Source organism: Streptomyces sp. NPDC002403 (genome assembly GCF_053593015.1).
In genome coordinates, this window is the sequence record NZ_JBSFBQ010000001.1 from 335,486 (window position 1) to 392,003 (window position 56,518).

The 56,518-nt window shown below is 71.7% G+C and carries 50 protein-coding genes (2 of these 50 cut by a window edge); 30 read left to right on the forward strand and 20 right to left on the reverse strand.

Features of this window, described 5'->3' with window-relative positions; translation table 11 throughout:
- The 4 genes in view from tsaB to ACWCPY_RS01655 are tightly spaced (each overlapping or abutting the next) and all read left to right on the forward strand, a layout consistent with a single transcriptional unit that may run on beyond the window.
- On the forward strand, window positions 1–177 hold the 3' end of the coding sequence (tsaB, locus tag ACWCPY_RS01640; RefSeq protein ID WP_451262274.1) for a tRNA (adenosine(37)-N6)-threonylcarbamoyltransferase complex dimerization subunit type 1 TsaB. It extends 486 nt beyond the left edge of the window; only the last 177 of its 663 coding nucleotides appear in the window; the start codon falls outside the window, past its left edge; the stop codon is at window positions 175–177.
- Window positions 174–689: a ribosomal protein S18-alanine N-acetyltransferase gene (gene rimI / locus ACWCPY_RS01645; RefSeq protein WP_451262275.1), complete on the forward strand. Its 516-nt coding sequence runs from the start codon at window positions 174–176 to the stop codon at window positions 687–689. Before tsaB ends, rimI begins: the two co-directional genes overlap by 4 nt.
- Window positions 689–1,789: a tRNA (adenosine(37)-N6)-threonylcarbamoyltransferase complex transferase subunit TsaD gene (gene tsaD, locus ACWCPY_RS01650; protein ID WP_451262276.1), complete on the forward strand. Its 1,101-nt coding sequence runs from the start codon at window positions 689–691 to the stop codon at window positions 1,787–1,789. The genes rimI and tsaD overlap by 1 nt, the downstream gene beginning before the upstream one ends.
- Window positions 1,786–2,052: a hypothetical protein gene (locus ACWCPY_RS01655; RefSeq protein WP_451262277.1), complete on the forward strand. Its 267-nt coding sequence runs from the start codon at window positions 1,786–1,788 to the stop codon at window positions 2,050–2,052. Before tsaD ends, ACWCPY_RS01655 begins: the two co-directional genes overlap by 4 nt.
- Window positions 2,053–2,082: 30 nt before the next feature.
- On the opposite strand, the gene ACWCPY_RS01660 is transcribed toward ACWCPY_RS01655, so the two are convergent.
- Window positions 2,083–2,775 (reverse strand): TetR/AcrR family transcriptional regulator, encoded by a 693-nt coding sequence (locus ACWCPY_RS01660; protein ID WP_451262406.1) that lies wholly within the window; start codon window positions 2,773–2,775, stop codon window positions 2,083–2,085.
- Between the two features lie 219 nt (window positions 2,776–2,994).
- Between ACWCPY_RS01660 and ACWCPY_RS01665 the strand changes: the two genes are divergently transcribed.
- From ACWCPY_RS01665 to ACWCPY_RS01685, 5 genes are all read left to right on the forward strand, one after another.
- The gene (locus tag ACWCPY_RS01665) at window positions 2,995–4,491 is read left to right on the forward strand and encodes an MFS transporter (protein ID WP_451262407.1); all 1,497 of its coding nucleotides are present in this window, start codon (window positions 2,995–2,997) and stop codon (window positions 4,489–4,491) included.
- A 41-nt stretch (window positions 4,492–4,532) separates the two neighbouring features.
- The gene (locus ACWCPY_RS01670; RefSeq protein WP_451262278.1) at window positions 4,533–4,898 is read left to right on the forward strand and encodes a YciI family protein; all 366 of its coding nucleotides are present in this window, start codon (window positions 4,533–4,535) and stop codon (window positions 4,896–4,898) included.
- A gap of 93 nt (window positions 4,899–4,991) precedes the next feature.
- Complete coding sequence (locus ACWCPY_RS01675; RefSeq protein ID WP_451262279.1) at window positions 4,992–6,257, forward strand: RNA polymerase sigma factor; 1,266 nt, start codon at window positions 4,992–4,994, stop codon at window positions 6,255–6,257.
- 100 nt (window positions 6,258–6,357) lie between these two features.
- Complete coding sequence (locus ACWCPY_RS01680; protein ID WP_451262280.1) at window positions 6,358–7,023, forward strand: hypothetical protein; 666 nt, start codon at window positions 6,358–6,360, stop codon at window positions 7,021–7,023.
- Window positions 7,024–7,073: 50 nt separating this feature from the next.
- Entirely contained in the window at window positions 7,074–7,439 is a 366-nt protein-coding gene (locus tag ACWCPY_RS01685) for a hypothetical protein (protein ID WP_451262281.1), read from the forward strand.
- Between the two features lie 20 nt (window positions 7,440–7,459).
- Here the strand turns inward: ACWCPY_RS01685 and ACWCPY_RS01690 are convergent, their stop codons facing one another.
- Entirely contained in the window at window positions 7,460–8,713 is a 1,254-nt protein-coding gene (locus ACWCPY_RS01690) for a THUMP-like domain-containing protein (RefSeq protein ID WP_451262408.1), read from the reverse strand.
- Between the two features lie 82 nt (window positions 8,714–8,795).
- On the opposite strand from ACWCPY_RS01690, the gene ACWCPY_RS01695 reads away from it, so the two are divergent.
- On the forward strand, window positions 8,796–9,836 hold the full coding sequence (locus ACWCPY_RS01695; protein WP_451262282.1) for a polysaccharide deacetylase family protein: 1,041 nt from the start codon (window positions 8,796–8,798) through the stop codon (window positions 9,834–9,836).
- A gap of 205 nt (window positions 9,837–10,041) precedes the next feature.
- Here ACWCPY_RS01695 and ACWCPY_RS01700 read toward each other — a convergent pair whose 3' ends face one another.
- A complete protein-coding gene (locus tag ACWCPY_RS01700) occupies window positions 10,042–10,518 on the reverse strand; it encodes a DUF6234 family protein (protein ID WP_451262283.1) in 477 nt (158 codons plus the stop codon).
- Between the two features lie 316 nt (window positions 10,519–10,834).
- On the opposite strand from ACWCPY_RS01700, the gene groES reads away from it, so the two are divergent.
- On the forward strand, window positions 10,835–11,143 hold the full coding sequence (gene groES, locus ACWCPY_RS01705) for a co-chaperone GroES (protein WP_018101172.1): 309 nt from the start codon (window positions 10,835–10,837) through the stop codon (window positions 11,141–11,143).
- A 97-nt stretch (window positions 11,144–11,240) separates the two neighbouring features.
- Window positions 11,241–12,866, forward strand: coding sequence for a chaperonin GroEL (groL, locus tag ACWCPY_RS01710; protein WP_093540721.1), 1,626 nt, complete (start codon window positions 11,241–11,243; stop codon window positions 12,864–12,866).
- Window positions 12,867–12,946: 80 nt separating this feature from the next.
- On the opposite strand, the gene ACWCPY_RS01715 is transcribed toward groL, so the two are convergent.
- The 6 genes from ACWCPY_RS01715 to ACWCPY_RS01740 all read right to left on the reverse strand — a co-directional run bounded on the left by ACWCPY_RS01715 (window position 12,947) and on the right by ACWCPY_RS01740 (window position 19,248).
- Window positions 12,947–13,660 (reverse strand): ester cyclase, encoded by a 714-nt coding sequence (locus tag ACWCPY_RS01715; RefSeq protein WP_451262284.1) that lies wholly within the window; start codon window positions 13,658–13,660, stop codon window positions 12,947–12,949.
- A gap of 115 nt (window positions 13,661–13,775) precedes the next feature.
- Complete coding sequence (locus ACWCPY_RS01720) at window positions 13,776–14,804, reverse strand: hydroxyacid dehydrogenase (RefSeq protein ID WP_451262285.1); 1,029 nt, start codon at window positions 14,802–14,804, stop codon at window positions 13,776–13,778.
- Between the two features lie 36 nt (window positions 14,805–14,840).
- On the reverse strand, window positions 14,841–15,695 hold the full coding sequence (locus ACWCPY_RS01725; protein WP_072486674.1) for a carbohydrate ABC transporter permease: 855 nt from the start codon (window positions 15,693–15,695) through the stop codon (window positions 14,841–14,843).
- On the reverse strand, window positions 15,692–16,585 hold the full coding sequence (locus ACWCPY_RS01730) for a carbohydrate ABC transporter permease (protein WP_451262286.1): 894 nt from the start codon (window positions 16,583–16,585) through the stop codon (window positions 15,692–15,694). The genes ACWCPY_RS01725 and ACWCPY_RS01730 overlap by 4 nt, the downstream gene beginning before the upstream one ends.
- Window positions 16,585–17,913, reverse strand: a complete 1,329-nt coding sequence (locus tag ACWCPY_RS01735; protein WP_451262287.1) for an ABC transporter substrate-binding protein — start codon at window positions 17,911–17,913, stop codon at window positions 16,585–16,587. Before ACWCPY_RS01735 ends, ACWCPY_RS01730 begins: the two co-directional genes overlap by 1 nt.
- A 249-nt stretch (window positions 17,914–18,162) precedes the next feature.
- Window positions 18,163–19,248: a substrate-binding domain-containing protein gene (locus tag ACWCPY_RS01740; protein WP_451262288.1), complete on the reverse strand. Its 1,086-nt coding sequence runs from the start codon at window positions 19,246–19,248 to the stop codon at window positions 18,163–18,165.
- A 303-nt stretch (window positions 19,249–19,551) separates the two neighbouring features.
- Between ACWCPY_RS01740 and ACWCPY_RS01745 the strand changes: the two genes are divergently transcribed.
- A complete protein-coding gene (locus ACWCPY_RS01745) occupies window positions 19,552–21,081 on the forward strand; it encodes a right-handed parallel beta-helix repeat-containing protein (protein ID WP_451262289.1) in 1,530 nt (509 codons plus the stop codon).
- 8 nt (window positions 21,082–21,089) lie between these two features.
- On the opposite strand, the gene ACWCPY_RS01750 is transcribed toward ACWCPY_RS01745, so the two are convergent.
- Window positions 21,090–21,863: an SDR family NAD(P)-dependent oxidoreductase gene (locus tag ACWCPY_RS01750; RefSeq protein WP_362440812.1), complete on the reverse strand. Its 774-nt coding sequence runs from the start codon at window positions 21,861–21,863 to the stop codon at window positions 21,090–21,092.
- A gap of 35 nt (window positions 21,864–21,898) precedes the next feature.
- Complete coding sequence (locus ACWCPY_RS01755; protein ID WP_451262409.1) at window positions 21,899–22,573, reverse strand: MOSC domain-containing protein; 675 nt, start codon at window positions 22,571–22,573, stop codon at window positions 21,899–21,901.
- 106 nt (window positions 22,574–22,679) lie between these two features.
- Between ACWCPY_RS01755 and ACWCPY_RS01760 the strand changes: the two genes are divergently transcribed.
- Window positions 22,680–23,570, forward strand: a complete 891-nt coding sequence (locus ACWCPY_RS01760) for a LysR family transcriptional regulator (RefSeq protein ID WP_451262290.1) — start codon at window positions 22,680–22,682, stop codon at window positions 23,568–23,570.
- Between the two features lie 95 nt (window positions 23,571–23,665).
- Here ACWCPY_RS01760 and ACWCPY_RS01765 read toward each other — a convergent pair whose 3' ends face one another.
- Window positions 23,666–24,001, reverse strand: a complete 336-nt coding sequence (locus tag ACWCPY_RS01765; RefSeq protein ID WP_124716892.1) for a WhiB family transcriptional regulator — start codon at window positions 23,999–24,001, stop codon at window positions 23,666–23,668.
- A 413-nt stretch (window positions 24,002–24,414) separates the two neighbouring features.
- Between ACWCPY_RS01765 and ACWCPY_RS01770 the strand changes: the two genes are divergently transcribed.
- The 4 genes from ACWCPY_RS01770 to ACWCPY_RS01785 all read left to right on the forward strand — a co-directional run bounded on the left by ACWCPY_RS01770 (window position 24,415) and on the right by ACWCPY_RS01785 (window position 28,782).
- Window positions 24,415–25,026, forward strand: coding sequence for a response regulator transcription factor (locus ACWCPY_RS01770; protein WP_003948568.1), 612 nt, complete (start codon window positions 24,415–24,417; stop codon window positions 25,024–25,026).
- 307 nt (window positions 25,027–25,333) lie between these two features.
- Window positions 25,334–25,909 (forward strand): sigma-70 family RNA polymerase sigma factor, encoded by a 576-nt coding sequence (locus ACWCPY_RS01775; protein ID WP_072486721.1) that lies wholly within the window; start codon window positions 25,334–25,336, stop codon window positions 25,907–25,909.
- A gap of 139 nt (window positions 25,910–26,048) precedes the next feature.
- Entirely contained in the window at window positions 26,049–27,551 is a 1,503-nt protein-coding gene (guaB, locus tag ACWCPY_RS01780; protein WP_451262291.1) for an IMP dehydrogenase, read from the forward strand.
- A 106-nt stretch (window positions 27,552–27,657) separates the two neighbouring features.
- On the forward strand, window positions 27,658–28,782 hold the full coding sequence (locus ACWCPY_RS01785) for a GuaB3 family IMP dehydrogenase-related protein (protein ID WP_007453079.1): 1,125 nt from the start codon (window positions 27,658–27,660) through the stop codon (window positions 28,780–28,782).
- A 69-nt stretch (window positions 28,783–28,851) separates the two neighbouring features.
- On the opposite strand, the gene ACWCPY_RS01790 is transcribed toward ACWCPY_RS01785, so the two are convergent.
- Both ACWCPY_RS01790 and ACWCPY_RS01795 read right to left on the reverse strand, forming a co-directional pair.
- Complete coding sequence (locus ACWCPY_RS01790) at window positions 28,852–29,424, reverse strand: hypothetical protein (protein ID WP_451262292.1); 573 nt, start codon at window positions 29,422–29,424, stop codon at window positions 28,852–28,854.
- Window positions 29,425–29,529: 105 nt separating this feature from the next.
- A complete protein-coding gene (locus tag ACWCPY_RS01795; protein WP_451262293.1) occupies window positions 29,530–30,792 on the reverse strand; it encodes a nucleotide sugar dehydrogenase in 1,263 nt (420 codons plus the stop codon).
- 261 nt (window positions 30,793–31,053) lie between these two features.
- Here ACWCPY_RS01795 and ACWCPY_RS01800 point away from each other — a divergent pair, with 261 nt between their 5' ends.
- Window positions 31,054–32,760 (forward strand): glycerol-3-phosphate dehydrogenase/oxidase, encoded by a 1,707-nt coding sequence (locus ACWCPY_RS01800; RefSeq protein WP_451262294.1) that lies wholly within the window; start codon window positions 31,054–31,056, stop codon window positions 32,758–32,760.
- Here the strand turns inward: ACWCPY_RS01800 and ACWCPY_RS01805 are convergent.
- On the reverse strand, window positions 32,757–33,845 hold the full coding sequence (locus ACWCPY_RS01805) for a serine hydrolase domain-containing protein (protein ID WP_451262295.1): 1,089 nt from the start codon (window positions 33,843–33,845) through the stop codon (window positions 32,757–32,759). The two genes, ACWCPY_RS01800 and ACWCPY_RS01805, sit on opposite strands and share 4 nt — an antisense overlap.
- 120 nt (window positions 33,846–33,965) lie before the next feature.
- Here ACWCPY_RS01805 and ACWCPY_RS01810 point away from each other — a divergent pair, with 120 nt between their 5' ends.
- The 5 genes from ACWCPY_RS01810 to ACWCPY_RS01830 all read left to right on the forward strand — a co-directional run bounded on the left by ACWCPY_RS01810 (window position 33,966) and on the right by ACWCPY_RS01830 (window position 44,481).
- Entirely contained in the window at window positions 33,966–35,945 is a 1,980-nt protein-coding gene (locus tag ACWCPY_RS01810; protein ID WP_451262296.1) for a protein kinase domain-containing protein, read from the forward strand.
- A 183-nt stretch (window positions 35,946–36,128) separates the two neighbouring features.
- Window positions 36,129–39,032: a protein kinase domain-containing protein gene (locus ACWCPY_RS01815; protein WP_451262297.1), complete on the forward strand. Its 2,904-nt coding sequence runs from the start codon at window positions 36,129–36,131 to the stop codon at window positions 39,030–39,032.
- 130 nt (window positions 39,033–39,162) lie between these two features.
- Window positions 39,163–40,839, forward strand: a complete 1,677-nt coding sequence (locus ACWCPY_RS01820; RefSeq protein WP_451262298.1) for a protein kinase domain-containing protein — start codon at window positions 39,163–39,165, stop codon at window positions 40,837–40,839.
- A 140-nt stretch (window positions 40,840–40,979) separates the two neighbouring features.
- Window positions 40,980–42,608 (forward strand): succinic semialdehyde dehydrogenase, encoded by a 1,629-nt coding sequence (locus ACWCPY_RS01825; RefSeq protein ID WP_451262299.1) that lies wholly within the window; start codon window positions 40,980–40,982, stop codon window positions 42,606–42,608.
- Between the two features lie 49 nt (window positions 42,609–42,657).
- Window positions 42,658–44,481, forward strand: coding sequence for a GMC oxidoreductase (locus tag ACWCPY_RS01830; RefSeq protein ID WP_451262300.1), 1,824 nt, complete (start codon window positions 42,658–42,660; stop codon window positions 44,479–44,481).
- Between the two features lie 80 nt (window positions 44,482–44,561).
- On the opposite strand, the gene ACWCPY_RS01835 is transcribed toward ACWCPY_RS01830, so the two are convergent.
- Together ACWCPY_RS01835 and ACWCPY_RS01840 are read right to left on the reverse strand one after the other, a co-directional pair.
- Window positions 44,562–45,584: an LAETG motif-containing sortase-dependent surface protein gene (locus ACWCPY_RS01835; RefSeq protein WP_451262301.1), complete on the reverse strand. Its 1,023-nt coding sequence runs from the start codon at window positions 45,582–45,584 to the stop codon at window positions 44,562–44,564.
- Window positions 45,585–46,092: 508 nt separating this feature from the next.
- Window positions 46,093–46,410, reverse strand: coding sequence for a chorismate mutase (locus ACWCPY_RS01840; protein WP_451262303.1), 318 nt, complete (start codon window positions 46,408–46,410; stop codon window positions 46,093–46,095).
- Between the two features lie 363 nt (window positions 46,411–46,773).
- Here ACWCPY_RS01840 and guaA point away from each other — a divergent pair, with 363 nt between their 5' ends.
- From guaA to ACWCPY_RS01860, 4 genes are all read left to right on the forward strand, one after another.
- Window positions 46,774–48,369, forward strand: a complete 1,596-nt coding sequence (gene guaA / locus ACWCPY_RS01845; RefSeq protein ID WP_451262304.1) for a glutamine-hydrolyzing GMP synthase — start codon at window positions 46,774–46,776, stop codon at window positions 48,367–48,369.
- A 147-nt stretch (window positions 48,370–48,516) separates the two neighbouring features.
- Window positions 48,517–49,299, forward strand: a complete 783-nt coding sequence (locus ACWCPY_RS01850; RefSeq protein ID WP_451262305.1) for a class II aldolase/adducin family protein — start codon at window positions 48,517–48,519, stop codon at window positions 49,297–49,299.
- A gap of 111 nt (window positions 49,300–49,410) precedes the next feature.
- A complete protein-coding gene (locus tag ACWCPY_RS01855) occupies window positions 49,411–50,679 on the forward strand; it encodes a hypothetical protein (protein WP_451262306.1) in 1,269 nt (422 codons plus the stop codon).
- A gap of 107 nt (window positions 50,680–50,786) precedes the next feature.
- The gene (locus ACWCPY_RS01860) at window positions 50,787–51,296 is read left to right on the forward strand and encodes a DoxX family protein (protein ID WP_451262307.1); all 510 of its coding nucleotides are present in this window, start codon (window positions 50,787–50,789) and stop codon (window positions 51,294–51,296) included.
- A 156-nt stretch (window positions 51,297–51,452) separates the two neighbouring features.
- Here ACWCPY_RS01860 and ACWCPY_RS01865 read toward each other — a convergent pair whose 3' ends face one another.
- The gene (locus ACWCPY_RS01865) at window positions 51,453–52,799 is read right to left on the reverse strand and encodes a PspC domain-containing protein (RefSeq protein WP_451262308.1); all 1,347 of its coding nucleotides are present in this window, start codon (window positions 52,797–52,799) and stop codon (window positions 51,453–51,455) included.
- Between the two features lie 186 nt (window positions 52,800–52,985).
- Between ACWCPY_RS01865 and ACWCPY_RS01870 the strand changes: the two genes are divergently transcribed.
- Complete coding sequence (locus ACWCPY_RS01870; RefSeq protein ID WP_451262309.1) at window positions 52,986–54,284, forward strand: PspC domain-containing protein; 1,299 nt, start codon at window positions 52,986–52,988, stop codon at window positions 54,282–54,284.
- Window positions 54,268–54,963, forward strand: coding sequence for a LuxR C-terminal-related transcriptional regulator (locus ACWCPY_RS01875; RefSeq protein WP_451262310.1), 696 nt, complete (start codon window positions 54,268–54,270; stop codon window positions 54,961–54,963). The genes ACWCPY_RS01870 and ACWCPY_RS01875 overlap by 17 nt, the downstream gene beginning before the upstream one ends.
- Window positions 54,964–55,025: 62 nt before the next feature.
- Here ACWCPY_RS01875 and ACWCPY_RS01880 read toward each other — a convergent pair whose 3' ends face one another.
- Both ACWCPY_RS01880 and ACWCPY_RS01885 read right to left on the reverse strand, forming a co-directional pair.
- The gene (locus ACWCPY_RS01880) at window positions 55,026–55,787 is read right to left on the reverse strand and encodes a GNAT family N-acetyltransferase (protein WP_451262311.1); all 762 of its coding nucleotides are present in this window, start codon (window positions 55,785–55,787) and stop codon (window positions 55,026–55,028) included.
- A 76-nt stretch (window positions 55,788–55,863) separates the two neighbouring features.
- Window positions 55,864–56,518 carry the 3' portion of an NlpC/P60 family protein gene (locus ACWCPY_RS01885; protein WP_451262312.1) on the reverse strand. 407 nt of this gene lie beyond the right edge of the window, so only the last 655 of its 1,062 coding nucleotides appear in the window; the start codon falls outside the window, past its right edge; its stop codon occupies window positions 55,864–55,866.

Here is a 56,518-nt window from a genome sequence, read left to right on the forward strand (position 1 = left end):
TACCCCGAGGCGTTCCCGGACGCCCGGGAGCCCGAGCACGTCAGCGCCGGCGCGCTGGCCGCCCTCGCCGCCGAGCGGCTCGCCGCGGGCGCGGAGCTGCTGCCGCCGCAGCCGCTCTACCTCCGCAGGCCCGACGCCCAGGTGCCGAAGAACTACAAGGTGGTCACCCCGAAGTGACGAGCACGACTGCCGTTCTGCGCGAGATGCGCTGGTGGGACATCGATCCGGTGCTGGAGCTCGAACACGAGCTGTTCCCGGACGACGCCTGGTCGGCCGGCATGTTCTGGTCCGAGCTGGCGCACTCGCGCGGCCCCCGGGCCACTCGCCGCTACGTCGTCGCCGAGGACCCCGTCACCGACCGGATCGTCGGCTACGCGGGCCTCGCCGCGGCCGGCGACCTCGCCGACGTGCAGACGATCGGGGTGACCCGCGACCACTGGGGCGGCGGCCTCGGCTCCGTGCTCCTCACCGACCTGCTGAAGCACGCCACGGCCTTCGAGTGCGCCGAGGTGCTGCTCGAGGTCCGCGTCGACAACACCCGGGCCCAGAAGCTGTACGAACGCTTCGGCTTCGAGCCGATCGGCTTCCGCCGCGGCTACTACCAGCCGGGGAACATCGACGCACTCGTCATGCGCCTCCACGTACAAGAACACGTGCAAGAACACGTACAGGAAACAGAGACTGACTGATGGCTGACGAACCGCTCGTACTCGGCATCGAGACCTCCTGCGACGAGACCGGCGTCGGCATCGTCCGGGGTACGACGCTGCTCGCCGACGCCGTCGCGTCCAGCGTCGACACGCACGCCCGCTTCGGCGGCGTCGTCCCGGAGATCGCCTCCCGCGCCCATCTGGAGGCGATGGTCCCCACCATCGAGCGTGCCCTGAAGGAGGCCGGGATCAGTGCCCGCGACCTCGACGGCATCTCCGTCACCGCGGGCCCCGGGCTCGCGGGCGCGCTGCTGGTCGGCGTATCGGCGGCCAAGGCGTACGCGTACGCGCTGAACAAGCCGCTCTACGGGGTCAACCACCTCGCCTCGCACATCTGCGTGGACCAGCTGGAGCACGGCCCGCTGCCCGAGCCGACGATGGCGCTGCTGGTCAGCGGCGGCCACTCCTCGCTGCTGCTCGCGCCGGACATCACCAATGACGTACGGCCGCTGGGCGCGACCATCGACGACGCGGCGGGCGAGGCCTTCGACAAGATCGCCCGGGTGCTGGACCTGGGCTTCCCCGGCGGCCCGGTCATCGACCGGCTGGCGAAGGAGGGCGACCCGGCCGCGATCGCCTTCCCGCGCGGGCTCACCGGCTCGCGCGATCCCGTCTACGACTTCTCCTTCTCCGGTCTGAAGACCTCGGTGGCCCGCTGGATCGAGGCCAAGCGCGCGGCGGGCGAGGAGGTGCCGGTACGGGACGTGGCGGCGTCCTTCCAGGAGGCCGTGGTGGACGTGCTCACCCGCAAGGCCGTCCGGGCCTGCAAGGACGAGGGCGTCGACCACCTGATGATCGGCGGCGGGGTCGCGGCCAACTCGCGGCTGCGGGCGCTGGCCCAGGAGCGGTGCGAGCGGGCCGGCATCCGGCTGCGGGTGCCGCGCCCCGGGCTGTGCACGGACAACGGCGCGATGGTCGCGGCGCTGGGCGCGGAGATGGTCGCCCGCAACCGGCCGGCCTCGGACCTGGAGCTGTCCGCGGACTCCTCGCTGCCGGTGACCGACACCCATGTGCCGGGCGCCTCCGCGCACGACCACGACCACGTCCACGAGATCAGCAAGGACAACCTCTACTCATGACCGTCGCACTCATGTGGGAGGCCCGTGCCGTGGCCGGCCGGGGCGCCGAACTCCTGGAGTGGGCACGGGCCCGTTCGGCCGAGCTGGCCCGTGAGCCGCTCCGCCGCGAGCTGCTGCGCGCCCCGCAGGACCGGGTCCTGGTCATCACCTGGTGGGCGGGGGAGTACGGCGACGAGCTGCCCGAACTGCCTGAGCCTGACGCCGAGCTGATCACCCGTCCGGTGCACCGCTGGCGTTTCGAGTCGCTGGGGGACAGCGCTTAGGGGGTCGACCCGGCATCGGCCGACCACTGCTCAGCCGGTGGCGGTCGCCCGCTCGATCAGCCCCCGGACGATCGCGTCCAGTTCGTCCGCCACCTCGTAGTCGGCGGCGTACGCCCGCCACTCGTCCTTGATCGCGGCGAGCCGGGGCAGCGTCGCCGCGTCCTCCTCCGTGACCATCTCGGGGAAGTAGCGTCTGCCCGGCGGGGTCTGCGCGCGGCGTTCGGCGGCCCGGCGGAAGACCAGGTCGCCGTAGACGTAACTCCAGATCGTCCGGTACGCGCGTACCGCCTGGGCGGGGGAGAGGCCGCAGGCGAGCGCCGAGTCGATGATCTCCTCGACCATCCACAGCGCGTTCCTGTCGGTCAGCTCGCCCAGCGCCAGGACGTCCAGCACCCACGGGAGCCGGGCCAGGATGCCGTGCATGTGCACGGCCACGGCGAGCAGCCGCTCGCGCGGGTCCTCGGGCAGCTCGGGGCGGGGGAAGCCGGCCGCGGTGCCCGACAGGGTGAGCATCAGCAGCTCGTCCTTGTCCTGCACGTAGTGGTAGAGCGCCATCGGGGTGGAGCCGAGCTCCTTCGCCACCCGCCGCATGCTCAGGGCGCCCACGCCCTCTTCCTCGATGATGCGGCGCGCGGTGGCGACCATCGCGTCCGGGTCGAGCCTGCGTGGCCGCCCCACGGACCGCTTCTCAGGCGCCTGCTTCTTCGCAGGCGCCTTCCTTATGGGTGCCTTCTCCGCCGGTGCCTGCTTCTTCTCGGTCCCTGCCACCTCGGCATTGTCTCCCGTACCGCTGTTCCCGCTCCTTGCCGGGGCCCCTCGCACGTAATTTCTATACGCGTATAGTAATGACTCGACCGTACGACCGCGAGGGAAGGGAACGTCGTGAGCGATCAGTCACGGCATACGCGTTGGCTGCTGGCGGTGGCTCTCACCGTGCAGTTCATGGTGGCGTTGGACATGTCCGTGGTGAACGTCGCGCTGCCGGACATGCGCGGCGATCTCGGCTTCACCCCCCAGGGGCTGCTGTGGGTGGTGAACGCCTACGCGCTGGCCTTCGGCGGGCTGCTGATGCTCGGCGGGCGGCTCGCCGACCTGCTGGGCAGCCGCCGGATCCTGACGGCGGGCCTGGTGCTGTTCGGAGCGGCGAGCCTGGCGGGCGGGCTCGCCCGGTCGCCGGGCGGGCTGATCGCCGCGCGGGCGGTGCAGGGGATCGGCGCCGCCGCGCTCGCCCCGGTCGCCTTCGCCCTGATCGCCCTGGCCTTCCCGGCCGGGCCCGCCCGTTCCCGCGCCCTGGGGCTGTGGGGCATGGCGGGCGCGGCGGGCGGCGCGGTCGGCGTGCTCGCGGGCGGGGTGCTCACCGATGCGGCGGGCTGGCGCGCGGTGATGCTGGTGAATGTGCCGATCGTGGGGTTCGCGCTGGTGGGGGCCGTGCGCAGCGGACTGCGGGGCGAGCCGGCGCGTGGCAACGGCCGGCTCGATGTGGCGGGAGCGCTGCTGGCCACCGCGGGTACGACGCTGCTGGTCCTCGGGCTCGTACGGACATCGACCGACGCGTGGGGGTCGGCCCGGACGCTGGTCACGCTCGGTGCCGCCGCGCTGCTGCTGACCGTCTTCGTCGTCGTCGAGCTGAGGGCCCGCACTCCGCTGCTCCGTCCCGGACTGCTGAGGGGGCGGCCGGTGCTGACCGCCAATGTCGTCTGCCTGCTGCTGAGCTCCGGGCAGTTCGCCGCGTTCTATTTCGTCTCGCTCTACATGCAGCAGGTGCTCGACTACGGGCCGACCGCCGCCGGAATCGCCTTCCTGCCGTTCTCGGCGGGCGTCGTCGCCGGCTCGCTCGTCGCCACCCGTACGGTCGCGGCGCTCGGCACCGGACGGCTGCTGGCGCTCGGCGGCTCCCTGGCCACGCTCGGCCTGGCCGGATTCGCGGCGACGGCGCGGGCGGACGGCGGCTTCCTGTACTCGATCCTCGGCCCGTCCCTCGTCTGCAGCATCGGCATCGGGATGTGCTTCGTACCGCTCGGCACGGCGGCCACGACCGACGTGGCGCCCGAGGAGACGGGCATGGCCTCCGGGCTGCTGAACAGCTCCCGCCAGGTGGGCGGCTCGCTGGGGCTCGCGGTCCTGGTCACCGTCGCCGCCCGGGTCACCGGCGACGGGAACCGTCCGGCCGACCTGGCGGCCGGGTACTCGGCGGCGTTCTGGGTATGTGCCGGGCTGCTCGCCGTCGCGGCACTGGTGGCCCTGGTGCTGCTCCCGGGACGGGGGCGGGCGGCCGCGGCGGGGGTTCCGGGGACCGGCCCGGAGACCGCTCCGGAGGCAGGCCCGGAGATGGCCGCGGCGACCGGCCCGGAGACCGCTCCGGTGGCCGGGCCGGAAATTTCTCAGAAGAATTTCCAGGGGACTGTCGATCCGGCCGGGTCCCGTTCGACGCAAGGGTGAGAGGCGGGGAGAGCCCCCGCCCGTTCGACCTGGGAGTCACCATGCCGCGCTTCATGTCACTGATCCGTATCGACGAGCAGAACCCCTTCGACGCCCCGGACCCCGATTTCGAGAAGCGCATGGGCGCCTTGTTCGAGGAGATCACCAAGGCGGGCGTCATGCTGGAGACGGCCGGGCTCACCCCCACCTCCCAGGGGACCAGGGTCACCTGGTCCGGCGGGAAGCTCACCCACACCGACGGGCCCTTCACCGAGACCAAGGAGGTCGTCGGCGGCTACGCCATCCTCCAGGTCAAGGACAAGGAGGAGGCCCTGGAATGGACCCGGCGCTTCCTGCGGACCCACCCGGAGAGCTGGACCGTGACCTCCGAGGTCCGTCAGATCGACGAGGCCACCCTGGGCGCCTGAGAACCTGTCGGGCGGCCTTTGGCCGGAGGCCGCCCGACATGCCCCGACGGGCGCGCTTGCCGCGGCCCGGTACGGCTGCTGTGATGAGTGATCATGACGGCAGCAAGCGCGACCGCGGCGGTCGAGGCGGTCTTCAGGATCGAGTCCGCGCGGATCATCGCGGGCGTCACCCGCATCGTGCGCGACGTCGGCATCGCCGAGGAACTCGCGCAGGACGCGCTGGTGGCCGCGCTGGAGCAGTGGCCGGAATCAGGTGTCCCGGACCGGCCGGGCGCCTGGCTCATGGCCACCGCCAGACACCGCGCGATCGATCTCGTACGCCGCAAGGAGACCTACGCGCGCAAGCTCGCCGAGGTGGGGCGGGCCCTTGAGGACGTGCCGCCGCCCGAGCCCGCCGGGGCGGACGACATCGATGACGACCTGCTCCGGCTGATCTTCACCGCCTGCCATCCGGTGCTCTCCACGGAGGCCCGGATCGCCCTCACCCTGCGGCTGCTCGGCGGCCTCACCACCGACGAGATCGCCCGGGCGTTCCTGGCCCCCGAACCGACCGTCGCCCAGCGCATCGTCCGGGCGAAACGGACCCTGGGGCGCGCGGGCATCCCCTTCGAGGTGCCGTACGGGCCGGAGCGTGCCGCGCGCCTCGGCTCCGTGCTCGAAGTGATCTACCTGATCTTCAACGAGGGGTACGCGGCGACCGCGGGCGACGACTGGCTGCGTCCGGCGCTGTGCGAGGACGCGCTGCGGCTGGCCCGGGTGCTCGTCGGCCTGATGGAGCGGGAGCCCGAGGTCCACGGACTGGTCGCGCTGCTGGAGTTCCAGGCCTCCCGCACCGCCGCCAGGACCGGGCCGGACGGTGCGCCGGTGCTGCTCGCCGACCAGAACCGGGCCCGCTGGGACCACCTGCTGGTGCGGCGCGGGGTCGCGGCCCTGGAGCGGGCCGTGGCGGCGACCGGGGAGGGCGCCGGGCTCGGCCCGTACACCGTGCAGGCCGCGATCGCCGCCTGCCACGCGCGGGCGGCGGCGTACGCGGACACCGACTGGGCCACCATCGCCGCCCTCTACGACCGTCTCGCCGTGATCGCACCGTCCCCGGTCGTCGAACTGAACCGGGCCGTGGCGGTCTCGATGGCGCAGGGCCCGGAGGCTGGCCTCGCCCTTGTCGACGCGCTGGCGGACGATCCGGCGCTCAAGGACTACCACCTGCTGCCCAGCGTCCGCGGCGATCTGCTGGCCAGGACGGGACGCGAGGAGGAGGCCCGGGCGGAGTTCCTGCGGGCGGCCGCACTGACCCGCAACGAACGGGAACGGGCGATGCTCCTGGACCGCGCGGGGCATCCGGACCGCGACGGCCGTTGAGTCCCGGCCGCCGGACGGGGCCGACCGGGCATGCGCGGGCCGGGCCCTGAGGCGGTGCGCGACGGCTGAGCCGGCCCGCGCGCTCGGTAGGGTCTGCTCCATGTCTCGCCGCGCACAACTGCCGCCGCCACCACCGCCCGTGGAGATACGTTCCTGGCCCGACCGGGAGGCGCTGCTGACCGACCGGGCCGCGGTGCTCGGCATGTTGGTGAAGGCGCATGTCTCACCGGGCCGGCTGGCGATGCTGTGGCTGTGGGGAACGCTCTGCGCGCTCGGCTGGCTGCTGGTGGGCACGGCGCTGATCACCTTCGAGGAGTCCTACGACGTCATCAGCGCCGGGATCGGTGTGCTCCTCGCCGTCCTGGGCGTCGGCTGCGCGGTGCCCGCGGTCGTCCTCGTCGCCATCGGCCTGCGCCGCGACGTCAGGATCCGCCGGCTGCTCGACGCCTGGGGCGGCCTGGACCGCGATCCGGCGCGCGACGCGGCCCTGCGGATGCCGGGCGCCTCGCTCGCCTGGCTGCTGATGTCCTTCGCGCTCTGCGCGGCCGGGCTGTACGCCTGCTTCGCCGTTCCCGCCAGTGGCACGCTGGAAGGGAACGCCTACGGTCTGGCCGTCCTGGTCATGGGGCTCGGGCTGACCGGCTGGATCGTCGGACTCATCGGCCTCGTCAAGGCGTTCGCCCACCGGCGCTGGGTGCTGCGGGTACTGGCAGGGGCGCCCGCCCCGGAGCCGCTGTTCTCCGCCGGGGGCGGTGCCCACCGCTGATCGCCGACCTATCCTGACGGGACACATGGGTCACGCAGGGGGAGGGCGACATGGAGTGGTACTGGTGGGTGCTCATCATCTTCTGGACGGGCGGCTTCGGATGGGCCGTCGACAACGTCCGTACGGCACTGCGCAATCGGCACGACCGCAAGCTGGAACTGCTGGAGGCGTCCAGGCAGGAGCGGCTGGCTCTCGAAGCGGCGAGCAGGGCGCCGGAGCCGGTCTGCGGCTGCACGCACCATCTCGCCAAGCACGACAAGCAGGGCAAGTGCCATGAGCGGGTCGAGGTGCCGACGGCCTGGGACGAGGCCAAGAAACCGGTCCGCTTCGAGTCCGGGCAGTGCAACTGCCAGCAGTACGTGGGCCCGCAGCCGCTCTCGCAGGTGTACGCGGACGATCTGACCGACCTGGCCTGACCGCCCGGCCGCCCGGCTTCTCAGGCCGGGCCGGTCAGCGGGTGGCCGATCAGCATCGTCGGCGCTCCGGCCACCCGGGTCAGGAAGACCGTCGCGGAGTTCGGCCCCTGGAGCTTCATCCGGCGTCGCAGTTCCTCCGGTTCGACCGCCGAGCCGCGCTTCTTGACGGTCAGTACGCCCACCTTCCGCTCCCGCAGCAGCGCCTTCAGCCTCTTCATGCTGAAGGGCAACTCGTCGGTGATCGCGTACCCGGAGGTGTACGGGGACTCGTACGGCCGGTCGCCCGTGATGTACGCGATGGTCTCGTCGATCAGCCGGCCCCCGCACCGCGCGACGACGTCGGCGACCAGATGGGCGCGGATGACGGCGCCGTCCGGCTCGTACAGATAGCGGCCGACCGGACCGACGGGCGGGGCGGGCAGCGGGGCCCCGGACCACAGCGTGGCCCCGGCCGGGAGCACGGTGGCGCGGTACGAACCGGCCGCGAAGCCCTCGCCGAACCAGAGCACCGCCTCCTTCACGTCCCCGCCGTCCGAGATCCACTCGGCCTCCGCCTGCGCCGGGATCGCCTCGTGCGGGATGCCCGGAGCGATCTTCAGTGCGGCGCGGGGGGCAGCGAGCGCGGCAGCGGTCGCCCAGGAGAGCGGAGGCGAGTACGCCTCGGGGTCGAAGATCCTGCCCCTGCCGCCTCGCCGGGCCGGGTCGACGAAGACCGCGTCGTACGGCGCGGTGTCGATCTCGGCGACATCGGCGCACCGCACCTCGATCAGCTCGTCCAGCCCGAGCGCGGCGGCGTTGGCGCGGGCCACCTCGGCGGTCAGCGGGTCGCGGTCCACGGCGAGCACCGAGATGCCCGCCCGCGCGAGCGCGATCGCGTCGCCGCCGATCCCGCAGCAGAGGTCGGCGACCGTGCGCACCGCGCCCGTCTGGGCGAACCGCCGCGCGCGATGGGTGGCCACCGACGTACGGGTCGCCTGCTCGACGCCGTTCGGCGTGAAGAACATCCGGTACGCGTCCTCGGCGCCGAACTTCGCCACCGCCCGCTGCCGCAGCCGCGCCTGCCCCAGCGCCGCCGACACCAGGGCGGCCGGGTGGGTGCGGCGCAGCCGGGTGGCGGTGGCGAGTTCCTGGGCGGGGTCGTACGACCGCAGCTCGTCCAGGAGCGCGGCGCCCTCGGGGGTGCGCAGGGCCAGGAAGGAGGCGAGCGGGTCGGGGGCGTCGGACCGGTCGTCGGCGGACGGGTCGTTCGGGGCGAGAGCGTTCACCCGCCCCATTGTGAGCCAGCCGGGTAGACCGGTGGACCCGGCGGCGGTGTCGGGGCGGTGGGCCGATGACGCCCTGGCAGGATGCGACGCCATGCAACTTGTACGACAAAAGGAAAAAATGGCCACGAAACGGAGCGGATCGGCCGTACTCGGCTCCGGGCGGAGGCGGCGCCCCGGCGGGCACCGGCCCGCCTGCGCCGTCCTGGTCGCGCTCCTGGTCGCCGCGGCCGGCTCCGGCTGCGCCTCCGGGTCCGGCGCGCAGCCGGGCGACACCGGGCGCCGGGACCGGCCGGCCGCCGGGCACCCGGGAGGGGAACCCGCCCCGGACCCCGCCGCCGGACATCCGGGCGGCCCCGGCCGGCTCGCCGGCCAGGACCGCGCACCCGGCGGCCATGAGAACGCGAAGTTCGGCCCGGCCGTGCGGGCGGCACTCGCCAAGAAGTGGGGGCTGGGAAAGGCGCCGCTGATCGCCCCGCGGCCGCCCGCCGTGAAGCCGCGCATCACCACCCGCGAGGGCTTCGAGGTGAAGGGCGGCGACGACTCGCTGCCGCCGGTCTTCACCACCGTCCCGACCAAGGACCGCGTCGTCTTCCTGACGATGGACGACGGCTCCGAGAAGGACCCCGAGCTGTTGCAGATGATGGACGAACTGGACATCCCGTACAGCGCGTTCCTCAGCGACTACGAGGTGAGCGACAACTACGGGTACTTCGGCGAGGCGCAGCGGCTGGGCGTCACCCTCAACAACCACACGCTCAACCACCCCTATCTGCCCGGCCTCTCGTACGCCGGGCAGAAGCGCGAGATCTGCGGCCAGCAGGAGATCATCGAGAAGCAGTTCGGGAAGCGGCCCAGGCTCTTCCGCCCGCCGTACGGCAACTACAACGGGGACACGCTCCGCATCGCGAAGTCCTGCGGGATCAAGGCCGTGCCCCTCTGGAACGCCGAGGCGTTCCCGGACCACATGGAGTGGCGCGAGGAGGACCAGGACCTGCACCCAGGCGACATCATCCTCACGCACTTCCGGGGCCGCGCGGAATGGGACGGCAGCATGGCCGACCTGGTCCGGGCGGTCATGAAGACCGTCACGGACCGGGGCTACGCCGTGGCCCGCCTGGAGGACTACGTATGAGGGTCGCGCACCGGCTGCTGGCCGGACTGCTGGTGGCCGGTGCGCTGACGGCCGCCACGGGGTGCGCCCAGTCGGTGGACCCGATCGAACGGCTGGGCCGCAAGGCCGCGCAGCGGGTGCACCATCCGTCGCCCACGCCCGCGGCGGGCCCGCCGGCCCGCGGTGATCACGGCGAGCCGGGGTCGACGGTCGTGATCTCCTGCCGTCAGCCGCCGGAGTCCCGGCACTCGCGGTCGTCGCCGCCGCTGAGGCACTGGTGGCCGGTCCGGCCGGGATCGTACGAGGGAGCGGGCGCGGGCGCCGGGTGCGAGCGGCGGTAGTCCTCGTGCCCGGCCCGCACCGTCACCACGCACAGCACCAGCGCCGCCGCCAGCTGGATCACGCCCGCCCGGGGCCAGCCGCTGCGGAGCAGCACGACGCCGAACAGGCAGACCACCGCGGCGATCCCGCCGAGGACGAGGACGGGTGTCCAGTCCATCGGCGGCGGACCTGCCGGCTCCGCGCCGCCGGGGTCCGCGGGCGAGAAAGCCGGCCGGACGGTGGCGACCGCGCAGATCAGTCCCTCCAGAAGGACCATCAGCACTCCGAGCACCACATCGAGGCAGCCGTTCACGGCGCGTGACGCGTACGGCCGCCGCCCGGACCGCTGGTCCGGCCGTGAGGAGGGGGAGGGGCGGGTCATGTCCACACGGTCGTACGGAACGGTCCGGTCCGTCCGTACGTTGCCCTCATGTTGTCCGGACTGTTGTCCGGACCGTGCCCCGGTCGTTGCCTCCGGGGCCGCCGAAGCCGCGAACCGGCGACGCCACGATCGCTCGAATTGGCACTCCGCTTGACCGAGTGCTAATCGCGGTCATAGTCTCGGTGCTGGCACTCACCACTGGAGAGTGCCAGCAGTACTGTGCGACTGGCAGGTCCGGCACCCGCGACGACGGATCGACCTGGTCGCCACCCCAAGACTGTTACCCCGTGAGATCTCCGAAGGGGGAGACCGGATCGTGTCGACCGCCAGCTCCAAGGTTGCGATCAAGCCGCTCGAGGACCGCATTGTGGTCCAGCCGCTCGACGCCGAGCAGACCACGGCCTCCGGCCTGGTCATTCCGGACACCGCCAAGGAGAAGCCCCAGGAGGGCGTCGTCCTGGCCGTGGGCCCGGGCCGCTTCGAGAACGGCGAGCGCCTTCCGCTCGACGTCAAGACCGGCGACGTCGTGCTGTACAGCAAGTACGGCGGCACCGAGGTGAAGTACAACGGCGAGGAGTACCTCGTCCTCTCGGCTCGCGACGTCCTCGCGATCATCGAGAAGTAATTCACCCACGTTTTCTGTTCTGCGCCCCTGGCCCCCTGCGAACTAACCAGCCGGGCGGTCGGGGGCGCAGTTCGTCCGAGAGGAAAGCTCAGCTCCCATGGCGAAGATCCTGAAGTTCGACGAGGACGCCCGTCGCGCCCTTGAGCGCGGCGTCAACAAGCTTGCCGACACGGTCAAGGTGACGATCGGCCCCAAGGGCCGCAACGTCGTCATCGACAAGAAGTTCGGCGCTCCCACCATCACCAACGACGGTGTCACCATCGCGCGCGAGGTCGAGCTCGACGACCCGTACGAGAACCTCGGTGCCCAGCTGGTGAAGGAGGTGGCGACCAAGACCAACGACGTCGCGGGTGACGGTACGACCACCGCCACCGTGCTCGCCCAGGCGCTCGTCCGCGAGGGTCTGCGCAACGTCGCCGCCGGTGCCTCCCCCGCCGCCCTGAAGAAGGGCATCGACGCCGCGGTCAAGGCCGTGTCCGAGGAGCTCCTCGCGACCGCCCGGCCGATCGACGACAAGACCGACATCGCCGCCGTGGCCGCGCTCTCCGCGCAGGACCCGCAGGTCGGCGAGCTCATCGCGGACGCGATGGACAAGGTCGGCAAGGACGGTGTCATCACCGTCGAGGAGTCCAACACCTTCGGTCTGGACCTCGACTTCACCGAGGGCATGGCCTTCGACAAGGGCTACCTGTCCCCGTACATGGTGACCGACCAGGAGCGTATGGAGGCCGTCCTCGACGACCCGTACATCCTGATCCACCAGGGCAAGATCGGCTCGATCCAGGAGCTCCTCCCGCTGCTGGAGAAGGTCATCCAGGCCGGTGGCTCCAAGCCGCTGCTGATCATCGCCGAGGACGTCGAGGGCGAGGCGCTGTCGACCCTCGTCGTCAACAAGATCCGTGGCACCTTCAACGCCGTCGCGGTGAAGGCCCCGGGCTTCGGTGACCGTCGCAAGGCCATGCTCGGCGACATCGCCACCCTCACCGGTGCGACCGTCATCGCCGAGGAGGTCGGCCTCAAGCTCGACCAGGCCGGTCTGGACGTGCTGGGCACCGCCCGCCGCGTCACCGTCTCCAAGGACGACACGACGATCGTGGACGGCGGCGGCGAGCCCGGCGACGTCAAGGGCCGGGTCAACCAGATCAAGGCCGAGATCGACGCCACCGACTCCGACTGGGACCGCGAGAAGCTCCAGGAGCGCCTCGCGAAGCTGGCCGGCGGCGTGTGCGTGATCCGTGTCGGTGCCGCCACCGAGGTGGAGCTCAAGGAGAAGAAGCACCGTCTGGAGGACGCCATCTCCGCGACCCGCGCCGCGGTCGAGGAGGGCATCGTCTCCGGTGGTGGCTCCGCTCTGGTCCACGCCGTCAAGGTCCTGGAGGGCAACCTCGACAAGACCGGCGACGAGGCCACCGGTGTCGCGGTCGTGCGCCGCGCCGCCGTCGAGCCGCTGCGCTGGATCGCCGAGAACGCCGGCCTCGAGGGCTACGTCATCACCTCGAAGGTCTCCGAGCTCGACAAGGGCCAGGGCTTCAACGCCGCGACCGGCGAGTACGGCGACCTGGTGAAGGCCGGCGTCATCGACCCGGTCAAGGTCACCCGCTCCGCGCTGGAGAACGCCGCGTCCATCGCGTCGCTGCTGCTCACGACCGAGACCCTGGTCGTCGAGAAGCCGGCCGAGGAGGAGGCCGAGGCCGCCCACGGCGGTCACGGCCACTCGCACTGACGCGTAGCCGTTCGGGGCGCACAGCCGCAGAAGGCCCCCTGTCCCACCGCTCGGCGGAGGGACAGGGGGCCTTCGGGCGTTCAGGCGCGCGCCGCGCTCCCGTCTAGGGCGCCGAGCTCGCGCATCAGGCCCATGAGGTCCTCGTGCCACCAGCCTTCCTTGATCCTTCCGTCCTCGAACCGGAAGATCGTGGTGCCGGTCATGACGCACTGCCTGCCCGTGGGCGCGATGCCCATGAACGCGCCCTTGTGCGTGCCGGTCCAGGTCCACAGCGTCACGACGTCGTCATCCCCGCAGATCTGCCGGTCCAGCTCGAAGGTGAAGTCGAAGGCGGCCCGCCAGCGGGCGACATCGGCGCGCAGCCGGCCGGAGCCGATCACCGTCCGTTCCGGCCTCGCGATGCCGTGGTCGGTGTAGTCGGCCGCGAACACCTCGTCGATGGCGTCGAGATGACCGCCGACGGCGATCTCGTGGAAGAAGCGGCGGACCTGCGCCTGGTTCAGCTGCTCGTCGCGGACCACGTCGAGGTCGGTGAAGGAGGGCATGCCGTCGCAGAGCGACACCATCTCCCGGAAGATCCGCTCGGTCTCGGGCAGCCCGGAATTCGCCATCGCGTCCTCGTACGACGGGAATTCGATGATCTCCACGTAGTGGGACCCGTCGGAGCGGTCCTTGCCGATCAGACTGTGCGTGGCGGTCCGGGTGCCCCGGGTCTGCTCGGCCCAGCGGTCCATGAGACGGTCCATGTCCTCGAACCGATCCGTCTTGCAGTCGATAACTTGTACGAATCTCATGGCATCTCCCGGTCACGCGTTCCGGATGGGATGCTTCCAGTTTAGTGAGACACGGGCTTCCCGACGGATCGGGCCGAGCGGGTCCGCAGTGGTCCGAAGGCCCAGGCGGAGTGGCTCAGGCGGAGTGGCTCAGGCTTCCGGAGTGGACGGGGTCCGCGAAGGGCAGACCGGCCGCGAAGCGCTCCAGCTCGTCCAGCGCCTGGTCGGCCATCCGGTGCAGCTCATCGCCCAGCGAACCCGCGACATGCGGGGTGAGCAGCACATTGGGCAGGGTGTACAACGGCGAGTGCGCGGGCGGGAGTTCGGGGTCCGTCACATCCAGCACCGCTTGCAGTCGGCCGGTCGTCAGCTCGGCCAGCAGCGCCTCCTCGTCGATCAGCGAACCCCGCGCCGTGTTGATCAGCGTCGTCCCGGTCGCCATGGCGGACAGCTGCGCCGCACCGATCAGATGGTGCGTCTCCGGGAGCTGGGGCGCGTGCACCGAGACGACGGAGCTGCTCGCGCACAGCTCGTCGAGCGGGGTGAGCCGCACTCCGAGCTGCGCCGCCTCCGGGCCGTCCACGTACGGGTCGTACAGCAGCACGTCCAGGTCGAAGGGGCGCAGCAGCTCGATCACGCGCCGGCCGATGCGGGACGCGCCGACGATGCCGACCGTACGGCGGTAGTTGCCGGCCCCGTCGAGCTCCGCGAGCCAGTCGTGGTCGGCGCGCAGATCGCGGTAGCGGTGCGCGGTGTGCAGCACCCGCTTGCCGGCGAACAGGATCGTGGCGAGGGTGAACTCGGCGACCGGCAGGGCGTTGGCCCCGGCCGCCGATGTGACGGCGATGCCGCGTTCCCAGCAGGCGTCGGTGATGTGGTGCTTCACGGAGCCCGCGGCGTGCACCACGGCCCGCAGCCGGGGCGCGGCCGCCAGGACCCCGGCGGTGAGCGGTGTCGCGCCCCAGCAGGTGAACAGCACCTCGGCCTCGGCGAGGGCGGCGGCCACCTCGGGCGTCGGGGCGGCCAGGTCGTGGCCGACGAGGTACGGGTCGGTACGGGTGAGCTCGGCCAGCCGGGTGCGGTGGCGGTCGGCGAGAAGGCGGTCGGCGATGCCGGGGCCCATCGCGAGCAGGGCCGTCGGCCGGTTGTCAGTGGCGTGGGGCATGGTGGAACTCGTACTCCTCAGGGCTCGCGGTGAGAGTCACTTGACGCTGCCGGCGGTCAGTCCGGCCTTCCAGTGCCGCTGCAGCGAGACGAAGGCGACGATCAGGGGGATGACGGCGAGGAGGGAGCCGGTGACGACGAGCGGATAGAAGCTCGGCTCGCCGTGGGTGTTGGTGTTCCAGGAGTACAGACCGAGGCTCAGCGGGAAGAGCTTGCGGTCCGAGAGCATCACGAGGGGGAGGAAGAAGTTGTTCCAGATCGCGGTGAACTGGAAGAGGAAGACCGTCACGAAGCCCGGCATGACCATGCGCAGTCCGATGGACCAGAAGACGCGCAGCTCACCGGCCCCGTCGATACGGGCGGCCTCCAGGGCCTCGTTCGGTATGTAGCCGGTGCTGAACACCCGCGCGAGATACACGCCGAACGGGTTGACCAGCACCGGGATCAGCACGGACCAGTAGGTGTTGACCAGGCCGGTCTTGGAGGCCAGGAGATACATCGGCAGGGCGAGCGCCGTGGTCGGCACGAGCACGCCCATCAGCACAAGGCCGAAGAGCTTCTCCTTGCCCCGGAACTCGTACTTGTCGAAGGCGTATCCCGCGGCGACGCAGATCAGCGAGCAGACGATCGCCCCGCCGCCCGCGTACATGAGGCTGTTGAGGTACCAGCGGAAGTAGATGCCGTCGCCGTAGGAGGCCAGGTCGGACAGGTTCTGGCCGAGGTTGAAGCCCTCGAAGGAGAAGGCGTTGCCGGCGAGCAGCCCGCCGGTGTCCTTCGTGGCGGCGGTGACCAGCCAGACGAGGGGGAAGAGCATGTAGACGACGGCGAGCACGAGGAAGCCGTTGACGGCGGTCTTCGACATCCAGCGGCCGCGGGAGGCGGGGGAGTTCATGCTTTCTTGCCCTTCCGGCCGGTGAAGCGGGTGACGACGAAGGACAGCAGCGCGGCCGTGAGCGCCAGCAGGATGGAGGCGGCCGCGGCGAGACCGTAGTCGTTGCGCTCGAAGGCCGCGGTGTACGCGTACATGTTCGGCGTCCAGGTGGAGGAGACGGCCGAGCCGGTCCCCTTGTTGAGGATCAGCGGCTCGGTGAACAGCTGGAGCGAGCCGATGACCGTGAACAGCGCGACCATCACGAGGGAGGAGCGGATCAGCGGCACCTTGATGCTCAGCGCGGTGCGCCAGGCACCGGCCCCGTCGACCGTGGCCGCTTCGAGCACGGAGCGGTCGATGGCCTGCAACGCGGCGTAGAAGATCACCATGTTGTAGCCGAGCCACTCCCACAGCGCGATGTTGACGACGGAGGGAAGGGCGCCTTCGGGGGAGAAGAAGTCGAAGCCGATTCCGCCGGACTCCATGGCGCTGACCACCGGGCTGAGCTGCGGGGTGTAGAGGTACACCCAGATCAGCGCGGCGATGATGCCGGGCACGGCGTGCGGCAGGAAGAGCGCGAGCTGGAAGAACCGGCGGGCGCGGGCCAGCGTGGAGTCCAGCAGCAGGGCGAGGGCGAGGGCTCCGACGAGCAGCAGTGGAATGTAGAACAGGCAGTATCCGAGGAGTACGCCGAAGCCCTCGCGGAACGCCCGGTCGCCCAAGGCCGCCGTGTAGTTGTCGAGTCCGCTGAAGACGGTCTCGGTGCCGCCGAAGCCCAGGCCGGACTGCTTCTCGGTGAACAGGCTGAGCCAGACCGCGTAACCGATCGGCAGCACCATCACCAGGGTGAACAGTACGAAGAAGGGCCCCAGCAGGATGGCGGCGGCTCTGGTCGTCCGGGCGCGCTTCATCAGCCTGCGTCCTCGACCTTCAGACCGCGCTTCTTCAGCTCGGCGACCGTGGCGTCGTGCCCGGCCTTCACGGCGTCCTTGATGGTGGTGCCGCCGCTCGCGACCTTGCCGAACTGGTCCTTCATGGTGGTGTTCGTCGTGCCGGTCGTCGGGCCCCAGCTCCAGTTCTGGCCGATCGACGTCGCGGCGCCCTCGAACACCTGGTAGATGTCCTCGCCGCCGTAGAACCCGGCGTCGAAGGACTTCTTGGCCACCGGGCGCAGGGCCGCCGCGGCCGGGAAGGCGCTCGAAGTGCCGGACTCGATGCGGGCCTTGATGCCTTCCTCGGTGGTCGACATCCAGGTGGCGAACTCGACCGCGGCCTTCGCCTTCTTGCTGGTCCTGGTCACCGCGAAGGTGGAGCCGCCGAGCATGCCGCTGGCCGGCTTGCCGTCCCAGCTGGGCATCGGGGCGACGGCCCACTTGCCGCTCTGCTCGGGCAGCGTGCCCTTGAGGACGCCCGCACCCCAGGCGGCGCCGAGGTAGCCGACGGTGCCGCCGTTCTTGAGGGAGTTGGTCCACTCGGGGCTGAACGAGGCGTTGGAGCGGATCAGGTCGTCGTCGAGCAGACCCTGCCAGTAGTCGGCGACCTTGTTGGTGGCCGCGTCGGCGGTGCTGACCTTCCAGGTGTCGCCCTCGGGCTTGTACCACTGGGCGCCGGCCTGCCAGGCCATCGCCTGGAAGGTGGTCGGGTCATCGGGGAAGAAGGTGCCGATCCGGGCCTTCTTGTCGGCCTTCTTGATCTTCTCGGCGGCCTTGCGGAACTCGTCCCAGGTCTTGGGGACTTCGACGCCGTACTTCTCGAACAGGTCCTTGCGGTAGTAGAAGGACTGCGGCGAGGCGTCGAACGGAACGGCCCAGTTCTTGCCGCCGAGCGTCGTCAGCTCGACCGCCTGCGGCAGCAGCTTCTTGCGGATGTCCTCGGTGAAGTACTGGCCGATGTCCTGGAGCGCGCCCTGACTGACGTACTCCGGGAGCTGCGGGTACTCGATGGAGACCAGGTCGGGGGCGTTGCCCGCCTTCACCGCGTTGGAGATCTTGGCGTATCCGCCCGCGTTGCCGGACGGGATCTCCTCGTAGACCACCTTGATGTTCTTGTGCGAGGCGTTGAACGCGTCAACGACCTCCTTGGACCCCTTGGCCCAGCCCCAGAAGGTGATGCTGACGGGCTTGCCGTCGCTTCCGGCGGCTGCGTCGTCGTCGCCGCTGCCGCCACAGGCCGTGAGAAGGGCGAGGGCGGTGGCGGTGCCGACTACGGCGAGGGACGTTCTGCTCGGACTGCGGCTCACAGCGAGGCTCCTGAACTGGCGGCGACATTGGCGTTGGCCGTGATCCTTGGACCAGTTGTGACCGAAGTCAAGAGCGAAAGATCGATTGATCGAAAAAAGATCAGATAAGTTACGTACGGAAGCGGGCAGGGTGCGCTGTGGAACCGGACGGGAACCTGCTGAGAACCGGATGGGAACAGCGCGGGAACCGGGTGCGGGAACCGGGCGGGAAGGCCGCCGGAACATCTGCTCCCGGGCCCGCCCGCGCGCCTACGGCAGGCGTGCCCCGCACGAGTCCCTGATCCTCAGCTGCGGCAGCAGCGTCAGATGCCGCCGGGGCGCGTCCCCGCTCTGGCCCAGCCGCTCCACCAGCAGTTCCGTCGCGTGCCGGCCCACCTCGCGCTTGGGCGGCGCCACCGCCGTCAGCGGGGTGTCCGCGAGCGCCGCCACCTCGTCGTCGTAGGCGATCAGGGCCAGGTCCTCCGGCACCCGCACGCCCAGTTCGGCCAGGCGCTGCACCACCTGGATCGCGTCCACGTCGTTGTGGATCAGCGCCGCCGTCGACACCCCCGACAGGACCGCCTCGCGCAGCGCCTGCACGGCCTGCTCGAAGGCGTCCGGGGCCAGTTCGGCCGGTACGGAATCGATCACGTCCTGAGGTGTGCGCAGCCCGAGCACGGCCAGCGCCTCCGCGTATCCGGACCGCACCGCGACGGCGGTCGGGGAGTCCGCGCGGGCCATCAGCAACGGCGCCCCGTGCCCGAGGTCCACCAGGTGGCGGACGGCCAGCAGCACACCGTGGGCGTGGTCCGAGCAGACCCGGTCCAGGCCGTCCAGCGGGGAGCCCGCGGTGGGCCGGCGCTCCAGCAGCACGGTCGGCACGGGCAGCGAGGCGATCCAGTCGCCGAACGCGGCGGGGTCGCCCGGGTCCTGCCAGCCGGGCGCGACCAGCAGCCCCTCGGCGCCCGCGGAGAGCAGCCCCTCGGTGCGGGACTGGTCCTCCTGCGGCCGGTAGTCGGAGATCCGCAGGATGAGCCGGGCACCGGCCTTCGCGGCGGCCTCGTGGGCGCCGCGGATGACCTCGGCGAAGTAGTAGGTCGACGAGGGCGCGAGCATGCCGAGGACCAGACCGCTGCCCGTGGAGCCGGAGCCGGAGCCGGCGGCGCTCTCCTGCGGCCAGGACACCGATCCGTGGACCCGGTCGAGGAGGCCGCGGCCGGCCAGCTCCTCCACGTCCCGGCGGGCCGTGACGGGCGAGACGCCCAGCTGCGAGGCCAGGTCCGAGACCCGGGCCGAACCCCGTTCCCGTACCAGTCCGAGCAGGCGGTCATGACGTTCAGCAGCACTTTCGCGCACGGCGGCAGTCCCCTCGCAGTGTGTGGCCCCGGCCCCCGGTCCGGCCGGTGCCGGGGCCGTTGTCCGACCCTAGGGCCTTTCGTCCGGACCGGGCCGGGCTCGCGGGACCGGCCTGATCCAAGGAGAAGACCCTAGACCAACGTGATCGAACGATGGGAGTGTCGATCATTCAAACGCTATCCATTGACGTTCGATCAATCCGAGTCCAGGATTCCCGGCGATGCGGACGCGTCCCGCCCCATACCGGCCGTCCGCCCCCACCCGACCGTCCGTCCCGACCCTGACCGTTCGTACGGAGGAATTGTGAGACATCGCGTCACCGCTGCGGCGCTCGCGGCCCTGACGGCCGCCGGCGGCCTGACCGTCGCGAGCCAGACCGCCGCGCAGGCCGCGCCCACCGGCCGTACCTTCCACGTCGACTGCGCCGCGGACCCGGCCGGCGCCACCGGCAGCAAGCAGCACCCCTGGACCTCGCTCGCCGAGGCCAACGCGCACACCTACGGCCCCGGTGACCGCCTCCTGTTCAAGCGCGGCGCCACCTGCACCGGCACCCTCGCCCCCACCGGCACCGGCTCCGCCCGCGCCCCGTTCACCATCGCCGACTACGGCAACGGTTCGGCCCGCGCCAGGCTCGACGGCGCGGGCGCCCACGACGTCGTCCTGCTCGCCAACACCCAGTACGTGCACCTCAAGGCGCTGGAGATCACCAACGCCGACAACCCCGGCAGCGAGCGCAACGGCGTCCGGCTCCGCCTCACCGACTACGGCGTCGCCCGCGGCTTCGACATCTCCGGCCTCTACATCCACGATGTGCGCGGCGGCGACTACAAGACGGTCTCCGGCTCCAGCGCGATCCACATCGCGGTCGAGGGCAGGACCAAGGCCAGCTGGTACGACGGTCTGGACATCGGCAACAACCGCATCGAGGACGTCGACCGCGAGGGCATCTACTTCAAGTCGACCTTCTCCAAGCGCGATCTGGTCGGCGAGCAGCAGGACCCGAACGTGTACCCGGGGGAGTGGACGCCCAGCACCGGCGTGCGTATCCACCACAACACGCTGAAGTCCCTGTCCGGCGACGGCATGAAGCTCGACACCACCAGCGGCGCCCGCGTCGACCACAACCGGGTCGACGGCTTCCAGCTCCGCTCGCCCTCCGCCAACGCGGGCATCTGGACCTTCAACACCGACGACACGACCGTCGAGTACAACGAGGTCTCGGGCGGCGGCAACACCCACGACGGGATGTCCTTCGACGCCGACGGCGCTTCCCGGAACACCGTCTTCCAGTACAACTACAGCCACGACAACAAGGGCGGCTTCCTGCTGATCTGCCCGTACAGCGGCGCCAAGACCATCGGCACGGTCGCCCGTTACAACGTCAGCAGCAACGACGGTGCCCGCCTCGTGCAGAACTGCTGGGGCCCGATCCTGGGCACCGAGATCTACAACAACACCTTCCACAACAAGGAGCAGATCCCCGGCTACCTCGTCCAGGACGACGCCGGCAGCCCCGCCACCACCCAGCACGAACTGTCCATCCGCAACAACGTCTTCGTGAGCGAGGGCACCGGCGGCTACGCCTTCAAGAACCCGACCCCCGGGCTCTCCTTCGCCCACAACGCCTTCTACGGCATCGACATGACCCGCCCGAACCCCGGCGGCATCACGGCCGACCCGAAGCTCCGGGCCGACTTCCGGCTCGGCGCCGGCTCGCCGGCCCTCGCCGCCGGAGCCGTCATCGAGAACAACGGCGGCAAGGACTACTTCGGCAACGTGCTGAAGCCCGGAGCCCCCAACATCGGCGCCTACGCGGGCCGCGGGGTGCGGTAACCGACCGCTCACCGAGGACCGTACTTGCGGCCTGTCTTGGAGGTGACCCCTCCGAGCAGGCCGCGCGGCGTCACCTTCACGAGCCCCATCAGTGCCTTGTACCGGGGGTCGGGAACCGAGACCGACTTGCCGCGGGCCAGATCGGCCAGGGCCGTCTCCACCAGCTTGTCCGCGTCGAGCCACATCCAGCCCGGGATGTTGCCGGTCCCCATCCCGGCCCGCTGATGGAACTCCGTCCGTACGAACCCCGGGCACAGCGCCATCAGCCGCACCCCCGAACCGGCCATGTCCTTCGCCGCGCCCTGGGTGAACTGCACGACCCACGCCTTGGACGCGCCGTACGTCCCGCGCGGCACGAACGCGGCCACCGAGGCCACGTTGACCACCCCGCCCCGGCCGCGCTCCCGCATCCCGGCCGCGGCCGCCGAGGTCAGCCGCAGCACCGCCTCGCAGTGCACCTTCAGCATCTTCAGCTCATCGGCCATGGGCACTTCCAGATACTGGCCCTTGTTGCCGAACCCGGCATTGTTGACCAGCAGGTCGACCGGGTGCCGACGATCCGTCAACCGGTCCTCGACCGCGCCGATCCCCTCGTCCTCGGACAGATCGGCCCTCAGGACCTCGGCCTCGATGCCGTGCCGGTCGTGCAGCTCGGTCGCCTGCTCGCGCAGCCGCTCGGCGTCCCGCGCCACCAGCACCAGGTTGTGCCCGTCGGCCGCGAGCCGCCGCGCGAAGGCGGCACCGATCCCCGCGGTCGCGCCCGTAATCAGTGCAGTCGTCATACGCGGCACGTTAGTGCCTGTCCGGCACGCCGTGATCAGCTGTCCGCCGCCGGCTTCCCGGTGTACTTCAGCGCGGCACGCAGGGCCTCGGGATGCAACGCGGCCCCGGCCGCGAGCAGTTCGGGCAGCAGCTCCCGCCGCGTCGTGGAGGCGAGGAACTCCATTTCCACGGTGACGTCGTGGTCCGGACGGTGCACGATCTCGACCGGGTCCCCGGCCCGGATCTCACCCGGCTCGATCACCCGCAGGTAGGCGCCCGGAGCGGCCGCCTGCGTGAACCGCCTGACCCAGCGCGGCTCGTCGAGATGACCGGCGAACGTACGGCACGGAATCCGGCCCGACGTCACCTCCAGCACCAGAGCGGGGCCGACCCGCCAGCGCTCGCCGATTCTCGCGCCGCTCACATCGAGCCCGGCGGTCGTCAGGTTCTCGCCGAACGCGCCATTGGCCAGCGGGCGGCCGAGCTCCCGCTCCCAGCCGTCGAGATCCTCGCGGGCGAAGGCGTACACCGCCTGGTCGGAGCCGCCGTGATGGCGCAGGTCGCACACCGCGTCCCCGGCCAGGCCACTGCCGCCGGTGCCCTTGGGGCCGGGGTCGCTGACGCGTACGGAGCCCTCGACGGGCCGTTTGTCGATGCCGGTCAGGCCCGCGGGGGCGTCGGTGTGGTCGACGGCCTTCGGCCGTCCCGCATTCACGCTCAGCAGCCGCATCGGCTCTGCCGGTTCCATGGACGTCATGAGAGAACGCTAACCACCCGCCCCCAAAGAAGCACGCCAATAATTCGCACCCGACCCAAGATCCGCTTATGGTTGAGGGGTGATCGAAGCCCGTCATCTCCGTGTCCTGCGTGCCGTGGCCGCCACCGGCTCGTTCTCCGCCGCCGCCCGCGAACTGGGCTGCACCCAGCCGGCGGTCAGTCAGCAGATGAAGGCCCTGGAGGCCTCCGCGGGCACCACGCTGCTGATCCGTACGGGACGCGAGATGCGGCTCACGCAGGCCGGCGAGGCACTCGTCCGGCACGCCTCCGGCATCCTCGCCGGGCTCACCGCCGCCGAGGAGGAGGTCGCCGCCATCGCCGGGCTGCGGGCCGGCCGGGTCCGGCTCGTCTCGTTCCCCAGCGGCAGCTCCACCCTGGTCCCCGGCGCCCTCGCCGCACTGCGCGAGGCCCACCCCGGCACCCGGGTCTCGCTGGTGGAGGCCGAGCCGCCGCGCTCGGTCGAGATGCTGCGCGAGGGCGACTGCGACATCGCGCTGGCCTTCCGCTACGGCACCTCCGGCACCGAGTGGGACGACCTGGTCGTCCGCCCGCTGCTCACCGACCGGCTGATCGGCCTGGTCCCCGAGGGGCACCGGCTCTCGCACTCGGCCGCGGTGGGCATCGCCGACCTGGCCGGGGAGTCCTGGATCGCGGGCTGCCCGCGCTGCCGCCGTCAGCTGGTGGAGGTCTGCGAGGAGTCGGGCTTCACTCCCCGGATCGACTTCGCCACCGACGACTACCCGGCGGTGGTCGGCCTGGTCGGCGCCGGACTCGGGGTGGCCGTGCTGCCCGAGCTCGCGATCGAGTCGGTACGTCCCAAGGGGGCGCGCACCGTGACGGTGGAGCCGGCCATCGAGCGCGAGATCGTCGCGCTGACCCTGCCCGACCTGGCACAGGTCCCGGCGGTCGCGGCGACCCTGGACCGGCTGTCCCTGGCGGCCGCCCGCTGAGCGGCCTGCCGATGGCCCGGCCCCGAGGTCATGCCTCACCGTGGCCGGGTGAATTGCCAAAACGATTCTCTTGTTGCGGTACGGGTGCGGCGGGATCAGCCGTGCCCGGACGGGGACGGAACGCCCGAGGGTGCCGCCGCCGCGATCAGCCGGCTGCGGGCCCGTCCCATGAGCTCCTCGCGCTCGTCCTCGGTCAGTCCGCCCCACACCCCGTAGGGCTCTCGCACCGCCAGGGCGTGTGCCGCGCACTCGGCGCGTACCGGGCATCGCATGCAGACCTCTTTCGCCGAGTTCTCGCGGGCGCTCCGTGCCGCCCCGCGCTCACCCTCCGGGTGGAAGAACAGAGAACTGTCCACTCCGCGGCAGGCCGCCAGCAGCTGCCAGTCCCAGAGATCGGCGTTGGGTCCGGGAAGGCGGGAGAAATCTGCCATTGCTTGTCCCCTCGAAACCATGCTGAGTCGGAAACGTCGTTGTCGTCCGTCATCGACCGTGCCCACGACCGTACATCTACTGTGTAAGTAGATGTAAATATGACTGATTGCGAATCTATCCACAGACACCAGCAAAAGGGAAGAAAACCCGCTAAATGGGGCATACCTTCATATGAAGTTTCGGTTGACCGTTGGATGATCCGTGCCGGTTCTCCTCCGTGTGCGCTTCCTCACGTAGAGTGCCGAACCCGCTTGTCCGACCCGTAACTCTTTCGAGTGACCGTCGTTGAGAGGGCGGAAGCGGTTGACGAAAAAAGCGATCGGGCAGGTGTCCGAGAGTGTCAACCGCACAGGTGACGACATGTAACAGCCTGGAGGCTCAAGGTGACGCGCATCAGCTGCGGAGGACGGTCATGACATCCGTCCTCGTCTGCGACGACTCCCCGCTTGCCCGGGAAGCGCTCCGTCGGGCGGTCGCGACCGTGCCCGGCGTCGAGCGGGTGACGACGGCGGCCAACGGCGAGGAAGTCCTCCGCCGCTGGGGCGCCGACCGTTCGGATCTGATTCTGATGGACGTACGCATGCCCGGTCTGGGGGGTGTGGAGACGGTCCGGCGGCTGCTCTCCGCCGACCCCGGCGCCAGGATCATCATGCTGACCGTCGCCGAGGACCTGGACGGGGTCGCGCTCGCGGTCGCCGCCGGTGCCCGCGGCTATCTGCACAAGGACGCCTCCCGTGCGGAGCTGCGTGCCACCGTCACCCAGGCGCTGGCCGATCCGACGTGGCGGCTCGCCCCGCGCCGGCTGCGGTCGGCCGAGATGGGTGCGGCGCCGACGCTCACCGCGCGTGAGATCCAGGTGCTCGAAGGAATGAGCCACGGCCGTTCGAACGCGGAGATCGGCCGTGAGCTGTTCCTCTCGGAGGACACCGTGAAGACGCACGCCAGGCGTCTGTTCAAGAAGCTCGGAGCCTCGGACCGGGCACACGCCGTGGCGCTCGGCTTCCGCTGGGGCCTGGTCCGCTGAGGTCCGGCCGTGGCCGGACCCCGATCGATTTCCCCGTCCGCGCTCCGGCGGACGGGGCGACGTGACCGACGTGACCGACGTGCGCGGGACGGGCTCCGCTCCACCTGTGGAGCCCGTCGCGACGACGCTATGTGAAGCTTCCCGGCCGATGCCGCATCCTTGAGATGTGGAGTTCCTCGGGAACGATTCGGTCGAGCGGAAGGGGAGGGCGCAGGACATGACTTCCGGCGCACCCGCTCATAACGCTTCGGTGCACAACTACGGACGCGGCAGCACGGATGACGCGGCTCCGGGGCACCATGGTCCGATGCGCGACGACGAGACGACGGGAATCGGTGCCCTGGTGCACCGTGCCGTCGAGGGCGACGCGCAGGCCACCCACGATCTGCTGGCCCATGTCCACCCCCTCGCGCTGCGCTACTGCAGGTCCCGGCTGAACCGGCTGCCCGGTGATGCCCGCCACTTCGTGGAGGACCTGGCGCAGGAGGTCTGTGTCGCGGTGCTGATGGCGCTGCCGCGCTACAAGGACACCGGCAGGCCCTTCGAAGCCTTCGTGTTCGCCATCGCGGGCCACAAGGTCGCCGATCTCCAGCGGGCCGCGATGCGGCACCCGGGATCGACGGCCGTGCCGTCCGACGAGATGCCCGAGCGGCCGGACGATTCGCTGGGGCCCGAGGAGCGCGCCCTGCTCAGCAGCGATGCCGCCTGGGCGAAGAAGCTCCTCGCCAACCTCCCGGACAACCAGCGCGAGCTGCTCGTCCTCCGGGTCGCAGTCGGGCTGACCGCCGAGGAGACCGGACAGATGCTGGGCATGTCGCCGGGCGCGGTCCGGGTCGCCCAGCACCGCGCCCTGAGCAGGCTGCGGGCCCTCGCCGAGCAGTGAGCGGCCCCGGCCGGGCCCGTACGGAAGGTTCCGTACGAAGCTACAGAACCTCTGGGTGATCTTGCTCGTGGAATGAGACACCCCCGAAGGCCGTTAGCATGGACATCCGCACCGATCAAGGCCATTTGGGGAAGGTGTCATGACTGCAAACGTCGACGGAGTGCCCGAGAAATTCGCGACGCTCGGGCTGACATACGACGACGTGCTGCTGCTGCCCGGCGCATCCGAAGTGCTGCCCAACGCAGTCGACACCTCGTCCCGCATCTCGCGCAACGTACGCGTGAACATTCCGCTGCTCTCCGCGGCGATGGACAAGGTCACCGAGTCCCGCATGGCCATCGCCATGGCGCGGCAGGGCGGCGTCGGTGTGCTGCACCGCAACCTGTCCATCGAGGACCAGGTCAACCAGGTCGACCTCGTGAAGCGTTCCGAGTCCGGCATGGTGACCGACCCGATCACCGTGCACCCGGACGCGACGCTGGCCGAGGCCGACGCGCTGTGTGCCAAGTTCCGCATCAGCGGCGTCCCGGTGACCGACCCGGCGGGCAAGCTGCTCGGCATCGTCACCAACCGCGACATGGCGTTCGAGTCCGACCGCGGCCGCCAGGTGCGCGAGGTCATGACGCCGATGCCGCTCGTGACCGGCAAGGTCGGCATCTCCGGCGTCGACGCCATGGAGCTGCTGCGCCGCCACAAGATCGAGAAGCTTCCGCTGGTCGACGACGCGGGCGTGCTCAAGGGCCTCATCACGGTCAAGGACTTCGTGAAGGCCGAGCAGTACCCGAACGCGGCCAAGGACGCCGAGGGCCGGCTCCTCGTCGGCGCGGCCGTCGGCGCCAGCCCCGAGGCCCTGGAGCGCGCGCAGGCTCTGGCCGGGGCGGGTGTGGACTTCCTCATCGTCGACACCTCGCACGGACACAACAGCAACGCGCTGAACTGGATGGCCAAGATCAAGTCCAGCGTCGGCGTCGACGTCATCGGCGGCAACGTCGCGACGCGTGACGGCGCGCAGGCCCTGATCGACGCCGGTGTCGACGGCGTCAAGGTCGGCGTGGGCCCCGGCTCCATCTGCACCACGCGTGTGGTCGCCGGCATCGGCGTCCCGCAGGTCACCGCGATCTACGAGGCCGCCCTCGCCGCCCGCGCGGCCGGTGTCCCGGTCATCGGGGACGGCGGTCTGCAGTACTCCGGCGACATCGGCAAGGCGCTCGCCGCCGGTGCCGACTCGGTCATGCTGGGCAGCCTCCTCGCGGGCTGCGAGGAGTCTCCCGGCGAGCTCCTCTTCATCAACGGAAAGCAGTTCAAGTCGTACCGCGGCATGGGTTCCCTCGGGGCGATGCAGTCCCGCGGGCAGGGCCGCTCGTACTCCAAGGACCGCTACTTCCAGGCCGACGTGGCCTCGGACGACAAGCTGGTGCCCGAGGGCATCGAGGGCCAGGTGCCCTACCGCGGCCCGCTGGCCAACGTGCTGCACCAGCTCGTCGGCGGCCTCCGCCAGACCATGGGCTATGTGGGCGCCGCCTCCGTCGACGAGATGGAGACCAAGGGCCGCTTCGTCCGCATCACGTCCGCGGGGCTCAAGGAGAGCCACCCGCACGACATCCAGATGACGGTCGAGGCACCGAACTACAGCAGGAAGTAACGCGACAGCGCAGCCGAGGGGCGGTCCGGGGGTTCCCGGGACCGCCCCTCAGCCGTGTGTCGGGGATACTGGACAGCGCAGACATAGAGGGAAAGGCCACACCATCGTGACTGAGATCGAGATCGGGCGCGGCAAGCGCGGCCGCCGGGCGTACGCATTCGACGACATCGCCGTCGTTCCGAGCCGTCGTACCCGTGACCCGAAGGAGGTCTCGATCGCCTGGCAGATCGACGCCTACCGTTTCGAGCTGCCGTTCCTGGCCGCTCCCATGGACTCCGTGGTCTCCCCGCAGCACGCCATCCGCATCGGTGAGCTCGGCGGCCTCGGCGTCCTCAACCTCGAGGGACTGTGGACCCGGCACGCCGACCCGCAGCCGCTGCTCGACGAGATCGCCGAGATGCCCGTCGAGTCGGCGACCCGCCGCCTCCAGGAGATCTACTCCGCGCCTATCCAGGAGGAGCTGATCGGACAGCGCATCAAGGAGGTGCGCGACTCCGGTGTCGTCACCGCCGCCGCGCTCTCCCCGCAGCGCACCGCGCAGTTCTCCAAGGCCGTCGTCGACGCGGGTGTGGACATCTTCGTCATCCGCGGTACGACGGTCTCCGCCGAGCACGTCTCGGGCGCCGCCGAGCCGCTCAACCTCAAGCAGTTCATCTACGAGCTGGACGTCCCGGTGATCGTCGGCGGCTGCGCCACGTACACCGCCGCCCTGCACCTGATGCGTACCGGTGCGGCCGGTGTCCTCGTCGGCTTCGGCGGCGGCGCCGCGCACACCACGCGCAACGTCTTCGGCATCCAGGTCCCGATGGCGACCGCGGTCGCCGATGTGGCCGGCGCCCGCCGCGACTACATGGACGAGTCCGGCGGCCGGTACGTGCACGTGATCGCGGACGGCGGTGTCGGCTGGTCCGGCGACCTGCCCAAGGCCATCGCCTGCGGCGCGGACGCCGTGATGATGGGCTCCCCGCTGGCCCGTGCGACGGACGCGCCCGGCCGCGGCCGGCACTGGGGCATGGAGGCCGTCCACGAGGACGTGCCGCGCGGCAAGCTGGTGGACCTCGGCTCGGTCGGCACCACCGAGGAGGTCCTGACCGGTCCCTCGCACACCCCCGACGGCTCGATGAACATCTTCGGCGCGCTGCGCCGGGCGATGGCGACGACGGGGTACAGCGACCTCAAGGAGTTCCAGCGCGTCGAGGTCACGGTGGCGGACTCGCAGCACCGCCGCTGAGTTCTCCGAGCACACGGGAGGGCCCGGACCGCGACGGCGGTCCGGGCCCTCCCGTGTGTGCTTCCGCGACTACTCGGCGGCCTTCTTGGCGCCGGAGAACGCGGCGACGGCCGCGATGGCGAAGAAGACGTACGTGAGGAAGTCCGAGTCGGCCTTCCACGCCTCGTTCAGCAGGCTGAAGTGGTCGAAGAACAGCTCGGAGACGGTGACCGGGAGCTCCTTGGCCGCGATCATCGCCTCGCCGAGCAGCTGGCCGAAGTAGACGGCGACCAGGGCGAGCACGGCGCTGACGACCGGCAGCACGGGGTTGCGGCCGCCGAGCTTGCCCGAGGCGAAGCCCACGACGAAGCCGACGCCCACGGCCGCGTAGCCGATCTCGTGCTTGGTGGCGCCGATGATGGCCCCGTAGATGCCCGCGGCGACGACGGCCGCGACGACGGCGGCGACCAGGCCGAGGCCGATGTTGTCGCGTGCGGGGGCCGGCGGGGTGAAGGGTGCGCCGCCGAACGGGGCGCCGGGCTGCTGGTCGGCGAAGGGGTTGCCGGTCGGGGCACCGGGCTGCTGGCCCGCGAACGGGTTGCCGCCGGGCTGGGCGTTGTACGGCTGCTGCGGTTGGTCCGACGGCGGCACGGGCTGGCTCATGGTGGTATCCCCCCTGGGACGGATGCGCACGACTGTGCGAGAAGTGACGCCGCAGGCTAGCAGCAGCCTGTGACATCGCCCCACCCAAATCCTGGGGGAGGGCTCTCACAGCCGGTGCGCGGCACCCGCCGGGGTCGCGCCCCGGGTGTCCAGGAGGAGCTGGGCCTTCACCGCGAGGCCCTGGAGGTCGTACGTACGGTGGTGCTGGAGCAGCACCGTGAGGTCGGCGCTGGACGCCGCTTCGTACAGGGAGTCGGCACGCGGCACCGGGAGTTCGCGCACCCGCCAGTCCAGGACGTGCGGGTCGTGGTAGCCGATCTGGGCGCCCATGTTCATCAGCCGGCTCGCGATCTCCCGGGCGGGGGAGCCCTCCTGGTCGGCGAGGTCGGGCTTGTAGGTGACCCCGAGCAGCAGGACCCGGGCGCCGCGGACGGACTTGCCGTGTTCGTTCAGCAGGGTGGCGCAGCGCTGGATCACGTACTGCGGCATCCGGTCGTTGATCTCCTGGGCGAGCGAGACCATCCGCAGGGGGTGGCCGGGGGTGCGGCTGTTGTACGGGAGGTAGCCCGGGTCGACGGGGGCGCCGTGGCCGCCGACGCCGGGGCCGGGACGGAACGGCTCGAAGCCGAAGGGCTTGGTCTCGGCGCACCGGATGACGTCCCACAGATCGACGCCGAGGTCGTGGCAGAGCACCGCCATCTCGTTGACCAGGGCGATGTTGACGTGCCGGAAGTTGGTCTCCAGGACCTTCGTCATCTCGGCCTCGCGCGGCCCGCGGGCCCGGACGACCTTGTCGGTGAGCCGGCCGTAGAAGGCGGCGGCGGACTCGGTGCAGGCGGGGGTGAGGCCGCCGATGACCTTGGGGGTGTTGGCGTAGACGTGGCTCCGGTTGCCGGGGTCGAGACGGCTGGGGGAGCAGGCGAGGTGGAAGTCGCGGCCGGCGCGCAGCCCCGAGCCCTCTTCGAGCAGCGGCAGCAGGTAGTTCTCGGTGGTGCCGGGCGGCACGGCCGATTCCAGCAGCACGGTGGTGTGCGGGCGCAGCCGGGCGGCGAGCGCGCGGGCCGCGTCGGCGATGGCGGTGAGGTCGATGGTGCGGTCGGCGCCGAGGGGGGTGGGCGCGCAGATCACCGCGGTACGGACCCGGCCCAGTTCGGCCGGGTCGGTGGTGGGCCGGAAGCCGCCCGAGAGCATCCGGCGGATCTCGGAGGCGGTGAGCGATCCCTCGACGGGGGTGCGGCCGGCGGAGAGTTCCGTGCAGGCGCGCGGGTCGGTGTCGTAGCCGACGGTCTGCACGCCTGCGGCCACGGCGGCCTGGGCGAGGGGCAGGCCGAGGTGGCCGAGTCCGATGACTGCGAGGTCTGCGGGCATGTGGATGGGCCGTCCTTCCCGGTCGGTCTATGGACCATGAGGGCAGAAAGCGCAACCGCTGTGGACAGCGCAATGTCACACTAGGCTTAAATATGACCTATATGTCGCATTGCGGGCCTCCTGTCGTCCTGGTGTTGTCCACAGGCGGTGGCCGAAGTCGGGGACGGCGGACAGAATCGAGAGGTGGGCACGGGCCGCCCCGACCGCCGGGACGGGGCGTGCCTCCGTGCCGGACCACCCCGATCTATCCGGGAGGCAGCAGTGAGGACAGCGACACTGGGACCTGCGGAACGCGCCGAGGCGCTGGCCGCGATGGCCGAGCGCGAACTGGACGTGCTGGTCGTGGGAGCGGGCGTGGTCGGCGCCGGCACGGCGCTGGACGCGGCGACGAGAGGACTCTCGACCGGCCTGGTCGAGGCCCGCGACTGGGCGTCGGGCACATCGAGCAGGTCGAGCAAGCTGATCCACGGCGGGCTGCGCTACCTGGAGATGCTCGACTTCGCGCTCGTCCGGGAGGCGCTGAAGGAGCGCGGGCTGCTCCTGGAGCGGCTGGCCCCGCATCTGGTGAAGCCGGTGCCGTTCCTCTACCCGTTGCAGCACAAGGGCTGGGAGCGGCTCTACGCCGGTTCCGGAGTGGCGCTCTACGACGCGATGTCGGTGTCCTCGGGCCATGGCCGCGGCCTGCCCGTGCACCGGCATCTCTCCCGCCGCCGCGCCCTGCGCGTCGCCCCGGCGCTGCGGAAGGACGCCCTGGTCGGGGCATTGCAGTACTACGACGCGCAGATGGACGACGCCCGCTATGTGGCGACCCTGGTGCGCACCGCCGCCGGTTACGGCGCACATGTGGCCAACCGTGCGCGGGTGACCGGTTTCCTCCGGGAGGGCGAGCGGGTCGTCGGCGTCCGGGTGGAGGACGTCGAGGCGGGCGGGGAGTACGAGGTCAGGGCCAAGCAGGTGGTCAACGCGACCGGGGTCTGGACGGACGACACCCAGGCACTGATCGGGGAGCGCGGACAGTTCCACGTCCGGGCGTCCAAGGGCATCCACCTGGTGGTCCCCAAGGACCGCATCCACTCCTCGACCGGCCTGATCCTGCGGACCGAGAAGTCCGTCCTCTTCGTCATCCCGTGGGGGCGGCACTGGATCATCGGGACGACCGACACCGACTGGGACCTGGACAAGGCACACCCTGCGGCGTCCAGCGCCGACATCGACTACCTGCTCGAACACGTCAACTCGGTCCTGGCCACGCCCCTGAGCAGGGACGACGTCCAGGGTGTCTACGCCGGGCTGCGGCCGCTGCTGGCCGGCGAGTCCGACGCCACCAGCAAGCTCTCGCGCGAGCACACGGTGGCGCATCCGCTGCCGGGTCTCGTGGTCGTGGCGGGCGGCAAGTACACGACGTACCGGGTGATGGCGAAGGACGCGGTGGACGAGGCGGTGCACGGCCTGGACCAGCGGGTGGCGGCCTGCGTCACCGAGGAGATCCCGCTGCTGGGGGCGGAGGGATACCCGGCCCTGTGGAACGCCCGCGCGAGGATCGCGGCCCGCACCGGCCTCCATGTCGCCCGGGTGGAGCACCTGCTCAACCGGTACGGCTCGATGACCGAGCAGATCCTCGAACTGATCCTCGGTGATCCGGCACTCGGGGAGCCGCTTCCCTCGGCCGACGACTACCTGAAGGCCGAGATCGTCTACGCGGCCTCGCACGAGGGGGCCCGCCATCTCGACGACGTACTGACCCGCCGGACACGGATCTCCATCGAGACCTTCGACCGGGGCACGAACAGCGCCCGGCTCTGCGCGGAACTGATGGCGCCGGTGCTGGGCTGGGACGAGGGACAGATCGACCGGGAGGTCGAGCACTACGAGAAGCGGGTGCAGGCGGAGCGGGAGTCGCAGCGGCAGCCGGACGACCTCACGGCCGACGCGGCGCGGCTCGGCGCTCCGGACATCGTGCCGATCTAGGAACTCCGGGGCGTCTGCGGCCGGTCGCAGAACTCCGCGTCCAGCAGCGTCGTTTCGAGGGCTTCCGCGTCGGCCAGGGTGTCCGTGTCGACGCGGAAGGTCAGGGTGTGTCCGCCGTCGAGGGTGGCGGCGGTGCGGACGTAACTGCCCGCGATGCGGCCGTTGTGACCCCAGACGGTGACGCCGCAGGAGAGCTTCTGCGGATAGATGCCCAGGCCGTAGGCGCCGTGCGTGGCCCGGGTGTTCAGCAGGAGCTTCAGCTGGGCGGGCGCGAGGAGCCGGCCGCCCAGCAGGGCCGCGTAGAAGCGGTTCAGATCGTCGAGGGTGGAGATCAGCTCGCCGGCCGCGCCCGCCGTGCGCGGGTCGAGCGCGGTGACGTCGCGCAGGCGGCCGTCGGCCGGATCGCGGGTGTAGCCGCGGCCGTGCGGGGAGGGCAGCGTGGTACGGGCGCCCGGGAGGGAGGTGCCGGTGAGACGGAGGGGGGTGACGATGCGGTCGCGGATCTCGGTGGCGTAGCCGTGTCCGGTGACCCGTCGGACGATGAGCCCGAGCAGGACGTAGTTGGTGTTGGAGTAGGCGTAGTGGCCGGGGGCGTCCGTCGGACGGTGGGCCAGGGCCACGTGGACCGCCGCGGTGGCGGAGAGGGGGTGGGCCGAGAGGTCGGCGGTGTAGTCGTAGAGGCCGCTGGTGTGGCTGAGCAGGGCGCGCAGGGTGATGCGGCGGCCGTCGTTGCCGTTGCCGCGCACCAGTCCGGGCAGCAGCCGCTGGACCGTGTCCGACAGGCGCAGCTTCCGTTCCCGGACGAGTTGGAGGACGACCGTGGCGACGAAGGTCTTGGTGATGCTGCCCGCCCGGAAGCGGTCCGCCCGTCGGATGCCGGTCCCCGTCGAGCGGTAGGTGTCGTACGGTGCGGAGGAGGTGCGACGGGCCAGCAGCGCCGCCGTGGGAGCACCGCCGTCGGCGACGAGCCGGGGGAGATGGGCGGCTGCGGGGGTGAGGTGTGGTTCGCTGGGCAGGGGCACTGTTCCGAACCCGAACAGCGCCAGCACCAACGGGGCGGTGAGCAGCGCCCTGAGTATCGGCATGGCAGGGATTCCCTTCCTCCGGGCACATCATGGCGGCCGCGCGGACCCGGCACCATGGCCGGTGCCGGGGTGAGGGACAATGAACGCTCTGCCAGGGCGGGTTGATCGCAGAGGGGACGCATGTCGGAGGCGGAGCAGGCACGGGAGCCCCAACGGGACAAGGACGGACGTCTCCTTGCGGGGCGCTACCGGCTCGGGGAGGTGCTCGGCCGGGGCGGTATGGGCACGGTCTGGCGTGCCGTCGACGAGACGCTGGGCCGCACGGTCGCGGTCAAGGAACTGCGGTTCCCCTCGGCCATCGACGACGACGAGAAGCGACGGCTCATCACACGCACGCTGCGTGAGGCGAAGGCGATCGCCAGGATCCGCAACAACGGCGCGGTGACGGTCTACGACGTGGTCGACGAGGACGACCGGCCGTGGATCGTGATGGAGCTCATCGAGGGCAAGTCCCTCGCCGAAGCCGTGCGCGAGGACGGCGTGCTGACGCCGAAGCGCGCCGCCGAGGTCGGCCTCGCCATCCTCGACGTACTGCGCCTGGCGCACCGCGAGGGCATCCTGCACCGCGATGTGAAGCCGTCCAACGTGCTGATCGCCGAGGACGGCCGGGTCGTGCTGACCGACTTCGGTATCGCCCAGGTGGAGGGCGACCCGTCCGTCACCTCCACGGGCATGCTCGTCGGTGCCCCCTCGTACATCTCTCCCGAGCGCGCCCGCGGCCACAAGCCGGGTCCGCCCGCCGACCTCTGGTCGCTCGGCGGACTGCTGTACGCGAGCGTCGAGGGCTCCCCGCCGTACGACAAGGGGTCGGCCATCGCCACCCTGACCGCGGTGATGACCGAGCCGCTCGACCCGCCGAAGAACGCCGGTCCGCTGGAGGAGGTCATCTACGGCCTGCTCGCCAAGGACCCCGAGCAGCGGCTCGACGACGCGGGCGCCCGCGCCCTGCTCAACGGCGTGATCCACGCCCCCGAGAAGCCGGACCCGGTGGTGCCCCCGCCCGCCGAGGCCACCCAGGTCATGACGCTGCCCGAGTCGCCGGCCGAACCCCGCGCCAAGGCGACGCCGAAGGCCGCGGAACAGGGTGAGGGCACACGGGACCGGCTGCGGGGCGCACTGCGCTCGGTGCGGAACGCGAAGGGGGCACCGGCCGCCGCGGCCGCGGCCTCGGCCACCGTGCCGCCCAGGCCCTCGGGCTCCCCCTCGGCCGGTGGCGCGGGCACCCCCGCGAAGCCCGCCCGGCCCGCGGCCACGGCCTCCACCGCCGTACCGCCGCAGCGCCCGGCGACGTCACCGGCCACCCCGCCCCGGGCGTCCCTCACGGACGTGGTCCCGCGCCGCACCCTGGCGATCATCGCGGCGGTGATCGTGCTCGCCGTGATCGGCACGATCCTGGCGCTCACGGCCGGCGGGGACGACACGGACAACGCGGGCAACAAGGGCGGCAAGGGCGACAAGTCCACCTCGGCCGGACCCTCGGCGTCGACCGGTGGCTCCACGGAGACCGACAGCGGCAAGGACCAGGGCAAGGGCCAGGACCGGAGCGGCGACCAGAGCCAGGGGCCGGGCGAGGACAAGGGCAAGGACAGCGGAAAGGACAGCGGCAAGGACAGCGGCAAGGGCGACAAGCCGGGTGACGCGCTGCCCGCCGGGTTCAAGAAGGTCACGAACAAGAAGTTCCACTTCACGATGGCCATGCCCGAGGACTTCCGGTTCAGTAAGACGGCGGGCAGCAACTCCGGTGGCATCTACAACGTCAGCGGCGGCTTCCCCCGTGTCCAGGTCGACTACACCGATTCGCCCGGTGACGACGCGGCCGGGGCCTGGAACGCCGCGAAGGGCGGCGTCGCCGCCAGCAGCAACGGCTACCGCCATCTCGGCGTCAAGAAGGTCCAGTACAACGGCTACCCGACCGTCGCCGACTGGCAGTTCGAGCGCACCCAGCAGGGCGAGCGGGTCCGGGTGCTCAACCGGGGCTTCAAGGTCGACGCCACCCACGGCTACGCGATCATGGTCAGCTGCAAGGCGGACGAGTGGGACGGCGCGGAGTGCCGGACGCTGCGCAAGACCGCGTTCGACACCTTCAAGCCCACCGACTGACCCATGGGGGAAAAGGGCCGGGATGCGACGACCCGGCCGCGTGGCCGTCACTTGCCACGTATCGTGAGAACCTGAAGACCGTACGCAGCCAGAACGGCGGGTCAATTGCACGGTAAGTGACCGCAATTGATGGATCGACGCGGTCTTCGCGGCCGGAGGGACAGCGCGCTCTGGGGAGGCGTCGTGGACGACTACGCGGGTCGGGTGCTTGCCGACCGCTACCGCCTTCCGCTGCCTTCGGACGATGAGTACGAAGCGGTCGAGACCAGGGCGTTCGACACCTACAGCGGGCAGGAAGTCCTGGTCCGGCAGGTGCCGTTGCCCGAGGTGGTGGACGCCGAGGTGCTCGACGGCGACGGTCCGGCGCCGATGGCCCGTCGAGCCACCGGCCGGGCCGTGCGCGCACCTGCGGACCCGGCGGTCCGGCGCGCCGTGGAGGCCGCGCAGGCGGCGGCCCAGGTGCCCGACCACCCCAGGCTCGTCCAGGTCTTCGACGTGTTCGCCGAGCAGGGCTCGCTCTGGATCGTGAGTGAACTCGTCCCGGCCCGACCGCTCGCCGCCCTGCTCACGGAGCGGCCGCTCAACCCCTTCCGGGCCGCCGAGATCGGTTCCGACGTGCTGACCGCGCTGCGGGTGCTGCACGCCCACGGCTGGACCCACCGGAACATCACCGTCCGCACGGTGCTGATCTGTGACGACGGCCGCGTCGCGCTGACCGGCCTGGCGGCCGGCGCGGCGGAGGAGGCGCTCTGCGGCTATGTACCGACACCGCAGCCCGACGAGGACGAGGACGGGGACGGGGACGGATACGGGCACGGGAGCGGGCACGGGCACGACGACGAGGCCGGCTTCCGCCGCCCGGCGATCGCAACGGGCCCTGCCGGGACGTACGCACCGCCTCCGCCGGCCATACCGCCCATGCCGACCGTGCCCGCCCCTCCGGCCGGGGTACCGGCCTCACGCGGCCCGGCGGCGATAGAGGCCGGCCGGGCGACCGGCGGCCCCCACGACGATGACGACGCCGATCCGCACCGTGAGGATCTGCACGGCGAGGGCCCGTACGACGAGGATGCGCACGGCGGCGATCCGCGCGACGAGGACCCGTACGACGACGGCGACCGCCCCGACGGCACCCGCGGCGGGGCGACGGACGCCGCGCACCTGCGGGCCGCGCGCGCCGGGGCCATCGCCGCCTACCGCGAGGGCGCCCGCGCCGCCGCACGCGTCACCGAGGACCGGCACCGCGCCGGTGCGGCCGGGGCGGAGGACACCGGCAGCCTGCCGGTCCAGCGTTCCGCACGGCCGGAGACCACCGGACCGGCCGCCCCCCGGAGCCACGCCACCGACGACCTGTACGGCGACGACCCGTACAGCGACGACCCGTACACCAAGGACCTGCACGCCCACGACCCGTACACCAAGGACCTGCACGCCCACGACCCGTACGCCGAGACCTCCCACGACGACCGGGACGACGACGACGGCGACGAGGACGGCCGGCCGCCCGCGCGGCGGCTGCATCTCACCGGCTCCTGGAGCGACGGCCCCATGTCCGGGCGCCCCGTCCCCGCCGGAGGATCGGACGTCCGGCGCCGCGACGACCCCCCGGCCCCGCCCGCGCACCGCCCCGGCGGGCAGCGGCAGCCGGACCGCTGGGACGAGGCCGCCGGGAGCGGCCGTACCGGCTCCGCCTACCGGGGCCCCGCCACGCCCCTCGCCGCCGAGCGCGCCCGGCAGGCCCGGATCGCCGTGGTCGGCGCGGTCACCGAACGCTGGGCGCCCGAGCAGGCCGGCCCCGTCCACGAGAACTGGCGGCTGGCCCCGCCGATCGGACCCGCCACCGACCTCTGGGCACTGGGCGCGCTGCTCTACCGCGCCGTCCAGGGCCATGCCCCCTACCCCGAGGAGAACGCGGCCGAGCTCGTCCAGATGGTGTGCGGGGAGCCGCCCGCCTTCGCCGAGGAGTGCGGCCCGCTGCGCCCCGTCGTCGAGTCCCTGCTGCGCCAGGACCCCACCGAGCGCCCGGACTTCGAGGAGCTGAGCGGCTGGCTGCGCTCCCTGGTGCGCTCGGCGCCCGAGCCCGAGGCCGGGCTGGACGTCGTACCCCTGCCGTCCGCCGACAGCGCCCGGCTTCCCGTCGTGCGCCGCCGGGGCGAGCTGGTCCGCAGACGGCGCGGCCGGAGCGCGGCCCACGGCCGTCACCGCCACACCAAGGACAAGGCCGGCCGACAGGACCGACGGGACCACCAGGACCGACAGGACCATCACGACCGGCACGACCAACAGGTCGGACTGGACATTCTCGGGGCCGAGCGGGCGCCCCGGCCTCCCCGGCCGCCGCGCGAGCCCAAGGGCCCCAAGGCGCTGCGCACCCCGCCCCGCCCCCAGGACGGCGAGCGGCGGGCGCCGCGGCGGCTCGGACGGCTGCTCCTGGTACTGATCCTGCTGGCCCTTGTCGCGGCCATCGCGTACGCCGTGATGTTCATGCCCAAGGCGGGCACCGAACCGGGCACGGGCTCCACGGGCCCGGCATCGTCGACGTCCGGTTCGCCGGAGCCCGGCACCGGCGACTCCGGGGCCTCGCGGCCATCCGGTGCACAGCAGCCGCAGACCAGCCGCTCCGCCGTCGCGCTCGCCCCCGGCTACACCCTGCGCAAGGACGCGGAGGGCTTCGAGGTCGGCGTGCCCAAGGGCTGGCAGCGCACTCCCGCCAACGCGGACCGTCAGATCCGCTACGGCCGCGACGGCTTCAGCCTGCTGATCGTCCCGGGCCGTGACACCGTCAAGGCCGGCGGCGACGACCCGCTGGCGTACCAGGCCGACAAGGAGCTGGAGTTGCAGCAGTTCCGCGACTCCACCTGGTCGGGGTCGAGCGGGCTGCGCCGGATCGACGTCGGGCGACAGGCCATGGCGGAGGGCCAGTTCACCTGGCAGGACGCGTCGGGGCGCGAGGTGTACGCACGCAACCTCGTGATGGCCGTGGGCGGCCGGTACCACATCATCCAGGTCATCGGCCCGGAGAACCGGCGCGACAAGGTTTCGGACATCTACGAACAAGCCATCTCCTCCTACCGCGTGACACCCTGAACCCTCTGCGTGCATCACCGGGCCGATGGGGAAGCGACAAGCATCACAGTGCGGTCTCGTGGGCGGTGCGAGGTTCCGTGGCCGTGCGTCCGCTCCGTAATCTGGCACCCGAGGAACGGGGCGGGGACACGTGGATCGATCACAGGGCACGGACACGGGACTGTTGCTGGCCGGAAGGTATCGGCTGGGCGAAGTCCTCGGGCGCGGCGGCATGGGCAAGGTCTGGCGCGCCCACGACGAGGTGCTGCACCGCACCGTGGCCGTCAAGGAGTTGACCGCCGGTCTGTACGTCGCGGAGGCCGACCGGATCGTGCTGCACGCCCGCACGCAGAAGGAGGCCCGCGCGGCCGCCCGGATCACGCACCCGGGCGTGGTCACCGTGCACGACGTGATCGAGTACGACAACCGGCCCTGGATCGTCATGCAGTACGTCGACGGACCGTCCCTCGCGGATGCCGCCAAGGAGTCCGGCGAGATCGAGCCGCGCGAGGCCGCCAGGATCGGCCTCCATGTGCTGAGCGCCCTGCGCGCCGCGCACGGGGCGGGAGTCCTGCACCGTGACGTGAAGCCGGGCAACGTGCTCCTCGCCAAGGACGGCCAGGTGCTGCTCACCGACTTCGGGATCGCCGCCATCGAGGGCGACTCGACCATCACCAGGACCGGCGAACTGGTCGGCTCCATCGACTATCTGGCGCCCGAGCGGGTACGCGGGGGTGACCCGGGCCCGGCGTCCGACCTGTGGTCGCTCGGCGCCACGCTCTACACCGCGGTCGAGGGGCGCTCGCCGTTCCGCCGCACGTCCCCGATCTCCACCATGCAGGCCGTCGTCGCCGACGAACCCCCGCCGCCGTCGCAGGCCGGCCCACTGGCCCCCGTGATCACCGCGCTGCTGCGCAAGGAGCCGGACGAGCGCCCGTCGGCCGCGGAGACGGAGCGGATGCTGCTGGACGCCATGGAGGGCCGCGCGCCCGTGGCGGCGCAGGCGTACGTGCCGACGCAGAGGGTCCCCGACGAGGTCCTGCGCTCGCTGGGCCCGGACGGTCCCTCCGGGCCCGGAACCACTCAACTGCCCCAGCCGGCGACTCCCGCACCGGCCCCGGCCCCGGCACCGGCCCCGGCGGCCCGGCGCAGCCGCTGGCGCACCGCGGTCCTGGTCATCGCGGCCGCGGCGCTGGTCGGCGGCGGCGCGGGACTCGCCGCGATGAAGTACGGCGACCGGACGGAGGACACCACCGGACGCGAGGGCACGGGCACGCACGCGCCCGTCGACCCCGGGAAGCCCGACGACGGCAAGCCCGACGCCAAGGCTCCGCCCTCGGCCAAGCCCGACGCGCCGGTGAAGGAAGTGCCCGACGGCTGGAAGCGGGTGAACGACCCCGAGGGCTTCAGCCTGACCGTGCCCGAGGGCTGGGAGCGCCGGGCGGACGGCAACCAGATCGACTACACCCCGGACAACGGTGTGCACTACATCCGGATCAGCATCGACCCGGAGCCCGACTTCGACAACCCGTACATGCACATGCTGAGCCTGGAGACGCAGCTCGCCGAACGGCTGCCCGGCTACCAGCGCAAGACCCTGCACTCCAACACCTACCGGGACCGGCCCGGATCGCTCTGGGAGTTCACCTGGACCGAGACCAAGGACCACCCGGGCCCGCGCCACGCCATCGACCAGATGTACTTCGGGGAGCAGGGCGGTCCGGAGTACGCGCTGTACATGACGGGCCCGGCGGACGACTGGGACACGACCCGGGCGCAGTTCGACACGATGCTGCGCGGATGGCGGGCGCCCGGCAGCTCCGGCTGAGGTCCGCCGGACCGTTCCGCGAGCACGGGGCTCCTGATCAGGGGCTTTGTTGCCAGTGATCGCTGGCTCGTTTGTGGGGAGTGTGAAAACCCGTTACTCACGGGTACCCAAAGTGTGCGGCTGGACGTACTCTCGCCCTCATGACGGACTCGCAGGCCTCCACATCCACCTCCGCAGCCCCGCTCGGCACCAATCCGGTGGCCGTCGCCCCCGCAGGGGTGCGCACCGCCGCCGATGTGGTGACCCCCGAGGTGGTCGCCCGGCTGACCCGGGGCGTGGCCGGATCGGGCCGTACGGCCAACCACACCCCCTTCACCGGGGAGAAGCTGGCCGACCTGCCGGAGTCCACCCCCGAGGACGTGGCGGGCGCCTTCGAGCGGGCCCGTGCCGCCCAGCCGGCCTGGGCCGCGACACCCGTCCGTGCCAGGGCCGCCGTGCTGCTCCGCTTCCACGACCTCGTCCTCAGCCGCCAGGCCGAGGTGCTCGACCTCATCCAGCTGGAGACCGGCAAGGCCCGGCTGCACGCCCACGAGGAGGTGCAGGCCGTCGCCGTCGCGGCCCGCCACTACGGGCGCAGGGCCGGCTCGTACCTGAAGCCGAAGCGGCACACCGGAGTCGTACCGACCCTCACCAAGGTCACCGAGCTGCGCCAGCCGCGCGGCGTCGTCGGGCAGATCGCCCCGTGGAACTACCCGCTCGAGTTGTCCGTCGGCGACGCGCTGCCCGCGTTCGTCTCCGGCAACGCCGTTGTGATGAAGCCCGACACGGAGACCGCGCTGACCGCGCTGTGGGCCCGTGACCTGCTGATCGAGGCCGGACTGCCCGCCGAGGTCTTCCAGGTCGTGCTCGGCGAGGGACCCGTCGTCGGCCCCGAGGTCGTCAAGCACGCCGACTACGTCTCGTTCACCGGCTCCACCCGCACCGGCCGCGAGGTCGCGCAGGGCGCGGCGGCCCGGCTCGTCGGCGTCTCGCTGGAGCTCGGCGGCAAGAACGCCATGCTGGTCCTGAAGGACGCCGACGTGGAGAAGGCCGCCGCGGGCGCCGTCCGCGCCTGCTTCTCCTCCGCGGGTCAGCTCTGCATCTCCATCGAGCGGCTGTACGTCCACGAGTCGATCGCCGACGACTTCGTGGCCCGCTTCGCCGCCCGCACGAAGGCCATGCGGCTCGGCAACTCCCTCGCCTACGGCGCCGACATGGGCTCCCTGGTCGGTGAACGCCAGCTGGAGACCGTCACCCGTCATGTCGCCGAGGCCGTCGAGAAGGGCGCCCGGCTCGTCGCGGGCGGGGTCGCCCGGCCCGACATCGGCCCGCTGTTCTACGAGCCGACCATCCTCGACGGCGTCGAGGCTCCGATGGCCGTCTGCAACGAGGAGACCTTCGGACCGGTCGTCTCCATCTACCGCTTCACCGACGAGGACGAGGCCGTCGCCCTCGCCAACGCCACCCCGTACGGCCTGAACTCCAGTGTCTGGACCAAGGACTCCGGGCGCGGCCACCGGGTCGCCGCCCGGCTGCGGACCGGCACCGTCAACATCAACGAGGGGTACGCCCCCGCGTACGGCAGCGTGCAGTCCCCGATGGGCGGCATGAAGGACTCCGGCCTCGGCCGACGGCACGGCTCCGAGGGCATCCTCAAGTACACCGAGGCGCAGACCGTCGCCCAGCAGCGGCTGATCCCGCTCGCCCCGTCCTTCGGCATGGACGACGAGAAGTACGCGGCGTTCATGAGCGCCAGTCTCAAGGCGATGAAGGCGTTCCGCCTGCGCTGACACCGGTGGTACCGCAGCACCCTCCGCCCGTTCCGCACCGAGGAGAGCCATGTCCCAGGACAGCCCTGCCCAGAATCGGCCCGTCGCGCCGGGGAACACCGACGACGCCCACGACTACGACGTGCTCGTCGTCGGCTCGGGCTTCGGCGGTGCGGTGTCGGCCCTGCGGCTGACCGAGAAGGGGTACCGCGTCGGGGTGCTGGAGGCGGGCCGCCGTTTCACCCGGTCCGAACTGCCCAGGAACTCCTGGGACCTGAAGAACTTCCTGTGGGCTCCGACGCTCGGTCTGTACGGCATCCAGCGCATCCACCTGCTGGGCAACGTCATGGTGCTGGCCGGCGCGGGTGTCGGCGGCGGTTCGCTGAACTACGCCAACACCCTGTACGAGCCGCTCGCGCCGTTCTTCGACGACCCGCAGTGGAAGGACATCACCGACTGGCGCGAGGAGCTGGGCCCGTACTACGACCAGGCCAAGCGGATGCTGGGGGTCCGGCTCAATCCGACCATGACCCCGTCGGACGTCCACCTGAAGGCGACCGCGCAGGCCATGGGCATCGGCGACACCTTCCACATGGCGCCGGTGGGCGTCTTCTTCGGGGACGGCGAGGACGGCGACGGTACGGCGAAGGCCCGGCCGGGCGGCGAGGTCGCCGACCCGTTCTTCGGCGGGGCGGGGCCCTCCCGCAAGGCCTGCACCGAGTGCGGCGAATGCATGACCGGCTGCCGGCACGGCGCGAAGAACACCCTCAACGAGAACTACCTCCACCTCGCCGAGAAGGCGGGCGCGGTCGTCCACCCGATGACCTCGGTCGTCGCGGTCACCGAGAACTCCAAGGGCGGCTACGCGGTCAGGACCCTTCCCACCGACAACCGGAAGAAGGGGAAGGGCCGTACGTTCACCGCCCGCGAGGTCGTCGTCGCCGCGGGCACGTACGGCACCCAGACACTGCTGCACCGGATGAAGGACACCGGCCTGCTGCCCCGGATATCGTCCCGGCTCGGCGAGCTGACCCGCACCAACTCCGAGGGCCTGGTCGGCTCGCAGACCAGCGACCGGCGCTACCGGAAGAAGCACGGGGCCGCGCGGGCCGACTTCACCCGCGGCGTCGCCATCACCTCCTCGATCCACCCGGACGAGAACACGCACATCGAGCCGGTCCGCTACGGCAAGGGCTCCAACTCCATGGGAGCGCTGACCGTCCTCCAGGTGCCGTACGGCGCGCACCGGGTGCGCAGGTGGCTGCTCGAACTGGTCAAGCACCCCACGCTCGCGGCCCGGTCGCTCTCCAACCGCCGCTGGTCGGAACGGACCATCATCGGGCTCGTCATGCAGTCGCTCGACAACTCCCTGACGACGTACCGCAAGCCGGGCGGCGTGGGAAAGGGCCTGCTCACCGCCCGGCAGGGGCACGGCGCGCCCAATCCGACCCAGATCGAGGCGGCGACGCGCAGCGCCAAGCTGCTCGCCGAGGAGATCAACGGCTTCGCGGGTTCGAACGTGGGCGAACTGATGGGCACCCCGCTCACCGCGCACTTCCTCGGCGGCTGCCCCATCGGCGCCACCGCCGACGCCGGGGTGATCGACCCGTACCACCGGCTCTACGGGCACCCCGGCATCTCGGTGGTCGACGGCTCGGCGGTCTCCGCGAACCTCGGCGTCAACCCCTCGCTCACCATCACCGCACAGGCCGAGCGCGCCATGTCCTTCTGGCCCAACAAGGGCGAGGCGGACCCGCGTCCGGCGCAGGGCGAGGCGTACGAGCGGCTGTCCGCGGTCGAGCCGCGGACACCGGCCGTGCCCAAGGACGCCTTCGGCGCGCTGAAGCTGCCGTTCCTCGGGCTGCCGGCCGTCCCGCCGAGGAAGAAGCCGTAAGGGCCGGCCGCAAGGGCAGCAGAAAGGGGCTGCACCCCCCTCCGAGTGCAGCCCCTCCATGCTCACGGTGAACCGGTGCGTCACACGCCGGCTTCACCGTTCCTGCGGCGCCGCACGATGAACATCGCGCCCGCGCCGAGCACCACGGCCGCCCCGCCCGCGGTGGCGAACACCGGCAGCGCGGAGGACGAACCGGTCTCCGCGAGGCTGCCGGAGACCTTGCCCGCCGGGTTGTCGGCCGGCTTCGTGGACGGGACCGGGGCACTGCCACCGGTCTGCGGCGTCGAACCGCTCCCGCCCGACTCCACGATCTTGAACCTGTACGCGATGTCGCTGATGCCCGCGCAGTCCTTGTCGCCCACGTACAGACCGGCACCGAGCGTGAAGCCGGCGCCGACGGGGGCGGTCGGCTTCACATTGATGCGCAGCGGGATGTCGACCTCGTACCCCGCGGGCATCTCGTCGGACCGGCCGACGTAACCGACCGCGCGGCCGTCCTCGCTGAGCTCCACCCACTTGTCGGTCTCCGGGTCGAGGGCCTGGAGGCTGACCTGCTTCGAGCGGAAGAGGTCGTCGCCCTCCTCGTCGGAGGAGGCGCCCGCGAAGTAGTCGATCTTCCTCACGGTGGACTTCGAGGAGTTGTAGACGTTCATCTTGAACGTGTGCCAGCCGCTGCCCCGGGCGATCCGGCCGGGCAGGCCGTTGATGGAGATGTCCAGGTCGGACTTGGCGCACTCCGCCGGCTCCGCCGGGTCCTCGGACTCCGACGGGGTGGCGGACGCGGACGACGAGGCGCTCGCCGAATCCGTCGGGGTCGCGCCGACGGCCTCGTCCGGGCCGGTGCTACCGGCGGACTCGGACTCCTCGCCCGGACCGGGCTCGCCGGGTTCCCCGGAGGACTCCTCGGCGGGTGCGGAGGCGGACGCGTCCGGCTCGGCCGCCGTCGGGGTCCCGGAATCGCTCGGCGAAGGTGAGCCGGTGGCCTCCGCGGCGGCGGTGGTCCCGTCCGTGGCCACGGCGAGCGCGGCGGGGGCGGCCAGGACCGCGGCAGGGGCGATGACCGCCGTGGCGGCGGCGAGCGCCAGGGCGCGGCGAAGCTTCATGGTGACCTCAGGAGTCCGGCGTACCGCGAGGGGCGGTACGGGGTCGGGACGGGCCCGCCGTGTAGGGGGCACGAGCGGGGCCGGTGGTTCCGCATGGTTGACCCGCGGTCCGCCGCAAAGGTTGTCCGGATACTCACAGAACCTTTATGTGACGCCGCTCACGTCCGCAATCGGGAGAAAGGGCCCCCGGGGCCGGGAAGCGGCCGGTGGGGGCCCTGGGAGGCCTCGGACGCGGCCGGCTCCGGGCGTCCCCGGAGCCGGCCGTTTCCTGGGGTGACCGGTCTGCTGTCCCCTGCCGACCGGTCACGCACGCTGGGGCGCGGTCCCACGGCGCACCTGCGGTACGCCACACGCTCCAGCGGAGCCCACGCGTGGTTTCCTTCCAGAGCCGCCCCTGGCTGGCACGGACACCGGGACCAACGAAGCCGCGCCGGACCCGGTCACGCGCCGTACGGGTGAGAGTGGGCCCGAACTGGGATACGCCGGGGTACCCGGGGCCCGCCGGGTGTCAGGCCCGGCCGCGGCACAGCTCCAGCAGCGTCATGGCGAGCGAGGTGCCGGGCCTGCCGAGCGCGTCCCGGTACGAGGCGAGGATCTCCATCTCGCGCGAGAGGCTGATCCGGCGGCCGCCGGAGGTGATCCGGGCCTCCTGGATGACCGCGGAGACGGCCATCCGCTCCTGGACGAGCCCGATGATCCGGTCGTCGAGGGTGTCGATCCGGGTCCGTGCGTCGTCGATCAGCGCGGCGGCCTCCTCGGTGTGCGCACCGGTCTTCTCGGCGGTGGTCTTCGCGGCGGTGCTCTTCGCGGGGGCGGTGCTGGTCATGGTGGTGACTCCTCGTGGGTGCGGTCCCCGAGGCCGGCCGGTCCGTGAACGCCAAGACGCCCCGGGCCTTTCGGCCCGGGGCGCCTGGAACGTTGCTTGTCAGTGGATCAAGCAGCACGACCATGGCAGCCGGCGGGCCGGATGCCATAGGTAAAGACGAAGGTCGTGTGCTGACGCATGGAACCAGTATGGCCCCGTCGCCGGGGACGGACCAACACGGGGCCCGGATGCTGAGACACCGGTTCCGGGCCGGCCCGCGCGGGCTCCGCCCCCCTACCCCCGTTCGGGCGGGACGACGGCCGACTCCGCGACCCCGGTAGAATCGACAAAACAGACCCCCCTTTCACCGCCGGAAGGCCGCCCGTGCCAGCAGCACCCCCCGCCGCCCCCGACGCCACCACGGACGTGGTTCTCGTCGTCGACTTCGGCGCGCAGTACGCCCAGCTCATCGCCCGACGCGTCCGTGAGGCCCGGGTCTACAGCGAGATCGTCCCGTCCACCATGCCGGTGGCCGAGATGCTGGCCAAGAACCCCCGGGCGATCATCCTGTCCGGCGGCCCCTCCTCGGTGTACGCGGAGGGCGCGCCCTCCCTCGACCGTGCGCTCTTCGAGGCCGGGGTCCCGGTCTTCGGCATGTGCTACGGCTTCCAGCTGATGGCCACCACGCTCGGCGGCACCGTCGACGACAACGGTGCCCGTGAGTACGGCCGTACCCCGCTCACCGTCTCCAAGACCGGCTCCACGCTCTTCGAGGGCACGCCCGCCGAGCAGTCGGTCTGGATGTCGCACGGCGACGCCTGCTCCGCCGCCCCCGAGGGCTTCACCGTCACCGCGTCCACCGACGTCGTGCCGGTAGCCGCCTTCGAGAACGACGAGAAGAAGCTCTACGGCGTCCAGTACCACCCCGAGGTCCTGCACTCCACGCACGGCCAGCAGGTCCTGGAGCACTTCCTCTACCGCGGCGCCGGCATCGAGCCGACCTGGACCACGACCAATGTGGTCGAGGAGCAGATCGCGCTGATCCGCGAGCAGGTCGGCACCAAGCGCGCCATCTGCGGCCTGTCCGGCGGTGTGGACTCCGCGGTCGCCGCGGCCCTCGTGCAGAAGGCCATCGGCTCCCAGCTGACCTGCGTGTACGTGGACCACGGTCTGATGCGCAAGGGCGAGAGCGAGCAGGTCGAGAAGGACTTCGTGGCCTCCACCGGGGTCCAGCTGAAGGTCGTCGACGCCGAGGAGCGCTTCCTGACCGCACTGGCCGGGGTCTCCGACCCCGAGCAGAAGCGGAAGATCATCGGCCGCGAGTTCATCCGGGTCTTCGAGCAGGCCCAGGCCGAGATCGTCGCCGAGGGCGCCGCCGACGGCGAGGAAGTCGCCTTCCTCGTCCAGGGCACCCTCTACCCGGACGTCGTCGAGTCCGGCGGCGGCACCGGCACCGCCAACATCAAGTCGCACCACAACGTGGGCGGCCTCCCCGAGGACATCGAGTTCCGGCTCGTCGAGCCGCTGCGCCAGCTGTTCAAGGACGAGGTCCGGATGGTCGGCCAGGAGCTCGGCCTGCCCGAGGAGATCGTCCAGCGCCAGCCGTTCCCCGGCCCCGGCCTCGGCATCCGTATCGTCGGAGAGGTCACCAAGGAGCGGCTCGACCTGCTCCGCGAGGCCGACGCGATCGCCCGCGAGGAGCTGACCGCGGCCGGCCTGGACCGCGACATCTGGCAGTGCCCGGTGGTCCTGCTCGCCGACGTCCGCTCGGTCGGCGTCCAGGGCGACGGCCGCACCTACGGCCACCCGATCGTCCTGCGCCCGGTCTCCTCCGAGGACGCCATGACGGCCGACTGGTCGCGCCTGCCCTACGAGACGCTCGCCCGGATCTCGACCCGCATCACCAACGAGGTCGCCGACGTCAACCGCGTCGTGCTCGACGTGACGAGCAAGCCGCCGGGCACCATCGAGTGGGAGTGACCCCTCCCGCAAGGTCAATGCCGATGCCGTCGCTCATTCGTCTGGGCGGCGGCATCGTCCGTATCCTCCCGGTGACATCCCTGGCCACTTGCGGCAACCGGCGGTAACTTCCGGGTCCGTACGCCCTGGGAGCCCCGAGGAGCCGCCATGTCCGAGCCCATACCCGCACCCGCACCCGTGCCCGTGGACCAGCTCCACTTCGCCATGCCGCCCGTCCACGCATCCGTGGCCGACGAGCGCGCCCACCGCAAGGAACGGCTGGCCGGGGCGCTCCGGCTGTTCGGGGAGTACGGGTACGAGGACGGCGTCTCCGGGCACATCACCGCGCGGGACCCGGAGCTCACCGACTGCTTCTGGGTCAACCCCTTCGGGGCCCCGTTCGACGGGCTCACGCCGGACGAGCTGATCCTGGTCAACGGCGAGGGGCAGGTCGTCGAGGGGCGCCACCACGTCAATCAGGCGGCGTTCGCCGTCCACGCGCAGGTGCACCGGGCCCGCCCGGACGTCGTCGCCGTCGCGCACACCCACTCCGTGCACGGGCGGGCCCTGTCCGCGCTGGGCGAGCTCATCGAACCGATCACCCAGGACTCCTGCGCCTTCTACGAGGACCATGTCCTGTACGACGCGTACACCGGGGTCGTCGTGGACGAGGACGAGGGGCGCCGGATCGCGGCCGCGCTCGGCGGGCACAAGGCGATCGTGCTGCGCAACCACGGGCTGTTGACCGTCGGCGACTCGGTGGACGCGGCCGCCTGGTGGTTCATCGCGCTGGAGCGTTCCTGCCAGGTGCAGCTTGCCGCGCGGGCGGCCGGGAAGCCGGTCCTGATCGAGCACCGTGACGCGGTCGCCACCCGCGACCAGCTGGGCAGCGACCTGGTGGCGTGGATCAACTACCAGCCCCTGTGGCGCCGGATCAGTCGCACATTCTGACGATACGCGCCGCAGGCCGCCCCGATGCGGTCGGGAGCCTTGTCGTACGGCACAATTCGCTGGAATAGCAGTCGAGTTGGCTGTACCGGGTTTGAAAGGGCGGCGTTCCCAGTGGCGTTGGACGAGGCGAGGGCGGGCAGCGCGCACGGCGGCGGCTGCACGTGCGGCGACTGCCCGCACGGAGCGCGCGAGGGCCACCGGCGCGCGGTGGCCGCGTTCCTGGCCAAGCGGGACGAACTCGCCGCCGGCCAGGGGCTGCCGCCCGGCGTCGCGCGGTCCGTCTCGGCGACCCGCCAGTGGGTCTCGGACGAGCTGACCCAGTCCGCCAGGACCGTCGCCGAACGGGGCCGGGAGGCGGGCGACGCCTGGCTGTACCGGGTGTGGCGGCGCACCCTGATCGCGGTGTGGGGCGGCGTCGCCCTGCTGGTCATCGGCGAGTCCGTCACCGCCATCGGCGCGGGCTGGACCAACGCCCGTACGGCGGGGCTGGTCGCCGGGCTCGTCACCGCGGGCCTGCTGACCGGCGCCGCCCATGTCCACCGCGCCCGCGGCGGCCTCCTCGCCCCGCTGATCGGCGAGGACAACCGGCTCTCCACCTCCCGGGCGGTCGCCGTCTCCTGGGTGCTGCTCGCGGTCTTCTCCGTGCTCGTGCTGGCGCTCCAGCTGGCGGGCGCCTCCGGTCACGCCGAGCGCGACGCGCTCATCGAGGGGCTGGACCTGGCCCGGGGCGCCGGTGTGGTGACCGTGCTCGCGCTGGTGTGCGCCGTCGCCGTCGTCGTACGCCGGGTGGTGACCGTACGGGCCCTGTCCGGGCGCCTGCAGAAGCTGCGGGCCGACCGGCCGCGCGCCGCCGATCTGCTCACCGACGACTCCGGGCGGGGCAGCTTCACGGATGTGCAGTACGTGCTGGTGAGCACCGTCGCCGTACTGTTCGCCGCGGTCCGTCTCGCCCGCCGGCCCGAGCAGCTGCCGGACCTGCCCTGGGGCCTGGCGCTGCTGGTCACCGTCTCGGCGCTCGCCTACTTCGCCGGGAAGTACGCGGAGGGCGGGCGCCCGGTGATCCTCTCGGTGGTCCGGGCCCGCGAGGCCGGGGACCTGGACGCGCCGGTCCGCACCGGCGACGACATCGAGATCCGCGGTGCGGGTTTCGTACCGCCCGGCGCCGGGACACCGGACCGGCTGGCCCGCATGGTCGTCCGGATCGGCCGGGTCCATGTGCATGTGCCGCTGATCCCGGTCGCAGGCGGCTTCGCCAATCCGACGGACGGCGTCCTGACTGTGCCGGTCCCGGTGGAGGTCGAGCCGGGGGTGGTGGAGGTGCAGGTGGTGACCGCCGCCGGAGTGGAGACGAACCGGGTCGAGATCGATGTGACGGACTGACCGCTGTGCCGGGCGGCGGGCAGCGGCCGGACGAGCCATCGGGTGAGCGGCGCGTCCGCCTTGTACGTAAGGTCTGGTGACGGATCTACGGAAGGCGGTGCGGCCACATGCAGGGATACGGCACGAACGTACGGGGTCTGGGCGAGTCGAGAGGGCTCAAGGACCTGGCGCGGGAGCACGCCCTGCTGCCGCTGCGGGTCTTCCTCGGCGTCACCTTCGTCTACGCCGGGCTCGACAAGCTGACGGACAGTTCCTTCTTCCGGGCGAGCGGTCCCGGCTCCATCGGCGAGACCATGCACGCGGTACGCGACTCGTCCGCGATCCCGGCCCTCGTCGACCTCGCGCTGAAGAACCCCGGCGCCTTCGGGTACGCCATCGCGATCGGTGAACTCGCCGTCGGCCTCGGCACCTTCTTCGGGCTGTGGGCACGGCTCGCCGCGCTCGGCGGGGCGCTGATCTCGCTGAGCCTGTGGCTGACCGTGAGCTGGCAGGTCTCGCCGTACTACTTCGGCAACGACCTGGCCTATCTGATGGCCTGGTTGCCGCTGGTGCTCGGCGGGGCCGGGGCGTTCTCCGTGGACGCCCTTCGCGCGACACGGCGGCGACGCATCAGGTAGTTCACCCAGGTCGTGGTGGCGGCCAGCAGGAGGCCGCCGAAGAACAGCGGGATGAAGAAGACCCACGGGGCATCCCAGGCCCCTGCGGCGTCCGCCGTGTATCCCGCCGCCAGGGCGAGCATGACCACGCCCACCACCGCCCGGCCGGGACGGATCTCATGACGCAGCACGGGTGACCTCCACCTGTCCGATGCCGACTTCGAGCGTGAGCTCCACGGTGCCCGCCGGTCTGCTGCCCGGGGGCGGCGGAAGCGTCCGGTGCTCCCGCTGCGCGAAGTCGACATCCACCTCGCGCGGCCCTCCGGCCGGGACCTCGCCCGACCAGCTGACCGGCAGCGTGATGTCGCCGATGCTCGCCCGCGCGTCCACCTTCACCGTCACGTCCCTGGGCACGACGACGACCGCGCGGCCCGCCCCGACGTTCACCTCCGTCGCGACGGTCCCGTCCCGGGGGACCGTGATCCCGGTGAGGTCCAGCCGCGCCACCCCCGTACCCAACTGGTAGTGCGGCTGGACCGCGGCCACCGAGGTGGGCCGCCACCCCTCGCGCACCCAGTGGGTGGTGATGTTCTTGGGCAGCGCGGACGCGCCCGCCAGCAGGGCGGCCGTGATCATCGCCAGCATGACCGTGCCGAACCCCGTCCGGCCCAGGAACGAGCTGACCAGCATCCCGAGCCCGAACACCGCGAGCGCACCGGCCAGGCCGAACTGCAGACTCGTGCCGAACGGCTGGGACTCCCAGCTCAGCCCCGTGCCCAGACCGCCCGCGATCAGCGCGAACAGGAACACCACACCGCCGATCGAGGTCGGGCCCCTGGTGCCGGCCTCCTGCCGGGGCGCGCGGAACGGATCCTTCGGCGCGGCACCCGCGGCACCCGCGGGGCTCGGCGCACGGGGCGGGAGCACCGCGTCGGCCGGGCCCCACAGATAGCCCGCGCCCACCGGCCCCGTCGTGCCGTCCTTGACGATCGGGTCCCGCCACCACGACGGGCTGCCCGGCGACGGCGGCGCCTTCACCTCGGGGGGCGCGTCCGCCACCGCCTGCGCGGTCGCCGGGTGCAGCGGATCCTCGGGCGCCGCGGTCCTGCGGTGCTGCGTCCACACGGCGAAGCCGACGACCGCCAGCGACAGCATCGCGGAGAAAGCCAGCGTGCCGCCGTTGCCCAGCATGGACAGGAAGAGACCGCAGCCGATCAGCGCGAGCAGCACCGCGATCAGCGAGGCCCCCTCCACCCGGCCGGACAGCAGCCTGCGCGCCTCGTTCTCCTCCTCGCCGTCCACCGGGACCAGCAGCCAGGCGAAGCCGTAGAAGATCAGCCCGATGCCGCCGGTCACGGACAGCACACCGAGCACGATCCGGAAGATCACCGGGTCGACGTCGCAGTACCGGCCGAGCCCGCCGCACACCCCGGCCACCACCTTGTGCTGCGGACTGCGCCGCAGCAGAGGTGCCGGATCGGGGGGCGGAGCGACACCGGGGGAGGCGTCCTGGGGAACGGTCATGGCTCCATGGTGACGGGCCCGGCGCCCGTCCGGGACCCGCGCCGACCCTGGCCGATCCCTGATATTGGCCGGCCGGGCCCTTGAGGGCTCTCCCGGTGCCGGTCCTCCGGGGCCCGCCGGGCACTCAGGGTCTATTAAGGGCCGACCCTGATGTCGCCACCCGCACGGACATGTGACGATCGGGTCATGCCAGCCGCCACGACCCGAGCCGCCAGCTCCCGCACCACGGACCCGGAGGAGCCACCGCTGCGCAAGCTGTACCGCAGCGCCGACGGACGGCTGCTGGGCGGCGTCGCGCGCGGTCTCGCCGGGCACCTCGGGCTGCCCGTCGTGTGGGTGCGGTTCGTCTTCCTCGGCCTGTTCTTCGCGGACGGCCTCGGCGCACTGCTCTACGCCGTGTTCTGGATCGTCGTCCCGCTCGGCGTCGGAGGCGTCGAGGCACCGCGCTCGGTCTTCGAGACCGCCCCGGACGGCAGCCGCCGGCTCCGCAAGCCCGACAAGGGCCAGGTCTTCGCCCTGATCGCGCTGCTCTTCGGCGCCATGATCTTCGTCGGCAACGTCGACATGGGCAGCGGGGCCAACCGCTACATCTGGCCCACGCTGCTGATCGGCGCCGGTTCCGTACTGGTGTGGCGGCAGGCGGACAACGCCCGGCGCGCCCGCTGGATGGAGGTCGGCAGCCGCCGCCGGGTCCTGCATCTGGCCCGGGGGCTCGCCGGGGTCGCCCTGGTCGGCCTGGGCCTGGCCGTCTTCATGGTGGTACGCGGTTCCGCGGCCCAGCTCGGCAACGTCATGACCGCCGCCATCGCCGTCCTCACCGGCATCGCGCTGCTGGCCGGCCCCTACCTCGTCCGCATGACCCAGGACCTCTCCGAGGAACGCCTGATGCGCATCCGGGCCCAGGAACGGGCCGAGGTGGCCGCCCATGTCCATGACTCGGTGCTGCACACCCTCACCCTGATCCAGCGCAACGCGGACGACGTGGGCGAGGTCCGCAGGCTCGCCCGCGCCCAGGAACGGGAACTGCGCAACTGGCTGTACAACCCCGAGGGCACCGGCAAGGACGAGGACGACGAGCCCGGGACCCTCGCCGAGGCGGTCAAGCGCGCCGCCGCCGAGGTCGAGGACAAGCACGGCGTCCCGCTGGAGGTCGTCGTGGTCGGCGACTGCCCGCTGGACGAGAAGCTGACCGCCCAGATGCAGGCCGCACGCGAAGCCATGGTCAATGCCGCCAAGTACGGTGGCGAGGGCGGCGCCGTGCAGGTCTACGCGGAGGTCGAGGGCCGCACGGTCTTCGTCTCGGTGCGCGACCGGGGCCCGGGATTCGACCTGGACTCCGTACCGGGGGACAGAATGGGCGTACGAGAATCAATCATCGGCCGGATGCAGCGCAACGGCGGTACGGCGCGACTGCGTTCGGTGCCCGGCGGGGGCACGGAAGTCGAGCTGGAGATGGAGAGGGCGAGCGATGACGGAGACCACTGAGCCGGCCGGGGGCCCGGAGCGCCGGGTACGGGTCGTACTCGTCGACGACCACCGGATGTTCCGCACCGGTGTCCAGGCCGAGATCGGCCGCACCGAGGAGACCGGCGTCGAGGTGGTCGGCGAGGCCGCCGATGTCGACCAGGCGGTCACCGTGATCACGGCGACCCGCCCCGAGGTCGTCCTCCTCGACGTGCATCTGCCCGGCGGCGGCGGCGTCGAGGTGCTGCGCCGCTGCGCCTCGCTGATGGGGGCCGTGGACAACCCGGTGCGGTTCCTGGCGCTGTCCGTGTCGGACGCCGCCGAGGACGTCATCGGCGTCATCCGCGGCGGTGCCCGCGGCTATGTCACCAAGACCATCACCGGCACCGACCTGGTCGACTCGGTCTTCCGGGTCCAGGACGGCGACGCGGTCTTCTCGCCCCGGCTGGCCGGCTTCGTCCTCGACGCCTTCGCCTCCACGGACGCGCCGCCGGTCGACGAGGACCTGGACCGGCTGACCCAGCGCGAGCGCGAGGTGCTGCGGCTGATCGCCCGCGGCTACGCCTACAAGGAGATCGCCAAGCAGCTCTTCATCTCGGTGAAGACCGTCGAGTCGCACGTCTCGGCGGTGCTGCGCAAGCTCCAGCTGTCCAACCGCCACGAGCTGACCCGGTGGGCGACGGCCCGTCGGCTGGTCTGAGCCGGGCGGACGACGGTCCGGGCCCGCCGACGGGCCGATCCCGTCGGCGGGCGACGGTCCCGTCAGGCCGGTTCGAGCGAGATGTTCAGCTTCTCGCCGATCCTGCAGAAGCCGATGCCCGCGTAGATCCGCTCCACATCGGCGTCGCCCGGCTCCAGCCACACCGCCCGGCAGCCGCGCCCGAAGGCGGTCGCGGTCAGATGGGCGGAGAGCGCGGCGCCGATGCCGCGGCGGCGGTAGGCGTCGGCGACGGCGAGACCGGCCAGCTCGGTGAGGCCGTCGACCGGGACGGAGCAGCCGCCCGCGCCGGCCGGTACGCCGTCGACCGTGGCCAGGGCCGCGACCCCGCCGTCCCGGGCCGCGGTGCGCAGCCACTGCGCCACGCCGTCCTCGGGCTCGCCGGTGCCGCCGTATCCGTGGTGCTGGACGAGCGCGGCGGCGGCGAACTCCGCGTCGGTGGCCGGTTCGTCGATCGCGAGGTCCGCCACCGGCTCCGGCGTCAGCAGCTCGCCCGGTGCGCAGGCCATGATCGGGGCCCGGTTCTCGACGGTGAACCCGGCGGCGAGCAGCGCGGGTTCGACCGCGGGTGCCGATCCGGGCAGGAACTCCAGCCGGGGCAGCCGGTCGTGCGCGCGGAACGCCGCGATCAGCGCGTCGAGATCTTCGGTGGTCGGCTCGGCGTCCTGGTCGGGTATGGCGTAATTGGCGTACTTGAGCGACCAGTCGGGGTTGTACCGCACCGTGAAGGGCCCGACCCGGAGGTGGTCCGGGGAGCGCTGGGCGAGCGTACGGGCGTGGGTCTGGACATCGGCGTCCATGGGCATGTGGGGTCGTCCTCCGGCCGGTCGGTCGACGGCGGGCCGACCCGATGACGGGCCGACCCGGATCGGAGTGGGGAGCCTATGCCACCCGGGTGGCCCCGGCGAAGGGCATCTGGTCGATCGGTGCGACCCGGACCGGCGCTCCGGGGCGCGGGGCGTGGATCATCTGCCCGTTGCCGATGTAGAGCCCGACGTGGCTGATGCCGGAGTAGAAGAACACCAGGTCGCCCGGGGCGAGTTCGGAACGCGAGACACGCCGCCCGGCGTTGATCTGGGTGTACGTGGTCCGGGGGAGCGAGACACCGGCGGAGCGCCAGGCGGCCTGGGTGAGCCCGGAGCAGTCGAACGAGGAGGGGCCGGTGGCGCCCCAGACGTACGGCTTGCCGAGCGCCCCGTACGCGAAAGCGACGGCCTCGGCGGCGCGGGCGTTCGGCGCCCGGACGGGGCCGCGCGCGGTGGCGCGGTCGGCGCGGTCGGCGGGACGCGTGCCGTCGGCCGATCCGTGGTCGGAGTTCTCGTAGGCGGTGCGCTCGGGCGGGCTCAGCCGGTCGAGGAGTCGCTGCGCGTCGGCGAGCTTGGTCGTGATCGTCGCCTTGTGCTTCTTCAGCTCGGCCCGGCGGGCGGCCAGTGCGGCCAGCTCTCCCTTGGCCTGCGCGCGCAGCGTGGCGATCCGGGCGACCTGCCGCCGGACCTTGTTGAGCGCGGCGGCCTGGCGGTCGCCGATCCGGTCCACG

What these genes read in the sequence shown, in the direction of transcription:
- tsaD (WP_451262276.1), top strand. Translation starts at nt 689, where the DNA reads ATGGCTGACGAACCGCTCGTACTCGGCATCGAGACCTCCTGCGACGAG.
- ACWCPY_RS01655 (WP_451262277.1), top strand. Translation starts at nt 1,786, where the DNA reads ATGACCGTCGCACTCATGTGGGAGGCCCGTGCCGTGGCCGGCCGGGGC.
- ACWCPY_RS01665 (WP_451262407.1), top strand. Translation starts at nt 2,995, where the DNA reads ATGGTGGCGTTGGACATGTCCGTGGTGAACGTCGCGCTGCCGGACATG.
- ACWCPY_RS01670 (WP_451262278.1), top strand. Translation starts at nt 4,533, where the DNA reads ATGCCGCGCTTCATGTCACTGATCCGTATCGACGAGCAGAACCCCTTC.
- ACWCPY_RS01675 (WP_451262279.1), top strand. Translation starts at nt 4,992, where the DNA reads ATGACGGCAGCAAGCGCGACCGCGGCGGTCGAGGCGGTCTTCAGGATC.
- ACWCPY_RS01680 (WP_451262280.1), top strand. Translation starts at nt 6,358, where the DNA reads ATGTCTCGCCGCGCACAACTGCCGCCGCCACCACCGCCCGTGGAGATA.
- ACWCPY_RS01685 (WP_451262281.1), top strand. Translation starts at nt 7,074, where the DNA reads ATGGAGTGGTACTGGTGGGTGCTCATCATCTTCTGGACGGGCGGCTTC.
- ACWCPY_RS01690 (WP_451262408.1), bottom strand. Translation starts at nt 8,713, where the DNA reads ATGGGGCGGGTGAACGCTCTCGCCCCGAACGACCCGTCCGCCGACGAC.
- ACWCPY_RS01695 (WP_451262282.1), top strand. Translation starts at nt 8,796, where the DNA reads ATGCAACTTGTACGACAAAAGGAAAAAATGGCCACGAAACGGAGCGGA.
- ACWCPY_RS01700 (WP_451262283.1), bottom strand. Translation starts at nt 10,518, where the DNA reads ATGACCCGCCCCTCCCCCTCCTCACGGCCGGACCAGCGGTCCGGGCGG.
- groL (WP_093540721.1), top strand. Translation starts at nt 11,241, where the DNA reads ATGGCGAAGATCCTGAAGTTCGACGAGGACGCCCGTCGCGCCCTTGAG.
- ACWCPY_RS01715 (WP_451262284.1), bottom strand. Translation starts at nt 13,660, where the DNA reads ATGAGATTCGTACAAGTTATCGACTGCAAGACGGATCGGTTCGAGGAC.
- ACWCPY_RS01720 (WP_451262285.1), bottom strand. Translation starts at nt 14,804, where the DNA reads ATGCCCCACGCCACTGACAACCGGCCGACGGCCCTGCTCGCGATGGGC.
- ACWCPY_RS01725 (WP_072486674.1), bottom strand. Translation starts at nt 15,695, where the DNA reads ATGAACTCCCCCGCCTCCCGCGGCCGCTGGATGTCGAAGACCGCCGTC.
- ACWCPY_RS01730 (WP_451262286.1), bottom strand. Translation starts at nt 16,585, where the DNA reads ATGAAGCGCGCCCGGACGACCAGAGCCGCCGCCATCCTGCTGGGGCCC.
- ACWCPY_RS01750 (WP_362440812.1), bottom strand. Translation starts at nt 21,863, where the DNA reads ATGACGACTGCACTGATTACGGGCGCGACCGCGGGGATCGGTGCCGCC.
- ACWCPY_RS01755 (WP_451262409.1), bottom strand. Translation starts at nt 22,573, where the DNA reads ATGCGGCTGCTGAGCGTGAATGCGGGACGGCCGAAGGCCGTCGACCAC.
- ACWCPY_RS01765 (WP_124716892.1), bottom strand. Translation starts at nt 24,001, where the DNA reads ATGGCAGATTTCTCCCGCCTTCCCGGACCCAACGCCGATCTCTGGGAC.
- ACWCPY_RS01770 (WP_003948568.1), top strand. Translation starts at nt 24,415, where the DNA reads ATGACATCCGTCCTCGTCTGCGACGACTCCCCGCTTGCCCGGGAAGCG.
- ACWCPY_RS01775 (WP_072486721.1), top strand. Translation starts at nt 25,334, where the DNA reads ATGCGCGACGACGAGACGACGGGAATCGGTGCCCTGGTGCACCGTGCC.
- guaB (WP_451262291.1), top strand. Translation starts at nt 26,049, where the DNA reads ATGACTGCAAACGTCGACGGAGTGCCCGAGAAATTCGCGACGCTCGGG.
- ACWCPY_RS01790 (WP_451262292.1), bottom strand. Translation starts at nt 29,424, where the DNA reads ATGAGCCAGCCCGTGCCGCCGTCGGACCAACCGCAGCAGCCGTACAAC.
- ACWCPY_RS01795 (WP_451262293.1), bottom strand. Translation starts at nt 30,792, where the DNA reads ATGCCCGCAGACCTCGCAGTCATCGGACTCGGCCACCTCGGCCTGCCC.
- ACWCPY_RS01805 (WP_451262295.1), bottom strand. Translation starts at nt 33,845, where the DNA reads ATGCCGATACTCAGGGCGCTGCTCACCGCCCCGTTGGTGCTGGCGCTG.
- ACWCPY_RS01810 (WP_451262296.1), top strand. Translation starts at nt 33,966, where the DNA reads ATGTCGGAGGCGGAGCAGGCACGGGAGCCCCAACGGGACAAGGACGGA.
- ACWCPY_RS01825 (WP_451262299.1), top strand. Translation starts at nt 40,980, where the DNA reads ATGACGGACTCGCAGGCCTCCACATCCACCTCCGCAGCCCCGCTCGGC.
- ACWCPY_RS01830 (WP_451262300.1), top strand. Translation starts at nt 42,658, where the DNA reads ATGTCCCAGGACAGCCCTGCCCAGAATCGGCCCGTCGCGCCGGGGAAC.
- ACWCPY_RS01835 (WP_451262301.1), bottom strand. Translation starts at nt 45,584, where the DNA reads ATGAAGCTTCGCCGCGCCCTGGCGCTCGCCGCCGCCACGGCGGTCATC.
- ACWCPY_RS01840 (WP_451262303.1), bottom strand. Translation starts at nt 46,410, where the DNA reads ATGACCAGCACCGCCCCCGCGAAGAGCACCGCCGCGAAGACCACCGCC.
- ACWCPY_RS01850 (WP_451262305.1), top strand. Translation starts at nt 48,517, where the DNA reads ATGTCCGAGCCCATACCCGCACCCGCACCCGTGCCCGTGGACCAGCTC.
- ACWCPY_RS01860 (WP_451262307.1), top strand. Translation starts at nt 50,787, where the DNA reads ATGCAGGGATACGGCACGAACGTACGGGGTCTGGGCGAGTCGAGAGGG.
- ACWCPY_RS01865 (WP_451262308.1), bottom strand. Translation starts at nt 52,799, where the DNA reads ATGACCGTTCCCCAGGACGCCTCCCCCGGTGTCGCTCCGCCCCCCGAT.
- ACWCPY_RS01870 (WP_451262309.1), top strand. Translation starts at nt 52,986, where the DNA reads ATGCCAGCCGCCACGACCCGAGCCGCCAGCTCCCGCACCACGGACCCG.
- ACWCPY_RS01875 (WP_451262310.1), top strand. Translation starts at nt 54,268, where the DNA reads ATGACGGAGACCACTGAGCCGGCCGGGGGCCCGGAGCGCCGGGTACGG.
- ACWCPY_RS01880 (WP_451262311.1), bottom strand. Translation starts at nt 55,787, where the DNA reads ATGCCCATGGACGCCGATGTCCAGACCCACGCCCGTACGCTCGCCCAG.